At 41.5% G+C, this 55576-nt stretch carries 58 protein-coding genes, 2 tRNA genes, 2 rRNA genes and 1 pseudogene; 62 read left to right on the forward strand and 1 reads right to left on the reverse strand.

The annotated features are described in order from the left end of the window. Nucleotides 1-124: 124 nt before the first annotated feature. The 14 genes from rrf (at nt 125) to rsmI (ending at nt 9549) form a co-directional block, all read left to right on the forward strand. Nucleotides 125-240 (forward strand): 5S ribosomal RNA (gene rrf, locus ES896_RS19255). Nucleotides 241-410: 170 nt separating this feature from the next. Continuing rightward, nucleotides 411-602 carry a sigma factor G inhibitor Gin gene (locus ES896_RS19260; RefSeq protein WP_017359334.1) on the forward strand — a complete coding sequence of 64 codons (192 nt, stop codon included), beginning with the start codon at nt 411-413 and terminating at the stop codon, nt 600-602. 128 nt (nt 603-730) lie between these two features. Next, complete coding sequence (locus tag ES896_RS19265; protein ID WP_135227183.1) at nt 731-1345, forward strand: 5-bromo-4-chloroindolyl phosphate hydrolysis family protein; 615 nt, start codon at nt 731-733, stop codon at nt 1343-1345. 21 nt (nt 1346-1366) lie between these two features. Then, nucleotides 1367-2428, forward strand: coding sequence for a toxic anion resistance protein (locus ES896_RS19270; RefSeq protein ID WP_135227184.1), 1062 nt, complete (start codon nt 1367-1369; stop codon nt 2426-2428). A gap of 77 nt (nt 2429-2505) precedes the next feature. Further along, nucleotides 2506-3912 (forward strand): aminotransferase class I/II-fold pyridoxal phosphate-dependent enzyme, encoded by a 1407-nt coding sequence (locus ES896_RS19275; protein WP_135227185.1) that lies wholly within the window; start codon nt 2506-2508, stop codon nt 3910-3912. Then, the gene (gene tmk, locus ES896_RS19280) at nt 3909-4547 is read left to right on the forward strand and encodes a dTMP kinase (protein WP_008341901.1); all 639 of its coding nucleotides are present in this window, start codon (nt 3909-3911) and stop codon (nt 4545-4547) included. Before ES896_RS19275 ends, tmk begins: the two co-directional genes overlap by 4 nt. Before the next feature lie 79 nt (nt 4548-4626). After that, the gene (locus ES896_RS19285; protein ID WP_012008640.1) at nt 4627-4956 is read left to right on the forward strand and encodes a cyclic-di-AMP receptor; all 330 of its coding nucleotides are present in this window, start codon (nt 4627-4629) and stop codon (nt 4954-4956) included. A 12-nt stretch (nt 4957-4968) separates the two neighbouring features. Continuing rightward, complete coding sequence (locus ES896_RS19290; RefSeq protein ID WP_008341898.1) at nt 4969-5409, forward strand: YaaR family protein; 441 nt, start codon at nt 4969-4971, stop codon at nt 5407-5409. An 11-nt stretch (nt 5410-5420) separates the two neighbouring features. Further along, entirely contained in the window at nt 5421-6410 is a 990-nt protein-coding gene (gene holB, locus ES896_RS19295) for a DNA polymerase III subunit delta' (protein WP_007496231.1), read from the forward strand. Nucleotides 6411-6412: 2 nt separating this feature from the next. Continuing rightward, nucleotides 6413-7240 (forward strand): competence/sporulation regulator complex protein RicT, encoded by an 828-nt coding sequence (ricT, locus tag ES896_RS19300; RefSeq protein ID WP_007496230.1) that lies wholly within the window; start codon nt 6413-6415, stop codon nt 7238-7240. A gap of 14 nt (nt 7241-7254) precedes the next feature. Next, complete coding sequence (yabA, locus tag ES896_RS19305; RefSeq protein WP_007496228.1) at nt 7255-7608, forward strand: DNA replication initiation control protein YabA; 354 nt, start codon at nt 7255-7257, stop codon at nt 7606-7608. Between the two features lie 55 nt (nt 7609-7663). Then, nucleotides 7664-8407 carry a tRNA1(Val) (adenine(37)-N6)-methyltransferase gene (locus ES896_RS19310; RefSeq protein ID WP_039962495.1) on the forward strand — a complete coding sequence of 248 codons (744 nt, stop codon included), beginning with the start codon at nt 7664-7666 and terminating at the stop codon, nt 8405-8407. Further along, entirely contained in the window at nt 8394-8693 is a 300-nt protein-coding gene (locus ES896_RS19315; RefSeq protein ID WP_046342410.1) for a GIY-YIG nuclease family protein, read from the forward strand. Before ES896_RS19310 ends, ES896_RS19315 begins: the two co-directional genes overlap by 14 nt. Then, complete coding sequence (rsmI, locus tag ES896_RS19320; protein WP_008341890.1) at nt 8668-9549, forward strand: 16S rRNA (cytidine(1402)-2'-O)-methyltransferase; 882 nt, start codon at nt 8668-8670, stop codon at nt 9547-9549. Before ES896_RS19315 ends, rsmI begins: the two co-directional genes overlap by 26 nt. Before the next feature lie 44 nt (nt 9550-9593). Here rsmI and ES896_RS19325 read toward each other — a convergent pair whose 3' ends face one another. Next, nucleotides 9594-9884 (reverse strand): AbrB/MazE/SpoVT family DNA-binding domain-containing protein, encoded by a 291-nt coding sequence (locus ES896_RS19325; protein WP_087975202.1) that lies wholly within the window; start codon nt 9882-9884, stop codon nt 9594-9596. A gap of 519 nt (nt 9885-10403) precedes the next feature. Between ES896_RS19325 and metG the strand changes: the two genes are divergently transcribed. The 48 genes and pseudogenes from metG to ES896_RS19570 all read left to right on the forward strand — a co-directional run. After that, nucleotides 10404-12404 carry a methionine--tRNA ligase gene (metG, locus tag ES896_RS19335; RefSeq protein WP_008341884.1) on the forward strand — a complete coding sequence of 667 codons (2001 nt, stop codon included), beginning with the start codon at nt 10404-10406 and terminating at the stop codon, nt 12402-12404. A gap of 81 nt (nt 12405-12485) precedes the next feature. Beyond that, nucleotides 12486-13253, forward strand: coding sequence for a TatD family hydrolase (locus ES896_RS19340; RefSeq protein ID WP_135227186.1), 768 nt, complete (start codon nt 12486-12488; stop codon nt 13251-13253). Between the two features lie 244 nt (nt 13254-13497). After that, on the forward strand, nt 13498-14700 hold the full coding sequence (locus ES896_RS19345) for a G5 and 3D domain-containing protein (RefSeq protein ID WP_017366433.1): 1203 nt from the start codon (nt 13498-13500) through the stop codon (nt 14698-14700). A 160-nt stretch (nt 14701-14860) separates the two neighbouring features. Then, the gene (gene rnmV, locus ES896_RS19350) at nt 14861-15421 is read left to right on the forward strand and encodes a ribonuclease M5 (RefSeq protein ID WP_008341876.1); all 561 of its coding nucleotides are present in this window, start codon (nt 14861-14863) and stop codon (nt 15419-15421) included. Continuing rightward, a complete protein-coding gene (gene rsmA / locus ES896_RS19355; protein WP_008341873.1) occupies nt 15414-16292 on the forward strand; it encodes a 16S rRNA (adenine(1518)-N(6)/adenine(1519)-N(6))-dimethyltransferase RsmA in 879 nt (292 codons plus the stop codon). Before rnmV ends, rsmA begins: the two co-directional genes overlap by 8 nt. Nucleotides 16293-16426: 134 nt before the next feature. Continuing rightward, the gene (gene yabG, locus ES896_RS19360) at nt 16427-17311 is read left to right on the forward strand and encodes a sporulation peptidase YabG (protein ID WP_007496216.1); all 885 of its coding nucleotides are present in this window, start codon (nt 16427-16429) and stop codon (nt 17309-17311) included. A 213-nt stretch (nt 17312-17524) separates the two neighbouring features. Beyond that, nucleotides 17525-17782, forward strand: coding sequence for a biofilm formation stimulator Veg (veg, locus tag ES896_RS19365; protein WP_003217979.1), 258 nt, complete (start codon nt 17525-17527; stop codon nt 17780-17782). Nucleotides 17783-17944: 162 nt separating this feature from the next. Further along, complete coding sequence (locus tag ES896_RS19370) at nt 17945-18130, forward strand: small, acid-soluble spore protein, alpha/beta type (protein ID WP_017366434.1); 186 nt, start codon at nt 17945-17947, stop codon at nt 18128-18130. 147 nt (nt 18131-18277) lie between these two features. Further along, nucleotides 18278-19147, forward strand: a complete 870-nt coding sequence (ispE, locus tag ES896_RS19375; RefSeq protein ID WP_017366435.1) for a 4-(cytidine 5'-diphospho)-2-C-methyl-D-erythritol kinase — start codon at nt 18278-18280, stop codon at nt 19145-19147. A gap of 55 nt (nt 19148-19202) precedes the next feature. Continuing rightward, nucleotides 19203-20036 carry a pur operon repressor gene (gene purR, locus ES896_RS19380; protein WP_135227187.1) on the forward strand — a complete coding sequence of 278 codons (834 nt, stop codon included), beginning with the start codon at nt 19203-19205 and terminating at the stop codon, nt 20034-20036. A 38-nt stretch (nt 20037-20074) separates the two neighbouring features. Beyond that, nucleotides 20075-20452 (forward strand): 2-iminobutanoate/2-iminopropanoate deaminase, encoded by a 378-nt coding sequence (gene ridA, locus ES896_RS19385; RefSeq protein WP_008341860.1) that lies wholly within the window; start codon nt 20075-20077, stop codon nt 20450-20452. Between the two features lie 224 nt (nt 20453-20676). Next, entirely contained in the window at nt 20677-20973 is a 297-nt protein-coding gene (gene spoVG / locus ES896_RS19390; protein WP_008357439.1) for a septation regulator SpoVG, read from the forward strand. 198 nt (nt 20974-21171) lie between these two features. Beyond that, a complete protein-coding gene (gene glmU / locus ES896_RS19395; protein WP_041091578.1) occupies nt 21172-22542 on the forward strand; it encodes a bifunctional UDP-N-acetylglucosamine diphosphorylase/glucosamine-1-phosphate N-acetyltransferase GlmU in 1371 nt (456 codons plus the stop codon). 22 nt (nt 22543-22564) lie between these two features. Next, a complete protein-coding gene (locus tag ES896_RS19400; RefSeq protein WP_003217907.1) occupies nt 22565-23518 on the forward strand; it encodes a ribose-phosphate diphosphokinase in 954 nt (317 codons plus the stop codon). Between the two features lie 138 nt (nt 23519-23656). After that, nucleotides 23657-24283 carry a 50S ribosomal protein L25/general stress protein Ctc gene (locus ES896_RS19405; RefSeq protein WP_008341853.1) on the forward strand — a complete coding sequence of 209 codons (627 nt, stop codon included), beginning with the start codon at nt 23657-23659 and terminating at the stop codon, nt 24281-24283. Nucleotides 24284-24423: 140 nt separating this feature from the next. Then, on the forward strand, nt 24424-24990 hold the full coding sequence (pth, locus tag ES896_RS19410; RefSeq protein ID WP_008341851.1) for an aminoacyl-tRNA hydrolase: 567 nt from the start codon (nt 24424-24426) through the stop codon (nt 24988-24990). A gap of 55 nt (nt 24991-25045) precedes the next feature. Further along, complete coding sequence (gene fin, locus ES896_RS19415) at nt 25046-25276, forward strand: anti-sigma-F factor Fin (protein ID WP_003217967.1); 231 nt, start codon at nt 25046-25048, stop codon at nt 25274-25276. Between the two features lie 67 nt (nt 25277-25343). Then, nucleotides 25344-28877: a transcription-repair coupling factor gene (gene mfd / locus ES896_RS19420; RefSeq protein ID WP_008341846.1), complete on the forward strand. Its 3534-nt coding sequence runs from the start codon at nt 25344-25346 to the stop codon at nt 28875-28877. 139 nt (nt 28878-29016) lie between these two features. Beyond that, the gene (spoVT, locus tag ES896_RS19425) at nt 29017-29553 is read left to right on the forward strand and encodes a stage V sporulation protein T (protein ID WP_007496196.1); all 537 of its coding nucleotides are present in this window, start codon (nt 29017-29019) and stop codon (nt 29551-29553) included. Nucleotides 29554-29757: 204 nt separating this feature from the next. Further along, nucleotides 29758-31362 carry a putative polysaccharide biosynthesis protein gene (locus ES896_RS19430; RefSeq protein WP_135227188.1) on the forward strand — a complete coding sequence of 535 codons (1605 nt, stop codon included), beginning with the start codon at nt 29758-29760 and terminating at the stop codon, nt 31360-31362. Next, a complete protein-coding gene (gene yabN, locus ES896_RS19435) occupies nt 31352-32836 on the forward strand; it encodes a bifunctional methyltransferase/pyrophosphohydrolase YabN (protein WP_135227189.1) in 1485 nt (494 codons plus the stop codon). The genes ES896_RS19430 and yabN overlap by 11 nt, the downstream gene beginning before the upstream one ends. Beyond that, the gene (locus tag ES896_RS19440) at nt 32833-33093 is read left to right on the forward strand and encodes an RNA-binding S4 domain-containing protein (RefSeq protein ID WP_008341839.1); all 261 of its coding nucleotides are present in this window, start codon (nt 32833-32835) and stop codon (nt 33091-33093) included. Before yabN ends, ES896_RS19440 begins: the two co-directional genes overlap by 4 nt. A 74-nt stretch (nt 33094-33167) precedes the next feature. Then, nucleotides 33168-33476 carry a sporulation protein YabP gene (yabP, locus tag ES896_RS19445; protein WP_007496190.1) on the forward strand — a complete coding sequence of 103 codons (309 nt, stop codon included), beginning with the start codon at nt 33168-33170 and terminating at the stop codon, nt 33474-33476. Then, nucleotides 33473-34111 carry a spore cortex biosynthesis protein YabQ gene (gene yabQ / locus ES896_RS19450; protein ID WP_060780672.1) on the forward strand — a complete coding sequence of 213 codons (639 nt, stop codon included), beginning with the start codon at nt 33473-33475 and terminating at the stop codon, nt 34109-34111. Before yabP ends, yabQ begins: the two co-directional genes overlap by 4 nt. Before the next feature lie 18 nt (nt 34112-34129). After that, nucleotides 34130-34504 (forward strand): FtsB family cell division protein, encoded by a 375-nt coding sequence (locus tag ES896_RS19455; protein ID WP_017366439.1) that lies wholly within the window; start codon nt 34130-34132, stop codon nt 34502-34504. Between the two features lie 82 nt (nt 34505-34586). After that, nucleotides 34587-34985, forward strand: a complete 399-nt coding sequence (locus ES896_RS19460) for a S1 domain-containing RNA-binding protein (RefSeq protein WP_003217901.1) — start codon at nt 34587-34589, stop codon at nt 34983-34985. Nucleotides 34986-35164: 179 nt separating this feature from the next. Further along, a tRNA-Met gene (locus ES896_RS19465) sits at nt 35165-35238 on the forward strand. Nucleotides 35239-35263: 25 nt separating this feature from the next. Continuing rightward, nucleotides 35264-35335: transfer RNA gene (locus tag ES896_RS19470), tRNA-Glu, on the forward strand. A gap of 203 nt (nt 35336-35538) precedes the next feature. Then, nucleotides 35539-38022 carry a stage II sporulation protein E gene (gene spoIIE, locus ES896_RS19475; protein WP_135227190.1) on the forward strand — a complete coding sequence of 828 codons (2484 nt, stop codon included), beginning with the start codon at nt 35539-35541 and terminating at the stop codon, nt 38020-38022. 76 nt (nt 38023-38098) lie between these two features. Then, on the forward strand, nt 38099-38833 hold the full coding sequence (locus ES896_RS19480) for a VWA domain-containing protein (RefSeq protein WP_135227191.1): 735 nt from the start codon (nt 38099-38101) through the stop codon (nt 38831-38833). Continuing rightward, entirely contained in the window at nt 38817-39827 is a 1011-nt protein-coding gene (locus ES896_RS19485; RefSeq protein WP_135227192.1) for a protein kinase domain-containing protein, read from the forward strand. The genes ES896_RS19480 and ES896_RS19485 overlap by 17 nt, the downstream gene beginning before the upstream one ends. A gap of 96 nt (nt 39828-39923) precedes the next feature. Beyond that, nucleotides 39924-41346 (forward strand): annotated as a pseudogene (gene tilS / locus ES896_RS19490) (tRNA lysidine(34) synthetase TilS). Next, nucleotides 41343-41882: a hypoxanthine phosphoribosyltransferase gene (gene hpt / locus ES896_RS19495; protein WP_007496175.1), complete on the forward strand. Its 540-nt coding sequence runs from the start codon at nt 41343-41345 to the stop codon at nt 41880-41882. Before tilS ends, hpt begins: the two are co-directional and overlap by 4 nt. Nucleotides 41883-41977: 95 nt before the next feature. After that, nucleotides 41978-43882, forward strand: coding sequence for an ATP-dependent zinc metalloprotease FtsH (gene ftsH, locus ES896_RS19500; protein WP_007496173.1), 1905 nt, complete (start codon nt 41978-41980; stop codon nt 43880-43882). A 163-nt stretch (nt 43883-44045) separates the two neighbouring features. Beyond that, nucleotides 44046-44822, forward strand: coding sequence for a type III pantothenate kinase (locus ES896_RS19505; RefSeq protein ID WP_008341820.1), 777 nt, complete (start codon nt 44046-44048; stop codon nt 44820-44822). Between the two features lie 15 nt (nt 44823-44837). After that, complete coding sequence (hslO, locus tag ES896_RS19510; protein ID WP_007496169.1) at nt 44838-45713, forward strand: Hsp33 family molecular chaperone HslO; 876 nt, start codon at nt 44838-44840, stop codon at nt 45711-45713. Nucleotides 45714-45759: 46 nt separating this feature from the next. After that, nucleotides 45760-46668, forward strand: a complete 909-nt coding sequence (locus ES896_RS19515) for a peptidyl-prolyl cis-trans isomerase (RefSeq protein ID WP_135227194.1) — start codon at nt 45760-45762, stop codon at nt 46666-46668. 77 nt (nt 46669-46745) lie between these two features. After that, a complete protein-coding gene (gene cysK / locus ES896_RS19520) occupies nt 46746-47669 on the forward strand; it encodes a cysteine synthase A (RefSeq protein ID WP_135227195.1) in 924 nt (307 codons plus the stop codon). Between the two features lie 124 nt (nt 47670-47793). Then, complete coding sequence (locus ES896_RS19525; RefSeq protein ID WP_135227196.1) at nt 47794-49212, forward strand: anthranilate synthase component I family protein; 1419 nt, start codon at nt 47794-47796, stop codon at nt 49210-49212. Nucleotides 49213-49225: 13 nt separating this feature from the next. Then, nucleotides 49226-49819 (forward strand): aminodeoxychorismate/anthranilate synthase component II, encoded by a 594-nt coding sequence (gene pabA, locus ES896_RS19530; protein WP_007496162.1) that lies wholly within the window; start codon nt 49226-49228, stop codon nt 49817-49819. Continuing rightward, complete coding sequence (gene pabC, locus ES896_RS19535) at nt 49816-50664, forward strand: aminodeoxychorismate lyase (protein WP_135227197.1); 849 nt, start codon at nt 49816-49818, stop codon at nt 50662-50664. Before pabA ends, pabC begins: the two co-directional genes overlap by 4 nt. A 9-nt stretch (nt 50665-50673) precedes the next feature. After that, complete coding sequence (folP, locus tag ES896_RS19540; RefSeq protein ID WP_135227198.1) at nt 50674-51531, forward strand: dihydropteroate synthase; 858 nt, start codon at nt 50674-50676, stop codon at nt 51529-51531. Next, nucleotides 51524-51886, forward strand: coding sequence for a dihydroneopterin aldolase (gene folB, locus ES896_RS19545; RefSeq protein ID WP_129548027.1), 363 nt, complete (start codon nt 51524-51526; stop codon nt 51884-51886). Before folP ends, folB begins: the two co-directional genes overlap by 8 nt. Beyond that, nucleotides 51883-52386: a 2-amino-4-hydroxy-6-hydroxymethyldihydropteridine diphosphokinase gene (gene folK / locus ES896_RS19550; protein WP_007496156.1), complete on the forward strand. Its 504-nt coding sequence runs from the start codon at nt 51883-51885 to the stop codon at nt 52384-52386. Before folB ends, folK begins: the two co-directional genes overlap by 4 nt. Next, complete coding sequence (locus tag ES896_RS19555) at nt 52338-52571, forward strand: helix-turn-helix domain-containing protein (protein ID WP_017366448.1); 234 nt, start codon at nt 52338-52340, stop codon at nt 52569-52571. Before folK ends, ES896_RS19555 begins: the two co-directional genes overlap by 49 nt. Next, nucleotides 52564-53565 (forward strand): tRNA dihydrouridine synthase DusB, encoded by a 1002-nt coding sequence (dusB, locus tag ES896_RS19560; protein ID WP_035391540.1) that lies wholly within the window; start codon nt 52564-52566, stop codon nt 53563-53565. The genes ES896_RS19555 and dusB overlap by 8 nt, the downstream gene beginning before the upstream one ends. Nucleotides 53566-53655: 90 nt before the next feature. Next, nucleotides 53656-55155 carry a lysine--tRNA ligase gene (gene lysS / locus ES896_RS19565; protein WP_025206611.1) on the forward strand — a complete coding sequence of 500 codons (1500 nt, stop codon included), beginning with the start codon at nt 53656-53658 and terminating at the stop codon, nt 55153-55155. Between the two features lie 341 nt (nt 55156-55496). Beyond that, nucleotides 55497-55576 (forward strand): 16S ribosomal RNA (locus ES896_RS19570); the annotation flags it as partial.

Genomic DNA, 55576 nt, shown 5'->3' on the forward strand with positions numbered 1-55576 from the left:
CTGAGGTGGAAGCGTGGTGACACGTGGAGCTGACAGATACTAATAGATCGAGGACTTAACCTATATTCTAATGTGAAAAATGAACATTGTTATCTAGTTTTGAGAGAACATTCTCTCCATCAGGTTTGGTGGCGATAGCGAAGAGGTCACACCCGTTCCCATACCGAACACGGAAGTTAAGCTCTTCAGCGCCGATGGTAGTTGGGGGTTTCCCCCTGTGAGAGTAGGACGCCGCCAAGCTTTTCAAAGGATCAGTTCCAGTCGGAACTGGTCTTTTTTGTATTTTAAAAAAGGAACAAACACTCGATCTGGCATGGATACATATACTAAACTATCATCTAAAACATTCTTAATTTTGTATACAATTGAAAGCGCTAGGGCATACTGAAGCTATAAGTGGAGGTGTCACAATGAGCAAAAAAGAGCGAGAAGCAATTTGTTTGATTTGTGAAGAGAAAAAAACAAAGGGAATTTATTTATATCATCAGTTTTTATGCCGAGATTGTGAACGGAAGTTAATTTCTACATCAACCTCGGATCCTAGTTATGCTGATTATGTAAGAAAGCTTAAAAATCTTCATACGCCGCCTTTGTATTCATAGACCATTAGATGGTCTTTTTTTATGGGCAATCGGTGATTGGGCCTGTTTTTTGGAACTTAGTTTGGACATCAACCGTAATAAATAATAAGATAAACAGAGAGCCTGATTATTCATAGGAGTCGATGAACATGAAATCAATTTTTTACACATTTGTATGGGCCGTTCTCTCTACTCTTTTTTCGCTGGTGATTTTAACTGTCAGTATTGGTGTTTTCCATCATCATGTTGGATTGTCGATACTGTATGCGATGATTGGGTGGGGTGTGATGTTTGCAGGAAGCCGATGGGCTGCCTTCCAGTTGTTTTTGAAGAAACACGGACTGTCTCGCAGTGATTATATATATATTAAACAGCACTTAAAAGAAGCTGGGCAAAAGCTGGTTCGTTTGAAGAAAGCTTTATTTGCTGTGAAGAACGTACAGACGATCAAGCATAATTATGAAATTCTTCGGCTTGCACGACGCATCTATACGATAACAAAAAAGGAACCGAACCGGTTTTATGATGCACAGCGGTTTTATTTTGAGAGTTTGGATTCTGTTGTTGAATTAACTGAGAAATATGCACTGCTGTATAATCAGCCGAATCGTAGCCATGAGCTTGAAATGACATTAAGCCAAACTCGAGTTACGCTGACTGAACTGCAAAAGCAATTGACGAATGATTTACAGCAAGTTTTAGGAAGAGATATAGAAGCACTTCATATTGAACTTGAAGTGGCCGATAAAATGATTAAAAAATAGATATGAAAGGAGTCAAACTCGATGAAACCAGAAGATCCAGTCATACCACCAGCCCCATCTACTACAGATCTTCCGTTTCGGGTGTTTGATACCTTATCTGATGAGGAAAAGCAGGAGGCGCTACAGCGAGCTGAGAAGATCCCTGACCATCCACAAAAACTACTTTTCTATGGCACACGTGTGCAGGAACGATTGTTAGAACAATCAAAACAAATGATGCAATATGTGGAGAAAAAAGATATTGACCAAATCGGAGACGTTCTAGAAGCTTTTTTACAGCAACTGCATTTAGTGGAGCCAGAGGATTTATTGCCAAAGAAGCGAGGCTTTTTTTTAAGGTTATTTCAGCGAGAAAAGCGTTCTACTCAGGAGATCATATCTCGTTTTAAACAAGCAGAAGCACAGATAGAGAGATTGTCAGCAAGGCTTCGTTACGCCAGAGGTGTGTTAATTTCGGACCATAAGTTATTGGAGCGTTTATTTGAAGAAAATCAATCATACTTTCAAGAGATGACGTTACAGGTTGCAGCAGTTGAAGCAAAATTGACGCTGTTAGAGCAAAATGCCCTAACAGAATCACAGTCACATGATCGGACATTTGAGGAACAATTGATGAGTCGGGAAGTCGATGAAGAAGAATATATGGAGAGATTAAAAGAACGGAAGTATGATTTGCTGTTGAGCCGTCAAATCGCACTGCAATGTAATGCCCAAATTCGAATGATTCAGCATACAAACCATACATTAGCCAATCATATTCAATCAACTGTTTCCGCATCAATTCCTTTATGGATCAACCAAATGTCGATTGCGTTCAATCATATTCAGCAGCGAGCCAATTCAGCGCTTGAACAGCGTATCCAGCAAACATATGAACAGGTATCGAAGCAGCAAGGACAGCTGCTTGAAGATGCATCCTTAACGCCTATAGATACGTTGAAAAAGGTTCAGCGCCAATTGGCCGAAACATTGCAGGAAACGTTGCAGGTAAAAGAACATGGGAGCCAAGAACGAGCTCAATTAAAAAGCAGGATGCATGAGGCAGAGCAGAAGCTGGTGAATCATAAACCAATAAAGGAATGAGAATCCATCTTTCAGTTCACTTGTTTGAACGTTATAATAGATATGAGATATCGTTTAAGTGAAAAGGGTCGATTTGTTTGAAAACACCTTTATATACAGCATTATCACAACATGCGGAAAAGAAGCCCTATTCTTTTCACGTTCCGGGACATCACAATGGAGATGTCTTTTTTGATGAGGCACGGTCCTATTATGAATCCATTCTTCAGCTGGATGTGACAGAACTTGAAGGTCTAGATGATCTTCACCATCCGACTGGGGTGATTCAAGAGGCAGAGGATTTATTGGCAAAGCTATATGGAGCTAAACAAAGTTTTTTCCTTGTGAATGGCACAACCGTTGGCAATTTGGCAATGGTGATGTCTGCGTGTCAGGCTGGGGAGGGCATTTTCGTTCAGCGAAATTGTCATAAGTCTGTGTTCCATGCGATTGAGCTTGCGGGAGCGACGCCTATTATGCTAGAAACCGAGAGTGATCCGCACTTGCACGTCCCAACTCATGTGACGGAGGAAACAGTCAAACAAGCTATGGCGACACATCCTAACTGCCGGGCAATCGTTTTGACATATCCGAACTACTACGGACATGCAGCTGATTTATCAGGACTCATTCAAATGTGTCATGAAGCTGGCATCATTGTATTAGTTGATGAGGCGCATGGTGCTCATTTTGTATTAGGCGGTGCCTTTCCTCCATCTGCCCTTTCCTATGGAGCAGACGTGGTGGTACAATCAGCACATAAAACCCTTCCGGCAATGACGATGGGGTCTTATCTCCATCTTCAAGGAGACCGAATGGATGTGAAGCGGATAAAGACGTTATTAACGATGCTTCAAAGCAGTTCACCTTCTTATCCAATTATGGCTTCGTTAGATTTGGCGAGAGCTTATGTGGAGGAGTTGAAGGGAAAAGGGTTAATGGATGAAATCATGAGAGACTTGGCAAAGCTGAAAGCACAGTTCAATATGATCTCCAATCTCGAAGTGGTTGAGTCTGACTCTTTACCTATGGATCCATTAAAATGTGTCATTCGTTCAACAAAAGGGCTGACAGGCTATGAACTCAAAAAGGTGCTTGAGTCGGTGGATGTTCACCCAGAACTTGCGGATGAACATCAAGTGTTACTCGTTTTTGGTCTAAGACATACAAAGGACATTCCTTTTACAGCTATAGAGCAGGCTCTTCAGCAAAGTGATTCATTGCTTGTAAAAAAAGAGCCTCAAACGGGAACGCTCTTCTTAGAGCACGATCAGCAGAAGCGAGATGTAGAAGCTGTTCCATTCGAAAAAGCAGCTGGCCGGATTAGTGCAGAATCGGTCATTCCCTATCCGCCTGGCATTCCTTTGATGATTAAAGGACAACCGATTGAATCAGATCAAATTGCGACGTTAAGCCGTTTGCTTGGGCATCAAGTTCATGTGCAAGCAAGTCAGGTGATTCACCAGAGAAAATTATATGTTTATATAGAAGAGGAGACACTATGAGCGGTATGTTTATTACGTTTGAAGGGCCTGAGGGTGCTGGAAAAACGACAGTGATTCGAAAAGTGTACGAAGAAATGGAACGTCAAGGCTATGCAGTGATGGCGACACGTGAGCCCGGAGGCATTGACATTGCAGAGCAAATTCGTGAAGTGATTTTAAATGAAAAAAATACAAAAATGGACGCAAAAACAGAGGCACTGCTTTATGCAGCAGCTAGAAGGCAGCATTTGGCTGAAAAAGTAGAACCGGCATTGAAGCGGGGGGAAACTGTTTTATGTGATCGTTTTGTCGACAGCTCCCTTGCTTATCAGGGCTATGCGAGAGGGCTTGGGATTGAAGAAGTCAAGTCCATTAATGATTTTGCCATTGATGGCACGATGCCGCAAATGACCATTTACTTTTCCATTACACCAGAGGAAGGTCTAAAGCGAATTGATGCCAATCAAGGAAGAGAAAAAAATCGATTAGACATGGAAACACTGAAATTTCATCAAATGGTCAGAGAAGGATATGAGCTGCTGATTGCGCAATCACCAGAACGATTCCGTGTAGTAGATGCGTCTCAGCCTGTTCAGGATGTCTTTAATGAAGTGTTTCAGCTGATTCAGGACACATTAAAGAAAAATCAAATATGACCTCATTCCCAATCGTTGTTATAATATAGAGGAAGACATCGGCATGTCACCTGTGCCTAAAATGAAGGAGGCCATTCAAATGAAATTAATTGTTGCCGTTGTACAGGATCAAGATAGCAGCAAGTTATTGAAAATATTGACCGAACATCAATTCGGCGTGACAAAATTAGCTTCGACTGGTGGATTTCTAAAGTCTGGGAATACGACTTTTATCATTGGTTGTGATGATGTCCGAGTGGATAAAGCGTTACAGCTAATCAAGGAAAATTGCCGTAAACGTGATCAAATGATCGCGCCTGTATCACCAATGGGTGGAAATGCAGATTCATATGTACCATACCCTGTTGAGGTTGAAGTTGGTGGAGCTACCGTTTTTATTCTGCCAGTTGAACAATTTCATCAATTTTAAGGATGGGTTGCTGTGAAAATTAATCAAGATATGCGGCTGCTTTTAGAAAAGCGTGAACTTCAAGCGATGAAAGGAAGCCAAACTTCAGCATCGTTTAAATCATCGATGGAGACACAAAGTGGTAAAATGCGTTTAGAGCAGCTGACAGTCATGCTGAGCGATATCGAAGTCTTCGGCAAGAAACTGACAAAGTCACGAAACCTTAAAGATTTGGCTAGGTTTAAAGGACTTGTGAAACGCTTTGTAAAAGAAACAGTCGATAATGGATTAAATATAGAGACATCAAGGAGCTTTGACATTTATGGCAACACGCGAACACTCGCTTTAGTCAAAGCATTAGATGAAAAGCTGATTGAGTTAACAGAGGATATGATGAATCAAGAGAAACCCTCGATTGATTTGCTTGAACGTATTGGAGAAATAAAAGGTTTATTGATTAACCTTTACACATAGAGAGTGATAACATGGCAATTAGCTGGGATGACATGAATGAGTTACAGCCGCGCGTCATGCGGCTGATTTTTAATAGTATTGATAAAGACCGACTGGCTCATGCTTATTTATTTGAAGGAAAAAAAGGGACAGGAAAGCTAGATGCTGCGATGCTTTTAGCGAAGAGCTTTTTTTGTTTGGAAGCAGGAGTGAAACCATGCGAGTCCTGTCAAAACTGCAAAAGAATTCAGTCTGGCAACCATCCAGATTTACATCTAGTGCAGCCTGACGGTCAATCAATTAAGAAGGCGCAAGTGCAGGCTTTGCAGGAGGAATTTACAAAAGCAGGAGTAGAATCGCATCGGAAAATGTATATCATTCTCCATGCGGACAAAATGACGGTCAATGCTGCGAACAGTTTATTAAAGTTCCTAGAGGAGCCCAACCGGGAAACGATGGCAGTTTTAATCACTGAACAATCGCATAAAATGCTGGATACGATTATTTCAAGATGTCAGATGCTTAGCTTTCAGCCGTTACAGCCGCAATCTTTGGAGCAGCAGCTTTTACAAGAAGGCGTGTCTCAGGATCTCGCAAGGCTTTTGTCGAATTTAACCAATAATTTAGCAGAAGCACTCGAATTAAGTCGAAATGATCAGTTTGCAGAGTCTAGAGCGAAAGTGATAAAATTGTATGAAGTCTTACACCAGCGAAAAGAACATGCATTTTTTTATATACAAGATCAATGGATGCCTTTTTTCAAAGAGAAAGACCTTCAAGAAACTGGTCTTGATATGCTTTTATTTATATATCGTGATGTATTGTCGATTCAAATAGGAAATGAAGATAAAGTCATTTATCAAGACTTATTCCAGACAATGAAGCAGCACGCGCTGCATTCCACACAGCAGATGGTGACGAATCAGATCCTTGCTGTATTAGAAGCGAAAAAGAGACTTCAATCCAACGTGAATGCCCAAGGGCTAATGGAGCAATTGGTGTTGATGTTGCAGGAGGGATAAGCTTGTACAACGTAATTGGTGTTCGCTTTAAAAAAGCGGGCAAAATCTATTATTTCGATCCTAATGGATTTCATATAGAAAATGATAGTTGTGTCATTGTAGAAACAGTCAGAGGTGTTGAGTACGGGCAAGTGGTCATCGCCAATAAAAAAGTAGATGAACACGATGTGGTTCTCCCTTTGCGTAAGGTGATTCGCGTCGCAGACGAACGAGACCGGCTCATCGTTGAGGAGAACAAAGAAGCAGCGATGGCAGCCTTTGACACATGTCTTCAGAAAGTAAGTGAACACGGCCTGGAAATGAAGCTGGTCGATGTCGAATTTACATTCGACCGCAACAAGGTCATCTTCTATTTTACAGCGGATGGCAGAGTAGATTTCCGTGAGCTGGTCAAGGATCTTGCATCTATTTTTAAGACGAGAATTGAACTTCGTCAAATCGGTGTAAGAGACGAGGCAAAAATGCTAGGCGGCATTGGTCCGTGTGGACGTATGCTTTGCTGTTCAACTTTCTTAGGAGATTTTGAACCTGTGTCCATTAAAATGGCAAAAGATCAAAACCTCTCGTTAAACCCTACCAAAATTTCAGGGCTTTGCGGCCGTTTAATGTGCTGCTTGAAATATGAGAATGATGAGTACGAAACAGCAAAAGAACAATTACCGGACATCGGTGAAACGATTCAGACGTCTAATGGCTCTGCAAAGGTAGTAGGGCTTAATATTTTAGAACGAATTTTGCAAGTTGAATTAACCGGGCAAGAAAAAGTGATAGAATATACTTGGGAAGAATTATTACAAGAAGGCGTTGTATCTGCACAAACAACTGAGTAACGAGGTGTGCCACCTTGGATAAAAAGGAACTATTTGATACGGTGATTAATTTAGAAGAACAAATCGGTTCTCTTTATCGCCAGCTAGGTGATTTGAAAAATCATATCGGTGAAGTGATTGAAGAAAATCATCAGCTGCAGATGGAGAATCAGCACTTGCGTGAACGTCTGGATCAATCCGATCGAGATAAATCGTCTGAGGCAGAGCATGATTCTGCCCAGAAGCCAAGTCATTCTGATATAGGAGAAGGTCATGATAACCTAGCTCGTTTATATCAGGAGGGCTTCCATATTTGTAATGTACATTATGGGAGCATTCGGAAAGAGGGAGACTGTTTGTTCTGTCTGTCATTTTTAAATAAAAAATGAGAAAAGGCTTCCGCTGAATCGGGAGCCTTTTTCACAGGAAAAGAAAGGATACATCATGGTTTCGTTAAGAGAAGATGAACGTTTAGACTACTTGCTTGCAGAAGATATGAAAATTATTCAAAGTAAAACGGTGTTCGCCTTTTCATTGGATGCAGTGTTATTAGCAAAATTTGCGTATGTGCCGATTCAAAAAGGGGAGATTATTGATCTTTGTACGGGAAATGGCATCGTTCCATTGCTGCTTTCGACGAGATCTAAAGCCTCTATTACAGGGGTTGAAATTCAAGAACGCCTGTTTGATATGGCAAAGAGAAGTGTGGCGCATAATCAACTGGAGCAGCAGATTGAGCTCATCCATGGTGATTTAAATGATATGCCTAAACGGTACGGAAACCACAAAGTAGACGTGATTACTTGTAATCCGCCATATTTTAAGACTCCTTCTAAGGATGAAATCAATGAAAATGAGTATTTGGCGATCGCACGTCATGAGATTCACTGCACATTAGAAGATGTCATTCGTGTTTCTTCCACTTTGCTAAAGCAAGGAGGCAAACTGGCAATGGTTCACCGCCCTGGGCGTTTGCTTGAGATAATTGAAATGATGAAGAAATACCGAATTGAGCCAAAACGAATTCAATTTGTATATCCGAAACAAGGAAAAGAAGCGAATACCATTTTAGTGGAAGGGATGAAAGATGGAAAGCCGGATTTGAAAATCCTCCCGCCGCTTTTTGTTTATGGAGAAGACCAAGAGTATACAAAAGAAATCAGGACGATACTGTATGGAGAAGCATAGTCATTATTTCTATGTATTGAAATGTGCAGATGGCAGTTTGTACGCTGGGTATACAAATGACTTACAAAAAAGGCTGACTGCCCATAATAGTGGGAAGGGTGCAAAGTATACGAGAGCTAGACGGCCGGTGGAACTCTATTACCACGAATGCTTTTTAACCAAAAGAGAAGCCATGCAACAGGAATATCGTTTCAAAACGTGGACACGTCGAAAAAAGGACATGTATATAGAAGAAAAGCGAATCAAAAAGGAGGCGGCACATGAAAAAGACACAAAAAAGCTTTGATGGTCAATCAGAAATGGGTATTCTTTATCTCGTACCAACCCCGATTGGAAACTTAGAAGATATGACATTTCGAGCGATACAAACGTTAAAAGATGTAGACTATATTGCCGCAGAAGATACGAGACAAACGAAAAAGCTTTGTCATGTCTATGAAATTGATACCCCATTAACGAGTTATCATGAACATAACAAAGATAGCAGTGGTCACAAGTTAATCGAATGGTTAAAAGAAGGAAAGAACATTGCACTCGTGAGCGATGCCGGTTTACCGACGATCTCTGATCCAGGAGCCGAAGTGGTTCGAGACTTTACGAACATCGGAGGCTATGTCATTCCGTTACCTGGTGCAAACGCAGCACTTACGGCGCTTATTGCGTCAGGAATCGCACCACAGCCATTTTTCTTTTACGGTTTTCTTGATCGTCAAAAAAAGGAAAAGAAAAAACAGTTGGAAGCATTGAAGAAACGCCAAGAAACAATTATTTTCTATGAAGCGCCCCATCGGTTAAAAGAAACGCTGACTGTGATGAAAGAAGTGTGGGGGAACCGGAATATTGCCATTACGAGAGAACTGACAAAGAAATTTGAAGAGTTTATTCGTGGAGATTTAGAATACGCGCTGACTTGGGTGACAGAACAACAAATCCGTGGTGAGTTCTGTCTCGTCGTACAAGGAAATGATCAGGATGAAGAAGAACTGAATGAAGAAGCTTGGTGGAATTCTTTATCTGAAAAAGAGCACGTCATCCATTACATAGAGGAAGGGTTAACGTCAAAAGAGGCTATTAAACGTACTGCGGTCGAACGTGGTGTGCCAAAGCGGACGATCTATGATGCGTATCATATTGAACAATAAAGAAAGGTTCTTGCAAACGGTGCAAGAACCTTTTTATATAAAACTTATTTTTGTGATTGAAGTTGGTTTTGGATTTCGTTAATGATTTGCTCTGCACCTTCACGGCTAAGAACTAATTTACCATTAGCAAGTTTAAGGTTATCGTCTGATACTTCACCTGTTACTTGGCAAGTCATGTTTGGTTTATATTTTTTTAGGATAATTTTTTCATCATCAACATAAATTTCCAAAGCGTCTTTTTCTGCGATTCCTAACGTACGGCGAAGCTCGATTGGAATCACCACGCGTCCTAATTCGTCAACTTTACGTACAATACCTGTAGATTTCATCTTCATTCTCCTCCCAAAAAGTTCTTATTCTTAATATAATATTATCTTCGTCATTATTCGACAAATTCCTTACATTCCTAGCATAACAAGGTTTCCATAAATCGTCAATCATTTTGTTTACTATTGTTTGTAAAATATGACTCTTAAAGTCAAAGGACCTTGAAACTACCGGTGTATAAGGATTTTTCAGAATTTATCTATAAAAATATGAAAAATGACGATAACAGATTAACAAGACTTTTGCCCTAATTTAGCCAATTGTAAATCTGGAAATAGATTTTATACGACAATATTCGACAAAATGTCGAGCGGTTTGTCGTTTTTTTCGAAAAACTCATCTTTTTCATTCATTTCATTCTGTTCTATGTATATATGCTTGATCTTAAAGGCTAAGATGGTATCATAGAGAAAGCACAAGTGCAAAACATAATGAAATGATCTGACACATTTTAATGAAGTATGATGACCGCTCTCGTCCATTGGGCGGGAGTTTTTGACATTTACACACAAGCAGGAGGTTCCGACATGCCGGAAAAGAAAAAAACGTTTTATCTGACTACACCAATTTACTATCCGAGCGGAAAATTACATATTGGACATGCTTATACGACAGTGGCAGGGGATGCCATGGCTCGTTATAAACGTCTGCAAGGCTATGATGTGATGTATTTAACGGGTACTGATGAGCACGGACAAAAAATTCAGCAAAAAGCTGAAGAACAAAATATTACACCGATTGAGTATTTAGATCCGGTCGTTGCTGACATTAAATCATTATGGAAGAAACTCGACATTTCCAACGATGATTTCATTCGTACAACGGAAAAAAGACATACGAAAATCATTGAACAAGTCTTTCAAAAGCTGCTTGATCAAGGAGATATTTATTTAGATCAATATGAGGGCTGGTACAGTATTCCTGATGAAACATTCTATACGGAAACACAGCTTGTTGATGTTGAGCGAAATGAGAAAGGGGAAGTCATTGGAGGGAAAAGCCCAGACAGTGGACACCCTGTTGAATTGATTAAAGAGGAATCATATTTCTTCCGTATGAGTAAGTATGCTGATCGCTTACTAGACTATTACGAAAAGAACCCGTCGTTCATTCAGCCTGAATCAAGAAAGAATGAAATGATTAATAACTTCATTAAACCGGGGTTAGAGGATTTAGCTGTATCAAGAACAACCTTTGATTGGGGCATTAAAGTACCTAATAATCCGAAGCACGTCATCTATGTATGGATTGATGCGTTATTCAACTACTTAACAGCGATTGGCTACGGAACCGATCAAGATGAAAAATATAAAAAATATTGGCCTGCCAACGTACACCTAGTCGGGAAAGAAATTGTACGATTCCATACAATTTACTGGCCAATTATGCTGATGGCACTTGATCTGCCGTTGCCAAAACAAATTTTTGCACATGGCTGGCTACTCATGAAAGATGGCAAAATGTCTAAATCAAAAGGGAACGTAGTAGATCCTGTTACATTAATTGATCGCTATGGTCTTGATGCTCTTCGTTATTACCTGCTACGCGAAGTACCATTTGGTGCAGACGGTGTGTTTACACCAGAAGGATTCGTGGAACGTGTAAACTATGACCTTGCCAATGATTTAGGAAACTTGCTTAATCGTACAGTGGCGATGGTGCAAAAATACTTCGACGGTACATTAAGCAGCTATAAGGGACCAGTCAATGAGTTTGATGAGGAACTAAAAGCTGTAGCTGAACAAACGGTGAAAGCCTATGAAGAAGCGATGGAAAACCTCGAATTCTCAGTGGCTCTTTCAAATGTTTGGACATTAATCAGCAGAACGAATAAATATATTGATCAAACAGCTCCTTGGGTATTAGCGAAGGATGAAACAAAACGAAAAGAACTGCATTCTGTGATGTACCATTTAGCAGAATCACTTCGAATCACAGCTGTATTGTTAACACCATTCTTAACAAAAACACCTGAGAAAATCTTCTTCCAGCTTGGAATTGAAGAAGAGAAACTCAAAAGCTGGGAAAGCATTCTTTCTTTCGGTGCGATTCAAAAAGCGACGGTACAAAAAGGTGAGCCATTGTTCCCTCGTTTAGAAGTTGAAGAAGAAGTGGCATACATTAAAGAGAAGATGCAGGGAAGTGCGCCTAAGGTAGAAGAAGAGACAGTTGAAATAGAAGAAACTGAATTACCTGAGCTGGGTGCCGAAATCGCCTTCGATGATTTTTCGAAAGTTGACCTTCGTGTAGCACAAGTATTGGAAGCAGCACCAGTGAAAAAAGCTGATCGTCTCTTAAAGCTTCAGCTTGATTTTGGATTTGAAAAGAGACAAATTGTCTCAGGGATTGCCAAGCATTATCAACCAGAAGAATTGGTAGGGAAGAAGCTCGTCTGCGTAGCGAATCTCACACCAGTTAAACTAAGAGGGGAAATTTCCCAGGGAATGATTTTAACTGGAGAAACTGGTGGTAAATTGCAGGTTCTTGAAGTAGATCAATCTCTAGCAAATGGAACAAAAATTTTATAATTCAACAAAGGTGTTCCACGTGTAACATTTCGTCGAACACCTTTTGTTTTTCAGAAGAATTGTCGAAAGGAGCAATCAACCATGTTATTTGATACACATGCCCACTTAAATGCTGAACAATATAATGAAGACTTAGAGCAGGTGATTGAAAGAGCCAAAAGTGAAAAGGTAGAGAAGATTGTGGTGGTCGGGTTTGATCGTCCAACCATTACGAGAGCGATGGAGCTAATTGAAGCATATGATTTTATTTATGCAGCCATCGGCTGGCATCCTGTTGATGCCATTGATATGACAGATGAAGATTTGGCTTGGATCAAAGAATTATCTCAGCATGAAAAGGTTGTTGCCATTGGAGAAATGGGTCTAGATTACTATTGGGACAAGTCGCCAAAAGATGTGCAAAAAGAAGTCTTTAGACGTCAAATTGCTCTTGCAAAAGAAGTGAATCTGCCAATTATCATTCATAACCGTGACGCTACGGAAGATGTAGTGACGATCTTAAAAGAAGAAGGGGCGGCAGAAGTCGGAGGAATTATGCACTGCTTTACTGGCAGCCTCGAAATTGCAAAAGCGTGTATGGAAATGAACTTTTATATCTCATTCGGTGGACCTGTGACATTTAAAAATGCGAAAAAACCGAAAGAAGTTGTAAAGGATATTCCAAGTGATCGTCTTCTGATTGAGACAGACTGCCCGTATTTAACTCCAGCGCCATTTAGAGGGAAACGAAATGAGCCGAGCTATGTGAAATATATCGCAGAACAAATTGCTGAATTGCGTGAAATAAGCTTTGAAGAGCTTGCTGCATTGACAACAGAAAATGCGAAAAAAGTTTTCCGTATAAACTGACAGTATATGATGTCAATCCTTGTTTAAGCTTGTCCAATTGTGAAACATAACGAAAAAGTTCTACACGTTTGCGCCTCCTCATAGGATAAGTTGTCGATAAGTCTTTCTTCCCTTCCTTCCAAAAATCTCCCATAATAGGTTTACAATCGAGCATTTTTGTACAGTGGGTGGAAGGGTTGACAGGTTTTGAGATACTCTATATAATCTCTCCGAGGAGAAGGAGGCGTTTTTCATCGTACAAAAAATGAAAAATCTGTTTTCTGTCAAGCTAGGAAAAGGCAAGGTTTTATTTCTAGTCACTTGCTTGCTTTTAGCTGGAACTGGGACGGCTTACGGTGCGCATGAGCTCACTAAGCAGTCTATTACCATTTCAATCAATGGCAAAGAGAAGACAATTCGTACACATGAAGAGACAGTAGCACAGCTGCTTTCAGATCTTGGAATAAGGACCAGGGCGGAGGATCATATCTCTCCAAGTCTAAATACAAAGATTCAAGACAACATGAACATTGTGTATGATGCGGCTATACCGGTTCATCTCACCCTAGATGGGAAAGAGAAAACGATATGGACAACAGATCAGACGGTTGGAGCATTATTGAAGAATGAGAAGATAGATATTGGGAAGCACGATCAAGTAACTCCAGGAAAGAATGACAAGATTAAAAAGAATATGGATCTTGTGGTTCAGCAGGCCTTCCAGGTCAGCTTAAACGATGGAGGAAAGGATAAGAAAGTGTGGACCACTTCGACTACGGTCGCTGACTTTTTAAAGCAACAAGAGCTGAAGCTCAAGAAGCACGATAAGATCAAACCTGCGTTACATAGTCACCTTTCTAAAAAAAGCGCAGATGTGAAGATCACTCGGGTGGAAAAAGTCACCGATGTAGTGGAAGAGAAAATTGCTTTTGATACCAAACATAAAAAGGATCGATCTCTTGAAAAAGGAAAAGAGAAGGTGCTTGAAAAAGGTGAAGAAGGTAAATTAAAGAAGCACTATGCCATTGTGAAAGAAAACGGCAAAGTGGTGTCTAAAGAATTAATTAAAGAGGTTACTGCAAAAGACAGTAAGGATCGTTTAGTGGCCGTTGGTACACAAGTGTCCAAGAGGGAACCTAAAGCGTCACCTGCGGTTTCAAGAAGTAATGAATCGTCAGGAAAAGAGTTCTATGTGACGTCTACAGCCTATACAGCGAGCTGTGCTGGATGTACAGGTAGAACGTCTACAGGCTTTAATTTAAAAGCAAATCCGGGTGCAAAGGTCATAGCAGTAGATCCGAGTGTCATTCCGCTGGGCTCTAAAGTGTATGTGGAAGGCTATGGGTATGCCGTTGCATCAGACACTGGATCTGCTATAAAAGGGAATAAAATTGATGTGTTCGTCCCAAGTAAGTCGGCAGCTTATCAATGGGGAAATAAACGAGTGAAAATTAGAGTGCTCAAATAAACACATCAAATCATTTATATGAACAGAGGGCTTTGCGCACCCTCTGTTTTTTTGGTTATAATAGAAGCACTGTTTTCTAATTAATTAGACGCAAAAACAGCATGGAAGGTTTCATTTTTTGACAAAAAAATGTAGATTGTTTTTGCAAGCGGAGGAATACATGAAAATCAAAGAAATCATTGTGGTGGAGGGTCGTGACGACACTGCTAGAGTAAAGATGGCCGTTGATGCAGATACGATTGAAACGAATGGATCTGCCATTGGCGATACAGTCATTCAACAAGTGCGTCTTGCTCAGGAGACGAGGGGGGTTATCATTTTAACTGATCCTGACTTCCCTGGGGAAAAGATCCGTAAAACCATCGCAGAGGCTGTCCCTGGCTGTAAGCACGCCTTTTTACCAAAACACCTTGCGAAAGCGAAGCGGGACAAAGGAATTGGTGTCGAGCATGCTTCCTTGGACAGTATTCGAGAATGCCTTGCACATGTCCATGAGGAAATGGAAGAATCAGAAAGCGAGATTACGTTAGACGATTTATTTGACGCAGGCCTTATCGGAGGCGAAGCATCAAAACGCCGCCGTGAACGATTAGGTGTGCTTTTAAATATAGGATATACAAATGCGAAGCAGCTGCAAAAGCGTCTTCACATGTTCCAAATAACGAAAGAGGATTTTATTGCGGCCTTAAAGACCGTCATGCAGGAGGAAGCCGATGAATAAAGATATTGCGACGCCCATCAGAACGAAGGAAATACTGAAGAAGTACGGTTTCTCTTTTAAAAAGAGCTTAGGTCAAAACTTTTTAATTGATACGAATATTTTAGATCGCATTGTCGATCATGCAGAGATTACGGATGAGACAGGTGTGATTGAAATTGGCCCTGGTATCGGTGCGTTGACTGAACAGCTCGCCAAACGGGCAAAGAAAGTCACGGCTTTTGAAATCGACCAGCGCCTATTGCCGATTTTAAACGATACGCTTTCTCCATATGATAATGTCACCATTATTCATCAAGACGTATTGAAGGCAGATGTAAGAAAGGTGATTGAAGAACAATTTGCTGACTGTAAAGAAGTAATGGTCGTAGCAAACCTTCCTTATTATGTGACGACACCAATTATTATGAAATTGCTTGAAGAAAACCTTCCATTGAAAGGAATCGTTGTCATGCTTCAAAAAGAAGTAGCAGATCGCATGGCTGCTGTTCCTTCATCAAAAGAATACAACTCTTTGTCGATTGCAGTGCAATTTTATACAGAAGCGAAGACGGTCATGGTTGTGCCGAAAACGGTTTTCGTCCCACAACCAAATGTGGATTCAGCGGTAATCAAACTAACTGTTCGTGAAACGCCTGCGGTCTCAGTAGACAATGATACGTTTTTCTTTCAACTGATTCGTGCGAGTTTTGGCCAGCGCCGGAAGACATTGATGAATAACTTGATGAACAATCTGCCAGATGGCAAGAAACATAAAGCCATCATTGAAGAAGCCCTTGTAACAGCTGAGGTTGATGGGAAACGCCGTGGTGAATCATTATCAATCGATGAATTTGCCCGTTTGTCCAATGTTTTACACAAAGCCCTTTCATAAGGGCTTTTTTCTTTTGGTTTTCACCACTTCACCTGTTCAGGCATAGGCTAGAAAGAACAACACACCTGAAAGAAGAACAAGTGTAGCGTAAGACGATACCAACAGGATAAGAGCCTGATTGTGGAGTGAAAAGCATGCAATTTCAAATAGGAGATATGGTGACGAGGGCATCCTATCAGATGGATATTATGTTTCGTATCATTCGAATTGATGAGACAGACCAGCACGAAGCCACCGCCATTTTGCATGGGAATGAAGTGAGGCTGATTGCCGATGCGAAGATGTCAGATTTGGTCTTGATTCAAAAAGAGGAGCAGCTGACAAGAGAGAAGGACGATGAACGGAAAATTAACGAATCGCTCGACTTACTTAGGCAAGATTATCAGCTGCTTCGTGAAAAACAAGAGTATTATACGTCTGGACAATATCAGCATCAGGAGCAGTATTTTCATATGCCCGGAAAGGTTCTGCATTTAGATGGAGATGCTTCATACTTAAAGAAATGCTTAGATGTATATGAAAGAATCGGTGTACCTGTGTATGGTGTGCATTGCCACGAGAAGAAAATGCCAAGCATGATTGATTCATTAATTGATCAATATCGGCCTGATATTTTGGTCATCACAGGACATGATGCGTATTCTAAACAAAAGGGCGGTGTACACGATATCGGTGCATATCGTCATTCTCGTCATTTCGTTGAAACGGTTCAAAAGGCAAGAAGAAAGGTTCCGCATTTAGATCAGCTCGTGATCTTTGCAGGTGCCTGCCAATCTCATTTTGAATCATTAATTCAAGCAGGTGCTAATTTTGCAAGCTCACCCTCACGTGTCAACATTCATGCACTTGACCCCGTCTATATTGTTGCCAAGATCAGCTTCACTCCATTTGTAGATCGAATCAACGTGTGGGATGTGCTCCGAAATACACTGACGAGAGAAAAAGGTCTCGGAGGAATTGAAACAAGGGGTGTTTTAAGGGTAGGTATGCCATATAAAAGAGACCATGAATCGACATAACCCGACTGATTTCAGTCTGGTTTTTTTTATGCTCAAAAAGAAATTTCATATGAATACATAATTCACCGGAATTTGAGAAAAATAGGGAGGAGAAAAGGTAGAAGTTTGTCAAAATTATTTTGTTGACAATGGCTCGTGTTGGTTGATATAATTTAATTTTTATTTGACAAAAATGGGCCGTTGTTGTATAATTATCTCAGTGAGGTGGATGCAATGGCGAAGACTTTGTCCGACATCAAAAGATCGCTTGATGGTAACTTAGGTAAACGTTTGACGTTAAAGGCTAACGGAGGCCGCCGAAAAACAATTGAGCGTTCGGGCATTTTAGCTGAAACGTACCCTTCTGTTTTTGTGATTCAATTAGATCAAGATGAGAATTCGTTTGAAAGAGTTTCTTACAGTTATGCAGATATACTGACTGAGACGGTCGAATTAACGTTCGATGATACCGCTAGCTCAGTCGCCTATTAATGGGCAGTGAACTTTTTGTTTACTGCTTTTTGTTTTGCCTTTTTTTCTGTATGGGAGGCTGTCCATTATTTGAAAGGGGTAAAAGGCAGGAATCGATGCAAAATAAGAAAGCCACAAATGAGTGGCGATGATTCGAATTCTCGACCAAAGGGGCTGTTTCGTTTGGGTAGACGCCGAGGCATTATGTCAGATGAGTTCAAATACGAGCTGGCGAAGGATCTTGGATTTTATGATACCGTCAAAAATGGAGGCTGGGGAGAGATTCGTGCGCGTGACGCAGGAAATATGGTCAAACGTGCCATTGAATTAGCTCAACAGCACATGGCTCAAGAAGAGAATCAACGATAAAGAAATGATCAGGGATACCTCGGGTGTCTCTGGTCTTTTTTGCTTGAAAAAGTGAGTGTGCTGGGGGCAAAAGCCAATATTCATCAGATCCATCAAATGTGATACAATATTGATACTTATGTTTAGATGGAGAAGTAGGTGAAATGTTTGCGTATTTTAGAAAAAGCACCGGCAAAAATTAATCTCTCACTTGATGTTCATGGAAAAAGACCGGATGGATATCACGAAGTGGAGATGGTGATGACAACAATAGATCTTGCAGATCGACTAGAGCTGACGGAGCTGGACAAAGACGAAATCCGTGTATCATCTCATAATCGTTTTGTGCCAGATGATCAACGGAATTTGGCTTATCAGGCAGCTAAATTATTAAAAACAAGATTCGGTATTCAAAAAGGCGTATCGATTGTCATCACAAAAGCAATTCCCGTCGCAGCAGGTTTAGCTGGAGGCAGCAGTGATGCCGCAGCAACGCTTCGCGGCTTAAACCGTTTGTGGAAGTTAAATCTCACGTTAGATGAACTAGCTGAGCTTGGAGCGGAGATCGGCTCAGATGTCTCTTTTTGTGTACACGGAGGGACAGCGCTAGCGACAGGACGTGGAGAGAAACTAAAGCATATTGCGACACCGCCGCATTGCTGGGTGATTTTAGCGAAGCCGGTGATTGGGGTATCTACAGCTGAGGTCTACAGACAATATGACGCAAGCAAAGTAGAACACCCAAATGTACAGCGTATGATTGAAGCAATTGAAGCGAAAGATTATAAAGAGATGTGCGGCTCACTCGGTAACGTGTTGGAATCTGTGACATTAAAGATGTATCCGGAAGTCGATATGATTAAGAGACAGATGAAGCGTTTCGGAGCAGATGCTGTATTAATGAGCGGCAGCGGGCCAACTGTATTTGGCTTGATTCAATATGAATCGAAGGTACAAAGAATATATAACGGACTGAGAGGATTTTGTGATCAGGTTTACGCTGTCCGCATGATCGGCGAACAAAATACCCTTGATTAAATCCGTATATTAAGTTATATTATTCATAAATTATTCGGGTTCTGGGGGTAAGTTCATGAAGTTTCGTCGAAGCGGCAGATTGGTGGACTTAACAAATTATTTGTTAACCCACCCGCACGTACTAGTACCTTTAACTTTTTTTGCAGAGCGATATCAATCTGCGAAGTCCTCTATTAGTGAAGACTTAACGATTATCAAACAGACCTTCGAACAGCAGGGAATAGGGACTTTACTTACTGTACCTGGCGCTGCTGGCGGAGTGAAATATATTCCAAAGATTCATCTAAAAGAAGCAGACGAAGTCGTCAACGATATCGGAGAGGCATTATCAACTCCTGAACGTGTGCTTCCTGGCGGTTATTTATATTTAACTGATGTTTTAGGCAATCCATCGATTCTTGCGAAAATCGGTAAGCTTTTTGCGACCATTTTTTCGGATCGACCGATTGATGTTGTCATGACTGTTGCGACGAAAGGTATTCCGATTGCCTATTCTGTTGCAGGTTATTTAAATGTGCCTGTTGTGATCGTTAGAAAAGATAATAAGGTAACTGAAGGATCAACTGTGAGTATTAATTATGCATCAGGTTCTTCTAACCGAATTCAAACCATGTCACTTGCAAAGCGGAGCTTAGATAAAGGATCCAATGTGTTGATTATTGATGACTTTATGAAAGCAGGCGGAACCATTAATGGCATGATGAATCTTCTAGAGGAATTTAATGCAAATGTTGCAGGGATCGGTGTTTTATTAGAAGATGAAGGCGTAGATGAACGTCTTGTCGATGAATATGTATCACTTTTAAAGCTTTCAACCATTGATATGAAGCAGAAAATCATTGAGATTAATGAAGGCAATTTCCACGAGTTTTTTTATTCGAAAGCTTAAGCTTTGATCAAATATGTATTTGAATGGGAGAGATTGATATGACAAAAGTTGTTCAAACCAAAAACGCGCCAGCAGCCATTGGACCTTACTCTCAAGGGATTATCGTCAATAACATGTTTTACAGCTCAGGGCAGATTCCGTTAACGCCAGCTGGAGATTTTGTGAATGGAGATATTAAAGAACAAACACATCAAGTGTTTCATAATCTTAAAGCCGTCCTTGAAGCAGCGGGTGCTTCCTTTGAAACAGTCGTGAAAGCAACGGTTTTCATTAAAGATATGGAACAATTCGCTGAAGTGAATGAAGTGTATGGTGAATACTTCCATACACATAAGCCAGCTCGTTCATGTGTAGAAGTAGCCAGACTTCCAAAAGATGCACTTGTAGAAATTGAAGTTGTGGCATTAGTGAAATAAACAGGCCATCTCTTTGGAGACCGTTTGGTTTCATTATATGTATGAAAAGGCATCGTCATGATGTCTTTTTTCACGCAACCGATGTAAGCGTCGTCATTAAAATGACAAAAAATGTATAAATATCCCGATATTTCAAAAAAAGTTTAAAAAAAGAGCAGGAGAATCACCACAATCGTTGAATACCTAATTAATGCTTTTATATTGGGAAAAGGTGGTGAACTACTGTGGAAGTTACTGACGTAAGATTACGCCGCGTGAATACCGATGGTCGCATGAGGGCGATTGCATCCATCACGCTGGACCACGAATTTGTTGTTCATGATATTCGTGTGATTGATGGAAACAATGGCTTGTTTGTTGCAATGCCTAGCAAACGTACGCCTGATGGAGAGTTTCGCGACATTGCACATCCAATTAATTCAAGCACTCGGGGTAAAATCCAAGATGCTGTTTTAAATGAGTATCATCGCTTAGGCGAAGAGGAAGAGACAATTGAATATGAAGAAGCTGGAGCTTCTTAAAGATATGTGAACCTAAAAAGACAGCTTTAAGAGAAAATGAATGTTTTCTTTTAAATGCTGTCTTTTTTGCGTTTTTTCTCTTGTTCCTTATGTCTCCCGTTCATTAGAAAATTAATGCACTTCCTCTTGTATCCTTGAAATCAGTCCTTATTTAGGATATATTTTTCTATGGATAATAGGGATATTGGAGGCCAATCAATGGATAAGCGGTTCGCAGTGATTTTAGCAGCGGGAAAAGGAACAAGAATGAAGTCAAAGTTATACAAAGTACTTCATCCAGTTTGCGGAAAGCCAATGGTCGAGCATGTGGCAGATCAAGCGTTAAAGCTATCTTTAGCCAAGCTTGTGACGATTGTCGGTCATGGAGCAGAGGACGTCAAGAAGCAGCTTGGGGACAGAAGTGAATATGCACTTCAAGAAGAACAGCTGGGAACAGCACATGCCGTCAAACAAGCCAAATCGTTCCTCGCGCAGGAAAAGGGAACAACCATTGTCATTTGTGGAGATACACCATTATTGACAGCGGAAACAATGGAAGCCATGTTAAGCGAGCATCAAAAACAACAAGCGAAAGTGACGATTTTGACAGCACACGCGGATGATCCAACAGGTTATGGACGTATTATTCGTGATGAAACAGGTGCTGTAGTAAAAATCGTCGAGCATAAAGATGCAAATGATGCTGAACGTCAAGTAAATGAAATTAATACTGGAACCTATTGCTTTTCAAATGAAGATCTCTTCCGTGTGATTGAGCAAGTGTCAAATGAAAATGCACAAGGTGAATACTATTTGCCAGATGTCATTGAAATTCTAAAGAATGAAGGACAGACGGTTGCAGCGTATCAAACACCGCATTTTGAAGAAACACTTGGAGTCAATGATCGTATCGCTCTATCACAAGCAGAGCAATTCATGAAGCGACGTATTAATCATCAGCATATGAAGAATGGTGTAACCTTGATTGATCCTGAGAACACGTATATCTCGCCAGATGCAGTCATCGGTGAAGATACAATGATTTATCCTGGGACGGTCATCAAAGGGAATGTAAAGATTGGTGCAGATGCCACAATCGGTCCGAACACTGAAATTGTTGATAGCGTAATTGGAGATCGGACAGTCATTAAGCAGTCTGTTGTCTGCGATAGTGAAGTTGGGGTAGATGTGACAATTGGACCGTTTGCTCATATTCGCCCGTTGTCGAAAATTGGCGATGAAGTGAAGATCGGGAATTTTGTCGAAATCAAGAAAACAGTTTTCGGTGACCGAAGCAAAGCGTCGCATCTAAGTTATATTGGAGATGCAGAGGTCGGAACGGATGTAAACCTTGGTTGTGGATCCATTACAGTTAATTATGATGGGAAGAATAAATTCTTAACGAAGATTGAAGATGGCGCATTTATTGGCTGCAATTCAAATCTCGTTGCACCAGTCACTGTCGGAAAAGGGGCATATGTTGCAGCCGGTTCAACGGTTACAGAAGATGTACCGCAGGATGCATTGTCTATTGCTAGAGCAAGACAAGTCAATAAAGAAGATTATGTGAAAAATATTCATAAAAAATAATCCAAATACCCGGAGGTTTACCATGTCTAATCGTTATGCTGATGCGAATTTAAAGATATTCTCTTTGAATTCAAACCCTGAACTTGCCAAAGAAATTGCCGATCGTATCGGAGTTGATGTAGGAAAGAGCTCTGTTAAACGTTTTAGTGACGGTGAAGTCCAAATCAATATTGAAGAAAGTATCCGCGGCTGTGATTGTTATGTTATTCAATCTACTAGTGCGCCAGTCAATGAGCACATTATGGAGCTACTCATTATGGTAGATGCACTAAAACGCGCTTCTGCGAAAACGGTCAATATTGTCATCCCTTATTACGGATATGCACGTCAAGATCGTAAGGCGAAACCTCGTGAGCCAATCACAGCGAAGCTTTTTGCGAACTTACTTGAAACAGCAGGTGCTACACGTGTCATTGCACTTGATCTTCATGCGCCGCAAATCCAAGGTTTCTTTGATATTCCAATCGATAACTTAATGGCTGTGCCAATTTTAACAAACTATTTCGAACAGAAAAACTTGAATGATATCGTTGTTGTGTCTCCTGACCACGGTGGTGTTACGCGTGCGCGCAAAATGGCGGACCGCCTGAAAGCACCAATCGCCATTATCGACAAACGTCGTCCGAAGCCGAACGTGGCTGAAGTGATGAACATCATTGGGAACATTGAAGGCAAAACGGCGATTCTCATCGATGATATCATTGATACAGCTGGTACGATTACACTTGCTGCAAATGCACTTGTGGAAAATGGAGCGGCTGAAGTCTATGCTTGTTGTACTCACCCAGTATTGTCTGGACCAGCAGTAGAACGTATTACAAACTCTAAAATTAAAGAATTAGTTGTGACAAACAGTATTCACTTAACAGATGACAAGAAAGTTGGAAAATTCATTCCGCTTTCAGTTGGGCCTTTGCTTGCAGAAGCCATCATTCGTGTACATGAAGAAGAATCTGTGAGCTACCTTTTCAGCTAATTTTCTGATTGAAAAAGGCCCTAGGCATCAGCTTGGGGTCTTTTTGCTGTGATAAATGAAAGCCAAACATGTTTAAAATGATTCAGTTATGGGTATTTATGAAAGTAGTGACAAAAAAGAAATAGGATGGTGCTGAATATGGCAACTTTAAAAGCAAATAAAAGAACTGATTTCAAACGTTCCACACTGCAAAAAATCCGTCATTCAGGACACGTTCCTGGTGTCATATACGGAAAAAATACAGACAATCTGGCTGTTTCATTAGACAGCATTGATTTATTAAAGACATTACGTGATGAAGGAAAAAATACAATCATCACATTAGACGTTGGCGGTGAAACAAAATCTGTGATGGTGACAGAACTGCAAACAGATCCGTTGAAAAATGAGCTTGTCCACGCTGATTTCCAAGTGGTCGACTTACAGCGAGAAATTGACGCAGATGTACCTGTACAACTCATTGGCGAATCCAAAGGGGTAAAGGATGGCGGTGTGCTTCAGCAGCCACTATTTGAGCTATCCATTACAGCGAAACCAAAGGATATCCCGCAAAATATTGAAGCTGATATTACAAACTTAGAAGTAAATGACGTACTAACAGTTGGTGATCTGTCTGTTCAGTCTACGTATCAAATTAATAATGATCCAGAAGAAGTTGTTGCTTCGATCTTACCGCCTCAGCAATCAGAGGTTCCAGAGCCAGATAGTGAAGAGGAAACGCAAGAGCCTGAGGCCATTAAAGAAAAAGATGATAGCGAAGAATAACTGGTCAATTAGAGACGTAACCCTCCCGCGGTTACGTCTTTTGTGCTAGAATGAAAAGAATTCATATGTTTTGCATGAGGCAATCACATTGGCTCATTTTTTAGGCGTGTGCATGTGCGACAAAGGAGGTTATTGGTTTCATGATTGCGTTCGTTGGATTGGGTAATCCAGGAAAAGAATATGAAAAAACAAGACATAACGTCGGGTTTATGACAATAGATGAACTATCAAAAAAATGGGACATCCCATTAAATCAATCAAAATTCCATGGACAATATGGAACTGGGTTTGTTTCGGGGCAAAAGGTTCTACTTGTGAAGCCTCTTACATATATGAACTTATCAGGGGAATGTGTGCGTCCGCTGATGGATTACTATGAAATTCCCCTTGAACATTTGAAGGTCATCTATGATGATCTTGATTTGCCAACGGGCCGGATTCGTTTGCGTACAAAAGGAAGTGCAGGCGGACATAACGGAATCAAATCGTTGATTCAGCATTTAGGTTCACCTGAGTTTGACCGATTCCGTATCGGTATTGGCCGTCCACAAAACGGCATGAAGGTCGTCGATTACGTACTAGGACGCTTCTCAGAGGAAGAACAGCCTGATATCTCATCTGCTATTCAAGCATCCGTTGAAGCTTGTGAAGCGGCTTTAACAAAGCCTTTTTTAGAAGTGATGAATGATTTTAACAAGAAGGTATAAGAATGATAAGCAAAGCACATACTGATCATAAAATCTCAGCATGGGAGGATCACGTATGGCTTTGCACTATTACTGCCGGCACTGTGGTGTAAAGGTTGGCAGTCTAGATGAATCCGCTGTCCAAAGTGAAGCACTTGGATTTCATCACTTAACAAATGAGGAAAGAAACGATATGATTTCTTATAGGGAAAATGGTGATTTACATGTACAAACCATTTGTGAGGATTGCCAAGAGGCGCTCGAAAGAAATCCTGATTACCATCAGTATCATACCTTTATTCAATAAAAAGCTTTGGTGTAGATAATAGACCAAAGCGTTTTTCTGTTTTAAACAAGCAGGGAGGAGGAGCCAAATGAAAAATATACAATCATTTATCAAACAAAGTGATGATTTTCAGTCCATTTTCAATGGGCTAAAGGAAGGTTTAAAAGAACAACTGCTCGCCGGACTATCAGGCTCCGTCAGATCTTTATTTACAGCCGCCATATCAGACGAATTAAAGCGGCCGATGTTTATTGTGACACACAACTTATATCAAGCGCAGAAGGTCACAGATGATCTAGCAAGTGTGATGCCAGATCGCTCGGTCCTTCTTTATCCTGTCAATGAACTCATTGCATCTGAAATTGCTGTGGCAAGCCCTGAGCTTAGAGCGCAGCGTCTTGATGTATTGAATCGTCTCGCGAATGGAGAAAATCCGATTGTCGTGACCCCAGCAGCTGCAGTGCGTAGAATGCTTCCTCCTGTTGAGCTCTGGAAGGAGAGTCAGATCCATTTAAAGGTTGGTGAAGAAATTGATTTGGAGGCGTTTTCAAAACAACTCGTGCAAATCGGTTATGACCGGACGTCCATGGTCGCTGCGCCCGGAGACTTTAGTGTGCGCGGAGGAATCATTGACATTTATGCGTTAACGGAAGACCACCCGATCCGTATTGAGCTGTTTGATACAGAAGTGGATTCTATTCGGTCCTTCCACTCTGACACGCAGCGTTCATTGGAAACACTTCAAGAAATCAAGATTGGCCCGGCGAAAGAGCTGATTGTAAGAGGGCCTGAACGAGTGAGAGCGATTGAACAGCTTGACGAAGGTCTTGCCAGTAGCTTAAAGAAATTCAACTCGGATAAACAAAAAGAACTGCTCCATCAGAATATTTCTGCTGATCGTGAGAAGCTGCTAGAAGGTATTGTGACACAAGAAATGACGAAGTATCTGTCCTATTTCTATGAAAAGCCTGCTAGTTTGCTAGATTATACATCGCAGGATACGATTATCATTCTAGATGAAATCAGCAGAATTCAGGAGATGGAAGAACAGCTTGAACAGGAAGAAGCAGATTGGACAATTAGTCTGCTGGAAGAAGGGAATATCCTGCATGATCTAGCCCTTTCCTTCCCATTTCAAGAGCTGTTCAATCAGCAATCGAGATCGATTCTGTACTATTCCTTATTTTTGAGACATGTTCAGCAGACCAATCCGCAAAATATCGTCAATGTATCTAGTAAGCAAATGCAGAATTTCCACGGGCAGATGAATGTGCTTGCAAGTGAAATTGAACGCTACAAAAAGCAGAATTATACGGTTGTCTTTTTAGGTGCGGATGAAGAGCGGACAGAGAAGTTGTCATCTGTCTTGCATGATTATGACATTGAAGCAGCTCTTGCTAAACCTGATGCTGAGCTTGTCAGCGGGCAAGTATATATTTTACAAGGTGAGCTTCAAACCGGTTTTGAACTACCTTTATCCAAAATTGCTGTCATTACAGAGGGTGAACTTTTCAAGAAACGTGTGAAGAAGCAGGCACGTAAGCAAAAGCTGACAAACGCAGAGCGAATCAAAAGCTATTCAGAGCTGCAGGTGGGCGATTATGTGGTGCACATTAACCACGGGATCGGTAAGTATTTAGGAATTGAAACGCTTGAAATTGGCGGCATTCATAAAGATTATTTAAATATTCATTATCAAGGAAGCGATAAGCTTTATGTCCCTGTTGAACAAATTGATCAGGTGCAGAAGTATGTAGGGTCAGAAGGAAAAGAACCAAAGCTATACAAACTAGGCGGTAGCGACTGGAAGCGCGTGAAGAAAAAAGTAGAATCATCTGTGCAGGACATTGCAGATGATCTGATTAAGCTGTACGCAGAACGTGAAGCAAGCAAAGGGTATGCCTTCTCGCCTGACCATGAGATGCAGCGCCAGTTTGAATCTGCATTCCCTTACCAAGAAACAGATGATCAAATTCGCTCGATTCATGAAATCAAGCAAGACATGGAGCGGGAGCGCCCGATGGATCGTCTGCTTTGTGGAGATGTGGGCTATGGAAAAACAGAGGTGGCGATTCGAGCGGCCTTCAAAGCCATTGCTGACGGGAAACAGGTGGCACTGCTTGTACCAACAACGATCTTAGCGCAGCAGCATTTTGACACGATTATGGACAGATTCCAAGACTATCCTGTTAAAATCGCTCAGCTTAGCCGCTTCCGTACACGAAAAGAAACAACAGAAACCTTAAAAGGGCTGAAAAACGGAACCATTGATATGGTCATTGGGACGCATCGTCTTCTTTCAAAAGACATTGTGTACAAGGATTTAGGACTGTTAATTATCGATGAAGAGCAGCGCTTTGGTGTGACGCATAAAGAGAAAATTAAGCAAATGAAAGCCAATATTGATGTGCTGACGTTAACGGCAACGCCAATTCCTCGTACGCTTCATATGTCGATGCTTGGCGTACGTGACTTATCTGTTATTGAAACGCCACCTGAGAACCGTTTCCCAGTTCAAACCTATGTTGTCGAGTACAATGGTGCGTTAGTTAGAGAAGCTATTGAGCGAGAATTGGCAAGAGGCGGTCAAGTGTACTTCCTTTATAACCGAGTGGAGGATATTGAACGAAAAGCAGATGAAATCTCGATGCTTGTTCCAGACGCAAAAGTAAGCTACGCACACGGGAAAATGAGTGAGAACGAGCTGGAATCCGTGATGATTAATTTCCTAGAAGGTGAATCGGATGTACTCGTCAGTACAACCATTATCGAAACGGGCGTAGACATACCAAATGTGAACACGCTCATTGTTCATGATGCTGATAAAATGGGGCTTTCGCAGCTGTACCAGTTAAGAGGACGAGTTGGGCGCTCGAATCGTGTGGCCTATGCTTATTTCACTTATCGAAAAGATAAAGTGCTTTCTGAAGTAGCTGAGAAAAGACTTCAAGCCATTAAAGAATTCACTGAGCTTGGGTCAGGCTTTAAAATTGCGATGCGTGATTTAACAATTCGAGGAGCAGGGAACTTACTTGGTGCACAGCAGCATGGATTTATTGATTCTGTTGGATTCGACCTTTACTCTCAAATGCTGAAAGAAGCCATTGAAGAAAGAAGAGGCGATACGACTGCTCAAGAAAAATTTGAGCCGGAAATTGATCTCCAAATTGATGCCTACATTCCAGATAGCTATATTTCTGATGGCAAACAAAAGATCGAGATGTATAAACAGTTTAGAGCGATTGGATCAATAGAAGAGCGGAAAGAGCTTCAAGATGAAATGATTGACCGATTCGGAGAATATCCGCAAGAAGTGGCTGATTTGTTCACGATTGCGACGATGAAGGTGTACGCTGTGCAGGAACGTGTCGAGTTGATCAAGATGGAGAAAGGCATTGTTAGACTCACTCTCGATGAAAAAGCAAGCAGCGACATCGATGGTCAAAAATTATTTGAGCTTGGCAGTCAATATGGACGTGATATCGGTCTTGGCATGGAAGGCAGCAAGCTGATTATTTCTGTCCAAACAAAAGGCAAGAAAACGGAGGAGTGGCTTGAAGTCATTCTTCGTATGCTTCGAGGTCTTCAAGATGTGAAAAAAGAAACCATTCCATCTTCATAAAATTTTGTTGGTCTCTCGTGTATATTACGTTTGATGTGACGGATACTAATCTCAGGGTCAAGTGGTGAATGTTGCATAAAGTGGACGCTTTTGTTCCATTCACCCAACACATCATCAAACGAAAGAGAGGCAGCAGTGAATGAAAGCAACTGGAATTGTACGCCGCATCGATGATCTAGGTAGAGTGGTTATACCGAAGGAGATTCGCAGAACATTGCGCATCCGGGAAGGAGATCCACTTGAGATTTTTGTCGACCGCGATGGAGAAGTCATTTTGAAGAAGTATTCACCGATTAGTGAGCTAGGAGACTTTGCGAAGGAATATGCTGATGCATTATTCGACAGTTTGGGTCATTCTATCCTCATCTGTGATCGTGATACGTATATTGCTGTATCCGGTAGTTCAAAAAAAGAGTATTTAAACAAATCCATTAGTGATTTACTTGAACGAACAATGGATCAGCGTAATTCTGTATTAGAGGACAGCAAGAAAGAAATTCAGCTTGTGGATGGTATTGATGATGATGTATCAGCTTATACCATTGCACCTATTGTTGCAAACGGAGATCCAATTGGCGCCGTCGTCTTATTTTCTAAAGAGCGTTCAATGGGAGAAGTGGAGCATAAAGCGGCAGAAACGGCAGCTGGCTTCTTAGCCCGTCAAATGGAACATTAGGTCTAATAAATCTATATCATTTTGATAAAACGAAAGAATGCCGATGAAATCATCTGATTTTGTCGGCGTTTTTTATATGGGATGAAACAAAACAATGAATGTATCGTCTACTCCTTAGAAAGAAACGGCTTGCCAGTCACGTATGATATAATGAGTGCGTTTAAATGCAGGTATATTTTTTGATTGAACATAAAGGAGTCATCCATGAAAAATGCTGTAAATCAGCCGCATTGGCTTTTCCAAGGTGCGGTGATTTTAACCATCGCAGGCTTGTTATCAAAGGTACTGAGTGCCGTATATCGTGTCCCTTTTCAAAATATCGTAGGAGACACAGGTTTTTATATTTATCAGCAGGTCTATCCCTTTCTTGGCATTGCGATCATGCTCGGCACCACTGGTTTTCCTGTGATGGTGTCCAAGCTCCTGAGCGAGCATGGTGAGGAGAATCGCCGAATCATTACAAAGGTATCCTTGGTGTATATCACTTTGCTGAGCTTGGCCTTATTTCTTTGTTTATACATAGGAGCAGGCACAATTGCGAATCTCATGGCGGACAGTCAATTAATGCTGCTCATCCAGATGAGTTCGTTTGTGTTTTTGTTTCTGCCGCTTACCGTGATGCTGAGGGGTGTTTTTCAGAGTGATGGGCTGATGCTCCCCACTGCGGTCTCTCAATTGGCTGAGCAGCTCATCAGAGTAGGCGTCCTGCTTGTTTTATCTTTCTATTTTGTGAGACATGGCTATTCGCTTTATGAAACAGGAGCGGGTGCGGTGTTCTCTTCTATAGCTGGAAGTGCGGCTTCACTCATTTTGCTTCTTTTCCTTTGGCTGACCTATCGGAAGCGGTCGTCAGCGAGCAAGACATTAAAACAGGCTACACTGCGGAAAAAAGATGTGCTGAAGAGTTTGGTGCTGTATACATTGACAATTTGTGTGAGTGGATTGCTGATCCTATGGATGCAAATGATCGATGCTTTTCACCTGTATGCGCTGCTGCGCAGTGAGGGACTGAGTGAAGCAGATGCAAAGGCGGCAAAAGGCGTGTATGACCGAGGTCAGCCGTTCTTGCAGCTCGGGACGGTGTTTGCAATTAGTATCGGGACGTCTCTTGTTCCGTTTTTGTCGTCGGCCTTAAGAAAAGGGCAGCATAAAGCAATTCGTGAAAAAGTACGTACATCGTTTAAGGCAACATCGGTGCTGGGGATTGGTTCAGCTGTCGGTCTTATATGTATTTTATCGTCTGTGAACATCATGCTTTTTCGTAATGACTTAGGGACAGATGCGCTGCAAATATTTTGCATATCCATTGCCTTTACATCAATGGCGATTACGCAAACCGCTTTACTTCAGGGTCTGGGACATACCGTGTACCCGGCTATTGTGGTCCTGATCAGTGTACTGGTGAAATGGGGTCTGACGCTGGCTCTTGTCCCGTTATTCGGCATTTATGGAGCCGCATGGTCGACTGTTTGTGGGTTTCTCGCCGCCGCTGCGCTCAATGCGGTGTATTTGAAGCATAAAGGGTGGATTTCAATAAGAGAGCTATTCCCAGTGAAAATTCTTTTATCAGCAGCATTCATGGCTGTCGTTTTAATTGGATATCAGGCATTGTTTTCTTGGGTCATTCCCTTTGAGAAACGTCCGTTTTCTGTTTTAGAGAGCCTGACTTCAGTTTTTATTGGTGGTTTCGCCTTTTTATATAGTATTCTTAAGCTAGACGTATTTACGGAAGAGGAATGGAGACTCATTCCATTAGGAGAAAAGATTTTATATTTTAAACAGATGAGAGGGAATCGAAATGGCAGGTAAGATTACAGTCGTTGGTCTTGGGGCAGGCGACATGGATCAGCTAACGCTCGGTGTATATAAGCAGCTGAAGCAGGCGAAAGAAGTATACATGAGAACGCAGGATCATCCACTCACCGCAGAATTGATGCAGGAGGTCCCGTCTCTGACCTTTTTTGATGAGATTTATGAAAAGCATGATCAGTTTGATGCAGTGTATGAGGAAATCACAGACATTCTCTTCCGAGAGGCTGAGGAGAAAGATATTGTGTATGCAGTACCAGGTCACCCGTTTGTGGCGGAAAAGACAGTGCAGCTTCTTGTTTCACAACAGAAGAAGCGCGGGGTTGAGGTGTACGTGGCTGGTGGACAAAGCTTTTTGGATGCGACGTTTAATTCCTTACAGATTGACCCAATCGAAGGGCTTCAATTCGTTGACGCAGCGGATATGAGAGCGGATGATCTGAAGTTGACCCAGCATGTGCTGATCTGTCAGGTATATGATCAGATGACAGCCTCGAATGTGAAGCTGACCCTCATGGAAAAGCTACCTGACGATTATGAAGTCTTTATCGTAACGGCAGCTGGAAGCAGTCAGGAGCAGATTACAGGTGTTCCTTTATTTGAACTTGATCGAGATGTGTCGATAAATAACTTAACGAGTGTTTATGTACCTCCCATTCAAGATGAAAAGCTGCTCTATCAGCAATTTGACACTTTCCGCGAAGTCATTCGTACATTAAGAGGTCCTGGCGGCTGTCCTTGGGATCAAAAACAAACGAATGAGTCGCTCAAACCATATTTAATTGAAGAATGTTATGAGCTGCTGGAAGCCATTGATGAAGACGATCCAGATCATATGGTTGAAGAACTCGGAGATGTACTGCTGCAAGTTTTACTCCATGCCCAAATTGGTGAAGATGATGGTTATTTCTCAATGGATGACGTCATCCAGCATGTCACAGAAAAAATGATTCGACGACATCCGCATGTGTTTGGTGATACGGATGTGTCTGAAGCATCAGATGTAGTCGCCAACTGGGAAAAAATCAAGCAGCAGGAAAAACCGGAGCGTGCAGCTTCTATTTTGCAATCCATTCCAACGACTCTTCCAGCTTTAACAAAAGCCTATAAGCTCCAAAAGAAAGCAGCAAAAGTGGGCTTCGACTGGACAGAAGTAGAGGATATTTGGAACAAATACGAAGAAGAAAAGCAGGAATTCCTTGTGGAAGTGGCAGATAAGACGGATGAAGGTGCAACAAAGCAGATGAAGGATGAATTTGGGGATCTTTTGTTTGTTCTCGTCAACATTGGTAGATTTTATCATCTAGAGCCTGAAACCGCCCTCTCTTCTGCAAACACAAAATTCATGCGGCGCTTTCAGCATATTGAACAAAAAGCAAAGGACATAGGGCGTTCACTAGAGGACTTGACCCTAGAAGAAATGGACGATCTGTGGAACGATGCCAAACGCATAGAAAGAGGTGAACTTACATGAGACTAGATAAATTCTTAAAAGTGTCTCGTTTAATAAAAAGAAGAACATTGGCAAAAGAAGTAGCTGATCAAGGAAGAATTTCCATTAATGGCACGCAGGCGAAAGCCAGCTCTGACGTGAAAGAAGGGGACGAGCTTCAAATTCGCTTTGGCCAAAAGCTTGTGACTGTTCAAGTCAACGAGTTAAAAGACACAACGAAAAAAGAAGAAGCTGCTGGCATGTATACCGTGCTAAAAGAAGAAAAAACAGCAGAATAGGGCTTGTTCTAAATGTCCCGCCTGTCACATACAATGCAGTAACAATGCAAGTATGAGATATGGGGGATGTATAAATGAATCAATATTATAATCAACCTCAAGGCACGAAGTTGTCATCAGAAGCCGAGCATCATGTCACAATGCGCAACAGAAAGCATTTAGATATTACTGGGGTCAAACAAGTCGAGAGCTTTGATAATGAAGAATTTCTGCTTGAGACTGTCATGGGAGTCCTTGCCATTCGCGGAGAAAATTTGCAAATGAAAAACTTAGATGTAGAAAAGGGCGTTGTGTCCATTAAAGGGCGTGTCTTTGACTTAATCTATGTAGATGAGCAGCACGGGGAGAAAGCTAAAGGATTTTTTAGCAAGCTGTTTAAATGACACTGACGGTCCAGTTTTATACGATGCTTTCGATGGCGGCGATGGGCATCTGGCTGGGCGCATCGCTGGATACGTACAAGCTGTTTGTGAACCGGGAAAAAACAGCAAAATGGCTGCTGGTCATTCACGACCTCCTTTTTTGGGTGGTGCAGGGTCTGTTGTTCTTTTATGTCCTGCTGCTAACCAATGAGGGAGAATTCAGACTTTATATTTTTCTAGCTGTTGCTTTAGGTTTCTCGATGTACCAGGCATTGATGAAACAGCTGTATATGAACATCCTCAAGTTTGTGATGAGGTGTATTTATCAGACTGTTCTCTTCCTGAAAAGGCTGATCATGTCGATGGTTTTCCAGCCCATTCGCTGGATCGTCGGTTTGATCATAAGTGTTCTTCTGTTCTTGTTCCACTCGCTCTTACGCCTTGTTCGTTTTGCGTTTCGACTCGTGTGGAAGGTGCTGTATATTGTTTGTTATCCGCTTATTTGGTTACTCAATGTGACCATTATTCATCGAATTCCCGAAAAATGGCGAACATCAATGAGGTTGTTTTTCTCAAAAGGAGCAGGAATTTTACAAGGGATCAAGAAATTATCTCGTACCATGAAAACGAAATGGAAACAATTCTGGACAAAGTAAGAGAGGAGGCCTTCATCCTTGAACGAGAGAAAAAGAAATATCGCACAAATTCAAAATGATTATCAAAAACAAATGGAACAGCAAGCGCAGCGCCTAAAACGCAAACGCCGGGGACTCCTTAGAAGGCTTACCGTGTTTGGAGTCATTGTGCTCATGTTTGCTGTTTTGGTAACAAGTGCCCTCTGGTCGCAATCGTCTGCATTGAAAGAAAAAGAAGAGAAGAAGGTTGTGCTTGAAAAAGAATTGAAGCAATTACAAACAAAGCAGGAAGATATTTCTGATGAAATCAAAAAGCTGAAAAGCAAAGAATACGTACTCGAACTGGCACGACGGGACTATTATATGTCTAAAAAAGGCGAAAAAATCTTTGATGTGGGCAATAAGAGCGATTAGCCTTGTTGACACTTAAAATTCAGTTTATGTATAATTGAACAAATGAGATTTTTTTATAAGTCTAAGGAGGAGCACTTTTTTTATGTCGATTGAAGTTGGCAGCAAGTTACAAGGGAAAGTTACGGGCATTACAAATTTTGGAGCTTTTGTGGAGTTGCCAGGCGGTTCAACTGGTCTCGTTCATATCAGTGAGGTAGCCGATAACTATGTAAAAGATATTAATGAGCATTTAAAAGTCGGTGAACAAGTTGAAGTGAAAGTGATTAACGTTGAAAAAGACGGTAAAATCGGCTTGTCCATTAAAAAAGCAAAAGATCGTCCTCAACAACAACAATCAAGACCGAGCAGAAATGATTTCCGTCCGAAGGAATCGTTTGAGCAAAAAATGAACAAATTCTTAAAAGATAGCGAAGATCGCTTAACATCTTTAAAACGTAACACGGAATCAAAACGTGGGGGGCGCGGAGCAAGAAGAGGTTAACTTGTTGCTGCTTTCTATATATTTTTCACAACAAAGCATCTGCTGTTTAGCGGGTGCTTTTTTTAAATACAAATTCAACGTTTTTTGTGCATTTGCCATTTAATTTAAAACTTTCTATTGACGGACAAGCGAATCCTTTGTATTATAGTTCTTGTGCTTCTTAGCGCATTTTACATTATGGCGGTGTAGCTCAGCTGGCTAGAGCGTACGGTTCATACCCGTGAGGTCGGGGGTTCGATCCCCTCCGCCGCTATCCTTTTAAAAAGAACAATAAGCAAGGCCCGTTGGTCAAGCGGTTAAGACACCGCCCTTTCACGGCGGTAACACGGGTTCGAATCCCGTACGGGTCATCTTCAAAACAGCTTTCTATAGGAAAGCTGTTTTTTTGTGCTTTCGTAAAATTCTGATGAAAGACATCGACTTTCAAGAAAGTATGCCTCTTTGGCAAATAAAGCGTCGAACGTTTTATGGAAACGACAACTTCTTTTGACAAAATTTCTTTTTCACCTTCGCTATAATGACAAGCAACGAATATCAGGTGGGGGATGAAAAGATGGAAAAACTAGAAAGAAGAACTGATTTAACGGGAGCCGGGTTTGAAAGAATCAGTGCAGGGTTAAAAAAGATGAAAAACCTGTTTCTTCATCATACGCATTCTCTTTTTTTCTATAAAGGGTTTATTTATGTTGTTCTGGGCTTTTTATTGGGACGAGCCTTTATCTTATCTGAAATTATGCCGTTTGCATTGCCTTTCTTTGGGTCCATGCTGCTCATTAAAAGGGATAAAGCGATGCTTGCTTGTCTTGCTTTACTCGCTGGGGCGATGACGATATCACCTCAAAATGCATTATTCGTGTTTGCGTCATTGATCGTGTTCCTTCTCATGTCAAAGGTCGTTTCATTCATCATCAAAGACCCGGTGAAAACATTACCGGTTGTAATTGTGCTCTCAATGCTGATGACGAGGGGAGCTTTTGTATACCTCGAGCAGGGTGCGGTTCAAAGCTATGACTATGTGATGGCAGGGGTTGAAGCTGGACTTGCCTTCATTTTGACACTGATTTTTCTTCAAAGTTTGCCGATTTTTACAGTCAGGAAAATCAAACACTCCTTAAAGGTTGAAGAAATTATTTGCTTTATGATATTAATCGCTTCAGTTTTAACAGGTCTGGCTGGGATCACATTTCAAGGAATGCAGGCAGAGCATATTTTGTCACGATATGTAGTGCTGAGCTTTGCCTTTATTGGAGGAGCGAGTATTGGTTGTACAGTGGGTGTTGTAACTGGATTAATTCTTGGTCTCGCCAACATCGGCAACCTTTATCAGATGAGTCTGCTTGCCTTCTCGGGCTTATTAGGCGGATTACTAAAAGAGGGGAAAAAAGCAGGAGCCGCCATCGGCTTGATTGTGGGTTCTTTACTAATCTCCCTCTACGGTGAAGGGTCAGCAGGGCTAATGACCACGCTATATGAATCACTCATCGCAGTTGCACTGTTTTTACTCACGCCACAGTCAGTAACGTCCAAGGTGGCAAAATATATTCCTGGTACGGTAGAGCATGTACAGGAACAGCAGCAATATGCCAGAAAAGTACGAGACGTGACAGCAAAAAAGGTAGATCAATTCTCTAATGTATTTCATGCGCTGTCTGAGAGTTTTGCGACATTTTACGAATCCATTCCTGAGGAGAAGAAGCAGGAAGAGGATGTAGATCTTTTTTTAAGTACGATCACAGAACGTTCCTGTCAAACGTGCTATAAGAAAAATAAATGCTGGGTGCAGAACTTTGATACAACCTATGAACTCATGAAACAAGTTATGCATGAATCTGATGAAAAAACGTACGAGCATAACCGGAAGTTGAAAAAGAAATTCAGTCAGCACTGCTCAAAATCAAAGCATGTAGAAGAATTGATTGAAGAGGAGATAGCTTACTATAAAGCAAATCAGACCTTAAAGAAAAAGGTCCAAGACAGCAGGCGCCTTGTGGCCGAACAACTGATGGGTGTCTCACAAGTCATGGAGGATTTTTCCCGGGAAATAAAACGAGAAAGAGAGCAGCATTTTATTCAGGAAGAGCAGATGATAGAAGCACTTCAGAACTTTGGAATTGAAATTCAGCAAGTTGAAATTTATAGCTTAGAACAGGGAAATGTTGATATAGAGATGAGAATTCCCTATTGCCAAGGTCATGGGGAATGCGAAAAAATCATCGCTCCAATGCTCTCGGATATTTTAGAAGAACAAGTTTTAGTCAAAGCAGAGCAGTGTGCGGAGCATCCAACAGGTTATTGTCATGTTGTATTCGGTTCTGCAAAATCGTATCGAGTGTCTACAGGTGTAGCACATGCAGCGAAAGGCGGAGGATTAGTATCTGGAGACAGCTACAGCATGATGGAGCTGGGTGCAGGTAAATATGCCGCAGCTATTAGTGATGGGATGGGAAATGGAGCAAGAGCCCATTTTGAAAGCAATGAAACGATCAAGCTGTTAGAAAAAATTTTGGCGTCTGGTATTGATGAAAAAGTAGCGATTAAAACAATTAATAGCATTTTATCTTTACGGACAACAGATGAAATCTATTCCACATTAGACTTATCCATCATTGATTTACAGGATGCGAGCTGTAAGTTCCTCAAGATTGGCTCCACTCCAAGTTTTATTAAACGTGGTGATCAAGTGATGAAGGTACAGGCCAGCAACTTGCCTATTGGCATTATTGATGAATTTGAAGTAGAAGTGGTGAGTGAACAGATGAAGGCAGGAGATCTCCTTATCATGATGAGCGACGGTATCTTTGAAGGACCAAAGCATATCGAAAATCATGATTTGTGGGTCAAACGAAAAATGAAGAGCTTTAAAACAGAAGATCCGCAAGAGATTGCTGATTTATTAATGGAGGAGGTCATTCGCACAAGAGCAGGTCAAATTGATGACGATATGACGGTTGTCGTCATTAGGCTCGACCACAATACACCAAAATGGGCATCCATTCCGACAGGTACATTCTATCTTCAGAAACAAGAGATTTCTTGAAATATCGTATAATATGAATTTCTTCTGGCGATGATGGGGATATAAGCATTCAGTTACAATCCCAGGAGGAATGAAGATGCGAAAAGGTCACGTAAACCAAATCTTACTGATTACAGATGGCTGCTCAAATCATGGGGAAGACCCACTTGCGATTGCCGCATTGGCAAAGGAGCAAGGGATCACAGTCAATGTCATTGGCATTATGGAAGAGAACAGACACGATCATGAAGCGATGAAAGAAGTAGAGGGGATTGCTCTAGCAGGCGGAGGCATTCATCAGGTTGTCTACGTTCAGCAATTGTCTCAAACCGTACAAATGGTGACAAAAAAGGCGATGACGCAAACGTTACAAGGTGTTGTGAATAAAGAATTGCAGCAAATTCTTGGCAAAGATACTGAAATTGAAGAACTTCCCCCAGATAAGCGTGGAGAAGTGATGGAAGTTGTGGACGAGCTCGGTGAGACGGTTCATCTTCAAGTGCTTGTGCTTGTGGATACAAGTGCAAGTATGAAACCGAAGTTGCCAACGGTCAAAGAAGCGCTCATCGATCTCTCTATTAGTCTAAATTCGAGAATTGGTGAAAATCAGTTTGGGATGTGTGTATTTCCCGGGAAAAACTCAGATGCAGAAATTGTGTTGAACTGGACGCCACGGTTCGATTCGTTATCATGGATTTTCCCGAAGCTGACAACAGGAGGAATTACACCGACAGGACCAGCAATTCGAGAAGCACTCCAGCATTTCAAATCAGTTCGTTCACGAAAAGGGCTGCTTGAAGCGAAGGAAGAACATGATGAATTCGGCTTCTAACATCCCATTAGGTACAATGATAAAGGGAAAGTGGCATCACCAACATTACCGCATTGTAAAAGAGCTGGGAAAAGGGGCGAACGGTGTGGTTTATCTGGCCGAATCGCCAAAGGGACAAGTGGCCCTTAAAGTGAGTGATGACAGTATGCTCATTGCATCTGAAGTCAATGTATTAAAATCCTTTTCAAAGGCTCCTGTGAAAACCATGGGGCCTTCTTTTTATGATATGGATGATGCTCTTTATCCTGGAATGTCAGAGAAACGGTCGTTTTATGTCATGGAGTATGTCAGAGGGCCATTGCTACTTGAATTTGTGAAACAAAAAGGCGATGAATGGATCGTCGTTCTCATGATTCAACTGTTGTCTAACCTTGCTCACTTACATAAGGAAGGCTGGATCTTCGGTGACTTGAAGCCTGATAATCTCATCGTTTCAGGCCCCCCAGCTACGATTCGATGTATTGATGTTGGAGGAACAACGAAGGCGGGAAGGGCGATTAAGGAATACACCGAGTTTTTTGACCGCGGCTACTGGGGCTTCGGTACAAGAAAAGCAGAACCTTCTTATGATCTATTTGCTTTAAGTATGGTCATGGTGAACTGTGCCTATAAAAAAGAATTTAAAAAAGGGGCAGAACCAGAAAAACAGCTTTATCGAGCGATTGAAGGACATCCTTTATTAAAGCGATATGAGAGGGTGTTAAAAGCGGCTCTCCAAGGCAAATATCAATCAGCCGCAGACATGAAAAGCGCGATGCTGAAAGAAGGGCAATTGCTTGCTTCAAGAAAATCACGACAGAAGGAGCCATCACAGCAAAATAGGCAAAAGCCAGCTGTTCCCCAACATCAACAGGCCGCACCTTCACGATCAAGAGTTGCTTCTGCGAAAAGAACATCAGTACGCAAAAAATCAGGCGGTCTTTTTGAAACCATTCTCATCTTATGCAGTGTGCTCGCTCTTTACTGTGCCTATGTGGTTTTATTCCTATTATAGAGCTGTAAAAAAGCAGGCTTCTTCTTTGCTTGGAGCTAATGAAAGTGATAGGATATGTATATCTTTAAATTACCTGCTCTTTGTGAGGAGGAAGTTGTGAATAGAATTGAATCTTTTTTGAAAAAACATGATGTTTTCCTTGAAAATACGACAGTCATTGTCGGGGTTTCTGGCGGACCAGATTCTATGCTCTTGCTGCATGAACTAAACAAACGTCGAAAAGGTTCCTTTCAGCTGATTGCAGCCCATGTAGATCACATGTTCAGAGGAGAAGAATCCTTTGCTGATTTGGCATTTGTTGAAGCGTACTGTAAAGAGCATGAGATCCTTTTTGAATCGGCTCGTATACAGGTCACCCAATATGCAAAAGAAAACCGCTTAAACAAACAGGCAGCTGCAAGAGAGTGCAGATATGCTTTCTTTCGTCAATTGATGGAACAGTACAGCGCTCAATTTATAGCGCTTGCACATCATGGAGACGATCAAGTAGAAACAATGGTGATGAGGCTGACAAGAGGGACTGTTGGAATAGGACTCGCAGGTATGCAAGCAAAGCGCCCTTTTCAAGAAGGGTGGCTGATTCGTCCGCTGATTGGATATTCTAAGGATGATGTACTCACTTCTTGCGAAAAAGAACAAGTTCCTTATGTCATTGATCAAAGCAATCACACCGATGACTACTTGAGAAACCGGATCAGAAGACACGTTCTTCCCGTGTTAAAAGAAGAGGCACCTCATGTGCATGAAAGCTTTCAGTTTGTAAGTGACATGCTGACTGAGGATGAGCAGTACTTGCAGGCATTAACAAAGGATCAAATGCATCAAGTCATTACGAATCAAACGCCTAAGCAAATTGAGATCAAAACGAAGCCTTTGCTTGACCTGCCTTTGCCTTTACAAAGAAGAGGCATTCAACTAATATTAAACTATCTTTATGAAAACACTCAATCAGCGTTTTCAAACCAGCATATTCTAGGGACTTTGGACTGGTTATCTCATACTGATCAACCGTCTGGATCATTAGATTTGCCAAAAGGTTTACAAGCTGTCAAATCTTATGATCACTGTATGTTTACCTTTGAACGATCGCTTGTCATAGATCAGTCATATACTCATCATTTAAAAGGTGAGCTTGGCGAGGAACTTTTTCTCCCGAATGGACAGTCTATCTTGGTATCAAATCATGTTCCGAAGGATGCACGGAACGGAAACCATTTTTTCTTGCTTCAAAAAGATCATGTTCGTCTTCCTTTGATCATTCGCTCACGAAAAAACGGTGATCGAATCAAACTAAAAGGGATGAATGGATCAAAAAAGGTGAAAGATATATTTATTGATAAAAAAGTGCCTCTTGCAGAAAGAGACAGCTGGCCGATCGTCACTGACTCGGATCATCAAATCATCTGGATCCCAGGTCTGAAAAAATCCGTTTTTGAAGAAATTGATATGACAAACAGCGATCTCATTGTATTACAATATAGACAGCACGAAAATTTGTAGGGGGCAAGCAAAAGCATGAAACAAGATATTGAAAAGATTTTGATCTCAGAAGAAGAGATCCAGCTAAAAGTGAAGGAACTGGGTGCAACATTAACCAGCGATTATGATGGTAAATTTCCCCTGGCTATTGGTGTTTTGAAAGGGGCTCTTCCATTCATGGCAGACCTGATCAAACACATTGATACATATTTAGAGCTTGATTTTATGGATGTATCTAGCTACGGAAAGTCTACCGTATCTTCTGGAGAAGTGAAGATCATCAAAGATCTAGATACTTCTGTTGAAGGAAGAGATATTCTAATTATGGAAGATATCATCGACAGTGGGTTAACTTTGAGTTATCTGGTAGAGCTTTTCCGATACCGTAAAGCAAACTCCATTAAAATTGTGACATTGCTTGATAAACCAAGCGGCCGCAAAGCAGACATCAAAGCAGATTATGTTGGGTTTGAAGTACCAGATGCATTTGTTGTTGGCTATGGATTGGATTTTGCCGAACGTTACCGAAACCTCCCGTATATTGGAGTGTTAAAACCATCTGTTTACGAAGGCTAATGAGCACACGTTTACATGAGGTTATTGGTTGTGTTGGAATGATTTTCTATGATACTATTGAACATAGTTGTGCTTACTGTGGGAGGAGGTAAGGAATGAATCGGGTTTTTCGTAATACGATTTTTTATATACTTATTTTATTACTTGTGATAGGGGTTGTCAGTTGGTTAGGATCCCCTAATCAAAAGCCTGAGAACATGTCTTACAGCAAATTTTCGCAAAATTTAAGTGCGGGAAAAGTGGAGAGTATCTCCATCCAGCCTGTAAGAGGGGTTTATGAAATTCGTGGTCAATTAGATGGCGCGAAGAAAGATGAATACTTCATTACCCACGTTCCAGACGGTCAAGGAGTTGACCAAATTTACAGTGCACTGAAGAATACAGATGTAAAAGTAGAACCAGCACCTGAAACAAATGGATGGCTGCAAGTTCTGACAACCATCATTCCATTCATCATCATCTTTATCCTGTTCTTCTTCTTATTGAACCAAGCTCAAGGCGGTGGAAGCCGTGTCATGAACTTTGGTAAGAGTAAGGCGAAGCTTTACACAGAAGAGAAGAAACGTGTGAAATTTAAAGATGTTGCCGGTGCGGATGAAGAAAAACAAGAGCTCGTAGAAGTGGTTGAATTCTTAAAAGATCCACGTAAATTTGCGGAGCTTGGCGCAAGAATCCCTAAAGGGGTTTTACTAGTAGGACCTCCAGGTACAGGTAAAACATTGCTTGCGAGAGCATCTGCAGGAGAAGCAGGCGTTCCTTTCTTCAGCATCAGTGGTTCTGACTTCGTCGAGATGTTCGTCGGTGTCGGTGCATCACGTGTACGTGATTTGTTTGAAAATGCAAAAAAGAATGCACCTTGCTTAATCTTTATTGATGAGATTGATGCAGTGGGTCGTCAGCGTGGAGCAGGTCTTGGCGGTGGTCATGATGAGCGTGAACAAACGCTTAACCAGCTTCTTGTTGAAATGGATGGTTTTAGTGCCAACGAAGGGATTATTATCATTGCTGCAACGAACCGTGCAGATATCCTAGATCCTGCATTGCTGCGTCCGGGACGTTTTGACCGTCAAATTACGGTTGACCGCCCAGATGTCATTGGCCGTGAAGAAGTACTGAAGGTTCATGCGAAAAACAAACCGCTTGATGATACAGTCAACTTGAAAGCCATTGCAAGCAGAACACCAGGGTTCTCTGGGGCAGATCTTGAGAACTTACTAAACGAAGCAGCACTTGTTGCTGCCCGTCAAAACAAAAAGAAAATTGATATGCGTGATATCGACGAAGCAACTGACCGTGTCATTGCTGGACCGGCTAAGAAAAGCCGTGTCATTTCGAAGAAAGAACGCAATATCGTGGCGTACCATGAAGCAGGTCATACCGTCATTGGACTTGTCCTTGACGAAGCTGACATGGTGCATAAAGTAACGATCGTTCCTCGTGGTCAGGCAGGCGGATATGCGGTCATGCTTCCAAGAGAAGACCGTTATTTCCAAACGAAGCCAGAGCTTCTTGATAAAATCGTCGGCTTGCTCGGCGGTCGTGTTGCAGAGGAAATTACGTTTGGTGAAGTAAGTACAGGCGCTCACAACGACTTCCAGCGTGCAACAGGCATTGCAAGAAGAATGGTCACAGAGTTCGGTATGTCTGATAAACTTGGTCCTCTACAATTCGGTCAAGCACAAGGAGGTCAAGTATTCCTTGGCCGTGATTTCAACAACGAGCCGAATTATAGTGAAGCGATCGCTTATGAAATTGACCAAGAAGTTCAGCGCTTCATCAAAGAAAGCTACGAACGTGCGAAACAAATTCTCACTGAGAATAAAGATAAGCTAGAAATCATCGCACAAGCTCTTCTAGAAGTGGAAACATTAGATGCTGAACAAATTAAATCTCTTTACGATACTGGAAAGCTTCCAGAGCGTGTATACGCAGATGACGAAGAGAAAAACGATGATGTGAAAGTGAACATCAAGAAAAAAGAAGAAGACGAGGAGATTTAATCTCCTTCTATAAAAAGCTGTCGGGCTCACCGGCAGCTTTTTTTATTTCGATTCATGAATGGATCGGTTTCGAATTGTTTACAAATGGAACTCAATTCGTGTATGGTATGATAGAAAGTCGAAAAATGCTCTTTTTGAGACACTATTCAAAGTGGTGATGAAGTTGTTACTCGTGATAGATGTAGGAAACACAAATACCGTTTTAGGTGTTTATCATAATGGCGATTTGAACTACCATTGGCGGATTGAAACAAGCCGTCATAAAACAGAAGATGAATTTGGTATGGCAATCCGATCCTTATTTGACTATGTAGGGCTGATGTTTGACCAGATAGAAGGGATTATCATTTCTTCTGTTGTCCCGCCAATGATGTTTGCTCTGGAAAGAATGTGCGAAAAGTATTTTCACATTACTCCTCAAATCGTTGGGCCTGGCATGAAGACTGGATTAAACATTATGTGTGATAATCCAAAGGAAGTCGGCGCTGATCGAATTGTAAACGCAGTGGCGGCCATTCACCTGTATGGGGCCCCTCTCATTGTGGTAGACTTTGGAACAGCCACAACCTACTGCTATATCAATGAACAAAAACAATACATGGGTGGCGCAATTGCACCGGGTATTACCATCTCAACAGAGGCTTTATATACAAGAGCGGCAAAACTGCCGAGAATTGAAATTGTCCGTCCAGATCACATTGTTGGAAAAAATACCATCAGTGCGATGCAATCAGGTATCCTGTATGGATATGTTGGTCAAGTCGAGGGAATAGTGAAACGGATGAAGCAGCAAGCCAAACAAACACCGAAAGTCATTGCAACAGGCGGTTTGTCTACATTGATTGGAAATGAATCAGACTGTATTGATATTGTCGATCCGTTCCTCACATTAAAAGGGCTCCAATTAATTTATGAACGCAATCGTGTCGGTGTATTATAGGAGGGTTTAATCAAAATGGATTATTTAGTTAAAGCGTTAGCATATGACGGGAAAGTCCGTGCGTATGCTGCGAACACAACAGATACAATCAACGAAGCGCAGAGAAGACACCATACGTGGCCAACTGCTTCAGCTGCAATCGGCAGAACCATGACAGCGACTGTCATGATGGGAGCCATGCTGAAAGGCGAGAATAAATTAACTGTTAAAATTGAAGGCGGTGGGCCGATCGGAGCCATCATTGCGGATGGAAACGCAAAAGGTCAGGTGCGCGGATATGTCTCAAACCCACAAGTTCACTTTGATTTAAATGAACATGGGAAGCTGGACGTTAGACGTGCTGTTGGCACATCTGGAACGTTAAGTGTTGTCAAAGATATCGGACTGAAAGACCACTTTACAGGGCAAACGGAAATTGTCTCAGGTGAAATTGGAGATGACTTTACTTATTACCTCGTCTCTTCTGAACAAGTGCCATCCTCTGTAGGTGTGGGTGTTCTTGTCAATCCAGACAACTCGATCCTTGCAGCAGGCGGTTTCATCATTCAATTGCTGCCTGGAACAGAAGATGCAGTCATCGAAAGACTCGAAAAGAGATTATCAACCATTGAACCGATCTCTAAACTGATTGAAAAAGGGATGACTCCTGAAGAAATTTTAGAAGAAGTGCTCGGTGAAAAACCTCAAATTTTAGAAACTGTACCTGTCGAATTTTCTTGTAACTGCTCAAAAGAACGGTTTGCCAACGGTATTATCAGCCTAGGGAAAGCCGAAATTGAGGATATGATTGAACAAGACGGACAAGCAGAAGCTCAATGCCATTTTTGTAACGAAACGTATGTATTTACAAAAGAAGAGCTAGAAGAGCTACGTGAAGAAATAACCCGCTAAGCTCTAAGCAGCGGGTTTTCTTTTTAGAATGGAAAGGAGACGAAAGATGAGACTGAAAGCAAGAGTGGTATGGACATTTATCCTCGTTCTGCTCATGATTAATGCCGTTGTCATTGCATATTTATTAACAAAGTCACAAATGTCGCAGGCTTCTTCAAATGGGAAGAGCGGTGAAGAAATTGCTTCTATTGGGAAAGAGAAAGTCACACGTCAAGAATGGTTAAAGAAAATGGAAGACCGCTACGGAAAGGCAACACTTGAACAAATGATCAATCAGAAGGTAGTCAATCAGCTTGCGGAAGAAAACAAGCTGGAGGTATCTTCAAAAGAGATCCATCGTGAGCTGCTGATGCTGAAAGCGGTATCTAATAATTTCTACGAAGACGGTCATACAAGTGAAAAGGAATGGAAAGAGCAGATTCGTTATCAAATTTTATTAGAACAGCTTCTAACGAGAGATGCGGTCGTTTCTGAAAAAGAAGCCAAATCCTTTTATGAAAAAAACAAAGACTTGTATCAATATGATGACTCATACCGAATTCGCCACATTGTTGTGAAAACAAAAGACGAGGCACAAAGTGTATTAAAAGATTTAAAGGGCGGATCTAGCTTCGAAGCTGTAGCAGCTGAACGATCCACCGATCGATATACCTCTCCTTACGGCGGAGATCTTGGATTTGTCACAGAAGAACAAGAAAGCATCCCAGCCCTATACATACAAGAAGCCCAAAAGCTTCAGCCAGATGAATGGACGAAAGAGCCGATCGAGATCAAAAACGGTTATGCCATCATACAATTAAAAGAAAAATTAAATGGCCGCTCCTTCTCTTATGAAGAAGTCAAAGATCAGATCAAAAGGCAGATCGCCATGGAAGATCTGGGTGAAAAGGCGAATGTCAAAACCCTGTGGAAAGAAGCAAAAGTCACATGGTTTTACGATGGAGAGCAGGACTAAAAGCATTGACAAAATTTTTCGAAATTGATAATTTAATATTAATACAATAAAATTACTCGGAGATAGAGGTGTTAGTGATGGCTCGTATTGCAAATTCAGTTTTTGAACTAATAGGAAATACACCAGTCGTTAAATTAAACCGTTTAGTAGATGAAGACAGTGCGGATGTCTACTTGAAACTTGAATATATGAACCCAGGCAGCAGTGTAAAAGATCGTATTGCGTTAGCGATGATCGAAGATGCTGAAGCAAAAGGTACATTAAAAGCTGGTGACACACTCATTGAGCCAACAAGTGGAAACACAGGAATCGGTCTTGCGATGGTTGCGGCTGCAAAAGGAATCAATGCGATTTTAGTTATGCCGGATACAATGAGTCAGGAGCGCCGCAACCTTTTACGCGCTTACGGTGCAGAACTTGTATTAACACCCGGTGCAGAAGGAATGAAAGGTGCCATCAAAAAAGCAGAAGAATTAGCAGAAGAGCACGGATACTTCATGCCTCAGCAGTTCAGCAATGAAGCTAATGCTGAGATTCACCGCCGCACAACAGGGAAAGAAATTCTTGAACAATTCGACGGCGACCTTGATGCATTTATTGCAGGAGTTGGTACGGGCGGTACGATTACAGGTGCTGGTGAAGTCCTGAAAGAAGCCATCCCATCTATTCAGCTTTATGCGGTAGAACCAACAGATTCTCCTGTACTATCAGGCGGGAAACCAGGTCCGCATAAAATTCAAGGCATCGGAGCAGGGTTTGTTCCATCTATCTTGAACACAGAAGTATATGACGGCATTATCCAAGTGAAAAACGAAGATGCATTTGAACTTGCAAGAAAGGCAGCGAAAGAAGAAGGAATCCTTGGTGGTATATCTTCAGGAGCAGCCATTTATGCAGCGCTTCAAACAGCGAAGAAACTTAGTAAAGGGAAAAAGGTTCTAGCGATTATTCCAAGTAACGGTGAACGTTACCTTAGTACGCCGCTTTATCAATTTGATTAAACAATACACCCCAGCATTTGCTGGGGTTTTTTCATGAATTCTGAAGATGGAAAGCAAATACTATTTTCTAATTAAAATGGATTGCATTACAATAAGATTAATGAAAATAAAAAAGGATGATTACATGACACAACGTAGGCCGATGGGCATCAAAATTCCTTTTACGAAAGATGCATTCTTGAAACGATACGAACAATTAACGGCTCATGAATCACATCACGTCCTTCTTGAAAGTGCACGTGGCGGAGAATACAGTATTGCCGGCATTCATCCGATCGCTAAAGCGAAAGGGAAGGACGGGATGACCACAATCCATTATCAGGGTGAGGTGTTTTTCAAAGAGGGAGATCCTTTCAGGGCATTTGCTGATTGGTTTCAAACCCTACAAACCGAAACGAACGATGAATACCCTGACTTCCAAGGTGGAGCGATTGGATTTTTAAGCTATGATTACGCAAGATATATCGAGCATTTCAAAATGCTGTCCATCGATGATTTGAAGACGCCTGATTTGTATTTCCTCGTATTCAATGATGTCGCTGTCTTTGATCATAAAGAAGACGCCCTCTGGCTGATCACTCATACAGAAGGAGATGAACCTGTCAGTGAAGTTCATCAAAGACTCGAAGAATTAAAGCAAAGCTGGACAAGCACATCAGAAGAATCAGCACATTCACCTGTCAACGTGTCTTCTTCGGAATGTGTACCTGCTGCACCTTTTACTGAAGAAGCTTTCGGGGAAGCTGTAGAAACGATTAAACAATATATCGCGAACGGTGATGTGTTCCAAGTGAACCTATCCATTAGACAAGATGAACAGCTTCATACCCACCCATATCATTTATACAAAACATTACGTCACGTGAATCCATCTCCATATATGTCATATCTGCACACGCCAGATTTCCAAATTGTCTGTGGATCTCCAGAGCTGCTTATTAAGAAAAAAGGCATTCAGCTCGAAACAAGACCGATCGCTGGCACAAGATCAAGAGGCAAGGATGATGTGGAAGATCAAGCGCTGGCAAAAGAACTCATTGAAGATGAAAAAGAACGCGCAGAACATGTGATGCTCGTTGATCTTGAGCGGAATGATCTTGGACGAGTGTCTACTTATGGCTCAGTCAAGGTGAACGAATTTATGGCCATTGAGAAATATTCACACGTGATGCACATTGTATCAAATGTCCAAGGGGAGCTGCGTGATGATTGTGATGCAGTAGATGTCATGAGAGCTGTATTCCCAGGCGGAACGATTACAGGTGCGCCAAAAGTGAGAACAATGGAAATCATAGAAGAACTTGAGCCAACAAGACGTGGGCTTTATACTGGATCTATAGGCTGGTTTGGATTCAATCAAGATATGCATTTTAATATCGTCATTCGTACGGCTTATTGTACAGGGGGCAGAGCCTTCATGCAGTCAGGTGCAGGCATTGTCATCGATTCTGTACCAAAGCACGAATACAAAGAATCGATTAAAAAAGCCTATGCAGTGAAAAAAGCATTACAGTTGAGCAAAGAAGAGACTATTTTGAGTTAGAGGTGAGCAGAGTATGATATTAATGATTGATAATTACGATTCATTTACGTACAACCTGGTCCAGTATTTAGGTGAGCTTGGGGAAGAACTGATTGTAAAACGAAACGATCAAGTCACTATTCAAGAAATCGAAGAGCTCAAGCCAGACTTTCTGATGATTTCTCCAGGACCTTGCAGTCCGGATGAAGCAGGAATTAGTATGGAAGCGATCAAACATTTTGCTGGGAAGATTCCGATCTTCGGTGTCTGTTTAGGTCATCAATCCATTGCACAAGTATTTGGTGGAGATGTCATTCGTGCGGAGCGGTTAATGCATGGGAAAACATCAGAGATTGAACATGACGGCAAAGGTGTCTTCACGGGACTCCAAAATCCACTCGTCGCCACGAGATATCATTCATTAATTGTTAAAGACGAGACGCTGCCGGAGTGCTTTGTCAGAACAGCGAGAACAAAGGAAGGCGAACTCATGGCCATTCGCCATAAAGAACTTCCGATTGAAAGTGTTCAATTCCATCCAGAATCGATTATGACGTCCTTCGGTAAAGAAATGCTCAGAAATTTCATTGAAACCTATCGTAAAAAGGGGAATGAAGTAAACGCATGATCATTTACCTGAACGGTCAGTATATAGAGGAGAAAGACGCGACTCTTTCTCCTTTTGATCATGGTTTTCTATATGGCATCGGTGTATTCGAAACATTTACCTCTCTAGCAGGACAAGTCTTCTTGTTAGACTGGCATCTTGAAAGGCTCAATCAATCATTGCGTGACCTTTGCATCGAATCCACAATAGAGAAACCATTTGTACTCGACATCATTCATACATTATTCAAACAAAATCAAATAACGGGCGGTCATGCGAGGATCCGCTTCAATGTTTCTGCGGGCAGAGGTAATGGATTTTCTGCAGACCCTTATGAGGAGCCTGTTGTTTTTGTGATGATCTCCCCATTCCGGCCAGAATCAATAGTAGATGAAAAACAGGGAATCATTCTTGATACAAGAAGAAACACACCGGAAGGTCCAAGACGGCTCAAGTCGCATCATTACATGAACAACCTGCTGGCGAAAAGAGAAGTAGGGAACGATCCGTCGGTAGAAGGGATCTTTTTAACAAAAGAAGACGATGTAGCAGAAGGAATTACGTCAAATCTATTTTGGCGAAAAAAAGATGTGATCTATACACCTTCACTTGATACCGGCATTTTAAACGGGGTTACCCGTCGATATTGTATCGAAACGCTGCAAGCTTCGGGGATCCCACTAATAGAAGGAAGATATCCACTCTCACACTTGCTCTCAGCTGATGAGGCGTGGATGACCAATTCGGTTCAGGGAATTGTGCCTTTTAAAAATATCGGAGACACCGTCCTGCAAAACCACAACCGAACGATTTCGACCAAGTTGAGAACAGAATATACAAAAGAACGTCTAGAACATAAAGAGTAGGTGGACACAATGACACAACAATTGATAAAGCAGCCTAAAATCATACAAGCCAAGCACCATACCCTTAGTTATGAAGAAAAGACATTGGTCATGGGCATTTTAAATGTCACACCGGACTCTTTTTCAGATGGAGGAAAATTCAATCAAATGGATAAAGCGTTGGCTCATGCAACGCAGCTAGTAGAAGATGGGGCGCATATTATTGATATTGGCGGTGAATCGACTCGGCCGGGAGCGGCACTTGTCTCAGAGCAAGAGGAGCTTTCAAGGGTCATTCCTGTCATTGAGAAGATCACAAAAGAATTGGACATACCTATTTCTATTGATACGTATAAAGCCCATGTCGCAGATGAGGCAGTGAAAGCAGGAGCCTCAATCATTAATGATGTATGGGGGGCGAAAGCTGATCCTCAAATGGCGCATGTGGCAGCGAAGCACAACGTGCCAATCATCTTAATGCACAATCGACCAGAGCGGAATTACACCCATCTGATTTCAGATATGATTGCAGATCTGAAAGAAAGTGTTCAAATTGTAAAACAAGCAGGTGTCCGTGATGACATGATTATATTAGACCCTGGTGTAGGATTTGCGAAAAATAAAACTGACAATCTCATGGTCATGAATGAACTTGAACATTTTTGCCACCTTGGGTATCCGCTGCTTCTGGCAACATCCCGCAAACGATTCATCGGTGCAGTTTTAGACCTTCCGCCTGAAGAACGTACTGAAGGAACGGGTGCGACGGTCTGTCTTGGGATTCAAAAGGGCAGCGCGATGGTCCGAGTGCACGATGTAAAAGAAATCGCAAGAATGGCAAAAATGATGGATGCCATGCTGAATAAAGGAGGCGCTTATCATCGATAAAGTATATGTAAACGGAATGGAATTTTACGGCTATCACGGTGTATTTGCAGAAGAGAATAAACTAGGCCAGCGCTTTCGTGTGGACCTAACAGCTTCACTTGATTTAAGTAAGGCAGGACAAACGGATGACCTAAATGAGACCATCAACTATGCTGTGCTCTACAACATCTGCAAAAATATTGTAGAAGGGGATCCGGTGAACCTCGTTGAAACGCTGACAGAAAGAATTGCAAACCAAGTGTTAAAGGACTTTCCGACAGTTCAAGAATGTACAGTAAAAGTAATCAAACCAGATCCGCCAATTCCAGGACACTATCAGTCCGTTGCCATTGAAATGACGAGATCACGCGCATGAACAATACAGCATATATCGCTTTAGGCTCAAACATAGGAAAAAAGGAAACCTACTTAAAAGAAGCTGTCAAAAAACTTCACGAACACCCAGGTGTTCAAGTTGAATCCATTTCATCTATATATGAGACAACACCTGTAGGTTACGAGAATCAGGATGACTTCTTGAACATGGCTGTGAAGATTTCCACCTCGCTTCGTCCTGAAGAACTTCTATCACTGACTCAGAACATTGAGCAGGAGTTGGGCAGAACAAGAGAAGTGAGATGGGGTCCACGGACAGCTGACCTTGACATTTTACTTTATAATCGTGAAAATATTGAAACAGAACAACTTGTAGTGCCGCATCCTAGAATGTACGAACGTTTATTCGTTCTTGTTCCGATGAGTGAGATTTGCCCAGAAATCGGCGAAGCCCAGATAAACGCCGTAACAGACCAAGAAGGTGTAAGCATATGGAAAAAGACATGTGGGGTAGAAGAATTCGTGCATACCGAAAGCTAAAAGGGTATACTCAGGAAGGGTTCGCCAAAAGACTAGGCATCTCTGTCTCTGTCTTAGGGGAAATTGAGCGAGGCAATCGATTACCAACAAACCAAATGGTTGGTCAAATAGCAGATGCTTTAAATATAACGGTGGAAGAACTTTCACCAATACTTGAAGAGGAAAGGAGGGGACTAGATGTTTAAAATCGGAGATATCGAAATTAAAAACAAAGTAGTGCTCGCACCAATGGCTGGTGTATGTAACTCGGCTTTTAGACTCACTGTGAAAGAATTTGGAGCGGGCTTAGTCTGCGCTGAAATGGTCAGTGACAAAGCGATCTTGATTAATAATGCTAGAACGATGGGTATGCTGTACATTGATGAACGTGAAAAACCGTTGAGCCTTCAGATATTTGGGGGAGAAAAGGACACGCTCGTGGAAGCGGCCAAGTTTGTAGACCAGAATACAACGGCGGACATTATTGATATTAATATGGGATGTCCTGTACCAAAGATCACGAAATGTGACGCAGGAGCGAAATGGCTGCTGGATCCAAACAAGATTTACGAAATGGTATCCGCAGTCGTAGATGCTGTAGATAAACCTGTTACGGTGAAAATGAGAATGGGCTGGGACGAAGACCATATCTTCGCTATCGACAATGCCCGTGCTGTTGAACGAGCAGGTGGACAAGCGGTTGCGCTTCACGGACGGACACGTGTGCAGATGTACGAAGGAACAGCGAATTGGGATATTATAAAAGAGGTCAAACAATCTGTTTCCATTCCAGTCATCGGCAATGGAGATGTCAAAACCCCTCAGGATGCAAAACGTATGCTTGATGAAACGGGTGCAGATGCTGTCATGATCGGAAGAGCCGCACTAGGAAACCCGTGGATGATTTACCGGACGGTTCATTATTTAGAAACGGGTGAACTAAAAGAAGAGCCTAATGTGCGTGAGAAAATGTCTGTGTGCAAACTTCACTTAGACAGACTCATAGACCTGAAAGGCGAGCATGTGGCTGTCAGAGAAATGAGAAAACATGCAGCATGGTACTTAAAAGGTGTCCGAGGCAATGCAGATGTAAGAAACCAAATCAATCAAAGTGAAACGAGAGCGGAGCTTGTAAAAGTTCTAGATGACTTTACGATCGAAGCCGAGGCAAAAGAGCTTCAAAGAATAAAAGTAGGATAAGACTATCTTTCTTTTTGTAGCTCACTGCTAGTGCACGTACTGGCAGTTTTTCTGCTTTTCTCTGCAAAATACATTATTGGAGTGATATAAATGAGTAATGAAGGGCTTAATAACGAAGAATTAAATGATCAATTCCAAGTAAGACGTGACAAAATGAATAAAATGAGAGAAGAGGGTATCGATCCATTCGGTGAACGATATGACCGTTCTCATCAATCTGCACAAATTATTGCTGAATATGACGAGTTTTCAAAAGAAGACTTAGAAGAAAAAGCAGCTCAAGTAACAATTGCTGGCCGTATGATGACAAAACGCGGAAAAGGGAAAGCTGGCTTTGCACACATCCAAGACTTAGAAGGACAAATTCAAATCTATGTACGTAAAGATAGTGTAGGAGAAGAAGCTTACGAATTATTCAAAAGCTCGGACCTAGGCGATATTATCGGTGTGACGGGAACCGTATTTAAAACGAATGTAGGAGAACTTTCAATTAAAGCGACTAGCTTTGAGGTTCTGACAAAAGCACTTCGCCCGCTCCCTGATAAATATCACGGACTAAAAGATGTAGAACAACGCTATCGTCAGCGTTACCTTGACTTGATTGTCAATCCAGAAAGTAAGCAGACGTTCATCATGCGAAGCAAAATCATTCAATCAATGAGAAGATACTTAGATTCAAAAGGATACCTAGAAGTTGAAACACCAACAATGCATAGCATCCCTGGTGGTGCATCAGCGCGTCCTTTCATTACTCATCACAATGCACTTGATATGCCGCTTTATATGCGTATTGCGATCGAGCTGCATTTAAAACGTCTAATTGTCGGTGGTCTAGAGAAAGTATACGAAATTGGCCGCGTATTCCGTAATGAAGGAGTTTCAACTCGTCATAACCCGGAATTTACTATGATTGAGCTGTATGAAGCATATGCAGACTATAAAGACATCATGAACCTAACGGAAAACTTGATTGCTCATATTGCTCAAGAGGTACTAGGAACAACAACGATTCAATATGGAGAAGATGAAATTGATCTAAAACCTGAATGGAAGAGACTCCATATGGTTGAAGCAGTCAAAGAAGCGACAGGTGTAGACTTCTGGCAAGAGATGTCTGTAGAAGAAGCAAAACAGCATGCTGCTGATCACGGTGTTGAAATCACAAAAAACATGACAGTAGGTCATATTATCAATGAGTTCTTCGAGCAAAAAGTAGAAGAAACACTGGTTCAGCCTACATTCATTTACGGACACCCAGTGGAGATTTCTCCATTAGCTAAGAAAAATCCTGAAGACCCTCGCTTTACTGATCGCTTTGAGCTGTTTATCGTACGCCGCGAGCATGCAAATGCATTCACAGAGCTAAACGATCCGATCGATCAAAGAGAACGCTTTGAAGCTCAATTAAAAGAACGTGAAGAAGGAAATGACGAAGCGCATCTCATGGATGACGATTTTGTTGAAGCTTTAGAATATGGCATGCCGCCAACAGGTGGACTAGGAATCGGTATCGACCGATTAATCATGCTGCTAACAAATTCTCCATCAATCAGAGATGTACTGCTTTTCCCGCAAATGAGAAACCGTTAATACATCAACCAAAGCGCCATTTTATTTATGGCGCTTTTTATTTTTCATAAAATGAAAATTTTTTAAAAAAACTATTGCAAGGAAAGAATCCAGATGGTATATTATTATTCGTTGCCGCAAAACAGCAACGAGGTTGAAAAAAGAAAATGAAAAAAGTTCTTGACTTCAACTGAAGCGAAATGTTAAGATATTAAAGTCGCTTACGAGCGATAACGAAAATGATCTTTGAAAACTAAACAAGACAAAACGTACCTGTTAATTCGAGTTTTTATAAAAAAATCCTATGATACATCATAGGTAGTCAGTCAAACTGGCGAAAAGCAAAACTTCGGTTTTGTACTTTTTCGGAGAGTTTGATCCTGGCTCAGGACGAACGCTGGCGGCGTGCCTAATACATGCAAGTCGAGCGGACAGAAGGGAG

Origin of the sequence: Bacillus sp. 005/A4HT-01/001 (assembly GCF_004634445.1) — a bacterium.
Classification (GTDB): domain Bacteria; phylum Bacillota; class Bacilli; order Bacillales; family Bacillaceae; genus Bacillus; species Bacillus altitudinis.

Excerpts from the sequence above, each read along its gene's own strand:
- ES896_RS19260 (WP_017359334.1), top strand. The coding sequence starts at position 411 with ATGAGCAAAAAAGAGCGAGAAGCAATTTGTTTGATTTGTGAAGAGAAA.
- ES896_RS19265 (WP_135227183.1), top strand. The coding sequence starts at position 731 with ATGAAATCAATTTTTTACACATTTGTATGGGCCGTTCTCTCTACTCTT.
- ES896_RS19270 (WP_135227184.1), top strand. The coding sequence starts at position 1,367 with ATGAAACCAGAAGATCCAGTCATACCACCAGCCCCATCTACTACAGAT.
- tmk (WP_008341901.1), top strand. The coding sequence starts at position 3,909 with ATGAGCGGTATGTTTATTACGTTTGAAGGGCCTGAGGGTGCTGGAAAA.
- ES896_RS19285 (WP_012008640.1), top strand. The coding sequence starts at position 4,627 with ATGAAATTAATTGTTGCCGTTGTACAGGATCAAGATAGCAGCAAGTTA.
- holB (WP_007496231.1), top strand. The coding sequence starts at position 5,421 with ATGGCAATTAGCTGGGATGACATGAATGAGTTACAGCCGCGCGTCATG.
- ES896_RS19310 (WP_039962495.1), top strand. The coding sequence starts at position 7,664 with ATGGTTTCGTTAAGAGAAGATGAACGTTTAGACTACTTGCTTGCAGAA.
- ES896_RS19315 (WP_046342410.1), top strand. The coding sequence starts at position 8,394 with ATGGAGAAGCATAGTCATTATTTCTATGTATTGAAATGTGCAGATGGC.
- rsmI (WP_008341890.1), top strand. The coding sequence starts at position 8,668 with ATGAAAAAGACACAAAAAAGCTTTGATGGTCAATCAGAAATGGGTATT.
- ES896_RS19325 (WP_087975202.1), bottom strand. The coding sequence starts at position 9,884 with ATGAAGATGAAATCTACAGGTATTGTACGTAAAGTTGACGAATTAGGA.
- metG (WP_008341884.1), top strand. The coding sequence starts at position 10,404 with ATGCCGGAAAAGAAAAAAACGTTTTATCTGACTACACCAATTTACTAT.
- ES896_RS19340 (WP_135227186.1), top strand. The coding sequence starts at position 12,486 with ATGTTATTTGATACACATGCCCACTTAAATGCTGAACAATATAATGAA.
- ES896_RS19345 (WP_017366433.1), top strand. The coding sequence starts at position 13,498 with ATGAAAAATCTGTTTTCTGTCAAGCTAGGAAAAGGCAAGGTTTTATTT.
- rnmV (WP_008341876.1), top strand. The coding sequence starts at position 14,861 with ATGAAAATCAAAGAAATCATTGTGGTGGAGGGTCGTGACGACACTGCT.
- rsmA (WP_008341873.1), top strand. The coding sequence starts at position 15,414 with ATGAATAAAGATATTGCGACGCCCATCAGAACGAAGGAAATACTGAAG.
- yabG (WP_007496216.1), top strand. The coding sequence starts at position 16,427 with ATGCAATTTCAAATAGGAGATATGGTGACGAGGGCATCCTATCAGATG.
- veg (WP_003217979.1), top strand. The coding sequence starts at position 17,525 with ATGGCGAAGACTTTGTCCGACATCAAAAGATCGCTTGATGGTAACTTA.
- purR (WP_135227187.1), top strand. The coding sequence starts at position 19,203 with ATGAAGTTTCGTCGAAGCGGCAGATTGGTGGACTTAACAAATTATTTG.
- ridA (WP_008341860.1), top strand. The coding sequence starts at position 20,075 with ATGACAAAAGTTGTTCAAACCAAAAACGCGCCAGCAGCCATTGGACCT.
- glmU (WP_041091578.1), top strand. The coding sequence starts at position 21,172 with ATGGATAAGCGGTTCGCAGTGATTTTAGCAGCGGGAAAAGGAACAAGA.
- ES896_RS19400 (WP_003217907.1), top strand. The coding sequence starts at position 22,565 with ATGTCTAATCGTTATGCTGATGCGAATTTAAAGATATTCTCTTTGAAT.
- ES896_RS19405 (WP_008341853.1), top strand. The coding sequence starts at position 23,657 with ATGGCAACTTTAAAAGCAAATAAAAGAACTGATTTCAAACGTTCCACA.
- pth (WP_008341851.1), top strand. The coding sequence starts at position 24,424 with ATGATTGCGTTCGTTGGATTGGGTAATCCAGGAAAAGAATATGAAAAA.
- fin (WP_003217967.1), top strand. The coding sequence starts at position 25,046 with ATGGCTTTGCACTATTACTGCCGGCACTGTGGTGTAAAGGTTGGCAGT.
- mfd (WP_008341846.1), top strand. The coding sequence starts at position 25,344 with ATGAAAAATATACAATCATTTATCAAACAAAGTGATGATTTTCAGTCC.
- spoVT (WP_007496196.1), top strand. The coding sequence starts at position 29,017 with ATGAAAGCAACTGGAATTGTACGCCGCATCGATGATCTAGGTAGAGTG.
- ES896_RS19430 (WP_135227188.1), top strand. The coding sequence starts at position 29,758 with ATGAAAAATGCTGTAAATCAGCCGCATTGGCTTTTCCAAGGTGCGGTG.
- yabN (WP_135227189.1), top strand. The coding sequence starts at position 31,352 with ATGGCAGGTAAGATTACAGTCGTTGGTCTTGGGGCAGGCGACATGGAT.
- ES896_RS19440 (WP_008341839.1), top strand. The coding sequence starts at position 32,833 with ATGAGACTAGATAAATTCTTAAAAGTGTCTCGTTTAATAAAAAGAAGA.
- yabP (WP_007496190.1), top strand. The coding sequence starts at position 33,168 with ATGAATCAATATTATAATCAACCTCAAGGCACGAAGTTGTCATCAGAA.
- yabQ (WP_060780672.1), top strand. The coding sequence starts at position 33,473 with ATGACACTGACGGTCCAGTTTTATACGATGCTTTCGATGGCGGCGATG.
- ES896_RS19460 (WP_003217901.1), top strand. The coding sequence starts at position 34,587 with ATGTCGATTGAAGTTGGCAGCAAGTTACAAGGGAAAGTTACGGGCATT.
- spoIIE (WP_135227190.1), top strand. The coding sequence starts at position 35,539 with ATGGAAAAACTAGAAAGAAGAACTGATTTAACGGGAGCCGGGTTTGAA.
- ES896_RS19480 (WP_135227191.1), top strand. The coding sequence starts at position 38,099 with ATGCGAAAAGGTCACGTAAACCAAATCTTACTGATTACAGATGGCTGC.
- ES896_RS19485 (WP_135227192.1), top strand. The coding sequence starts at position 38,817 with ATGAATTCGGCTTCTAACATCCCATTAGGTACAATGATAAAGGGAAAG.
- hpt (WP_007496175.1), top strand. The coding sequence starts at position 41,343 with ATGAAACAAGATATTGAAAAGATTTTGATCTCAGAAGAAGAGATCCAG.
- ftsH (WP_007496173.1), top strand. The coding sequence starts at position 41,978 with ATGAATCGGGTTTTTCGTAATACGATTTTTTATATACTTATTTTATTA.
- hslO (WP_007496169.1), top strand. The coding sequence starts at position 44,838 with ATGGATTATTTAGTTAAAGCGTTAGCATATGACGGGAAAGTCCGTGCG.
- ES896_RS19515 (WP_135227194.1), top strand. The coding sequence starts at position 45,760 with ATGAGACTGAAAGCAAGAGTGGTATGGACATTTATCCTCGTTCTGCTC.
- cysK (WP_135227195.1), top strand. The coding sequence starts at position 46,746 with ATGGCTCGTATTGCAAATTCAGTTTTTGAACTAATAGGAAATACACCA.
- ES896_RS19525 (WP_135227196.1), top strand. The coding sequence starts at position 47,794 with ATGACACAACGTAGGCCGATGGGCATCAAAATTCCTTTTACGAAAGAT.
- pabA (WP_007496162.1), top strand. The coding sequence starts at position 49,226 with ATGATATTAATGATTGATAATTACGATTCATTTACGTACAACCTGGTC.
- pabC (WP_135227197.1), top strand. The coding sequence starts at position 49,816 with ATGATCATTTACCTGAACGGTCAGTATATAGAGGAGAAAGACGCGACT.
- folP (WP_135227198.1), top strand. The coding sequence starts at position 50,674 with ATGACACAACAATTGATAAAGCAGCCTAAAATCATACAAGCCAAGCAC.
- folK (WP_007496156.1), top strand. The coding sequence starts at position 51,883 with ATGAACAATACAGCATATATCGCTTTAGGCTCAAACATAGGAAAAAAG.
- ES896_RS19555 (WP_017366448.1), top strand. The coding sequence starts at position 52,338 with ATGGAAAAAGACATGTGGGGTAGAAGAATTCGTGCATACCGAAAGCTA.
- dusB (WP_035391540.1), top strand. The coding sequence starts at position 52,564 with ATGTTTAAAATCGGAGATATCGAAATTAAAAACAAAGTAGTGCTCGCA.
- lysS (WP_025206611.1), top strand. The coding sequence starts at position 53,656 with ATGAGTAATGAAGGGCTTAATAACGAAGAATTAAATGATCAATTCCAA.